The organism is Flavobacterium sp. PLA-1-15 (genome assembly GCF_049060005.1).
GTDB lineage: Bacteria > Bacteroidota > Bacteroidia > Flavobacteriales > Flavobacteriaceae > Flavobacterium.
Window position 1 is genome coordinate 57672 of record NZ_JBMGQS010000006.1, and the last position, 57671, is coordinate 115342.

At 37.7% G+C, this 57671-nt stretch carries 64 protein-coding genes (2 of these 64 cut by a window edge); 45 read left to right on the top strand and 19 right to left on the bottom strand.

Annotated elements, in window-relative coordinates:
* The 4 genes in view from ACI6PS_RS06135 to ACI6PS_RS06150 are tightly spaced (at most 58 nt apart) and all read left to right on the top strand, a layout consistent with a single transcriptional unit that may run on beyond the window.
* Positions 1 to 222, top strand: the 3' portion of a protein-coding gene (locus ACI6PS_RS06135; RefSeq protein ID WP_421011667.1) for a DUF4256 domain-containing protein. It extends 333 nt beyond the left edge of the window; only the last 222 of its 555 coding nucleotides appear in the window; its start codon lies beyond the left edge, outside the window; its stop codon occupies positions 220 to 222.
* Positions 223 to 234: 12 nt separating this feature from the next.
* Positions 235 to 744, top strand: coding sequence for a Crp/Fnr family transcriptional regulator (locus tag ACI6PS_RS06140; protein ID WP_421011668.1), 510 nt, complete (start codon positions 235 to 237; stop codon positions 742 to 744).
* 58 nt (positions 745 to 802) lie between these two features.
* Positions 803 to 1360, top strand: a complete 558-nt coding sequence (locus ACI6PS_RS06145) for a DinB family protein (protein ID WP_421011669.1) — start codon at positions 803 to 805, stop codon at positions 1358 to 1360.
* A 36-nt stretch (positions 1361 to 1396) separates the two neighbouring features.
* Positions 1397 to 1786, top strand: a complete 390-nt coding sequence (locus ACI6PS_RS06150; protein ID WP_421011670.1) for a DUF1801 domain-containing protein — start codon at positions 1397 to 1399, stop codon at positions 1784 to 1786.
* Positions 1787 to 1809: 23 nt separating this feature from the next.
* Here ACI6PS_RS06150 and ACI6PS_RS06155 read toward each other — a convergent pair whose 3' ends face one another.
* Positions 1810 to 3903: a tetratricopeptide repeat-containing sensor histidine kinase gene (locus ACI6PS_RS06155; protein ID WP_421011671.1), complete on the bottom strand. Its 2094-nt coding sequence runs from the start codon at positions 3901 to 3903 to the stop codon at positions 1810 to 1812.
* A 197-nt stretch (positions 3904 to 4100) separates the two neighbouring features.
* Between ACI6PS_RS06155 and ACI6PS_RS06160 the strand changes: the two genes are divergently transcribed.
* From ACI6PS_RS06160 to ACI6PS_RS06195, 8 genes are all read left to right on the top strand, one after another.
* Positions 4101 to 4982 carry an SDR family oxidoreductase gene (locus ACI6PS_RS06160; RefSeq protein WP_421011672.1) on the top strand — a complete coding sequence of 294 codons (882 nt, stop codon included), beginning with the start codon at positions 4101 to 4103 and terminating at the stop codon, positions 4980 to 4982.
* Positions 4983 to 5111: 129 nt separating this feature from the next.
* Positions 5112 to 5876 carry a ParA family protein gene (locus tag ACI6PS_RS06165; protein WP_421011673.1) on the top strand — a complete coding sequence of 255 codons (765 nt, stop codon included), beginning with the start codon at positions 5112 to 5114 and terminating at the stop codon, positions 5874 to 5876.
* Between the two features lie 6 nt (positions 5877 to 5882).
* Positions 5883 to 6782 carry a ParB/RepB/Spo0J family partition protein gene (locus ACI6PS_RS06170; RefSeq protein ID WP_421011674.1) on the top strand — a complete coding sequence of 300 codons (900 nt, stop codon included), beginning with the start codon at positions 5883 to 5885 and terminating at the stop codon, positions 6780 to 6782.
* On the top strand, positions 6782 to 7342 hold the full coding sequence (locus ACI6PS_RS06175) for a DUF5683 domain-containing protein (protein ID WP_421011675.1): 561 nt from the start codon (positions 6782 to 6784) through the stop codon (positions 7340 to 7342). The genes ACI6PS_RS06170 and ACI6PS_RS06175 overlap by 1 nt, the downstream gene beginning before the upstream one ends.
* Positions 7343 to 7353: 11 nt before the next feature.
* The gene (dapB, locus tag ACI6PS_RS06180; protein WP_421011676.1) at positions 7354 to 8055 is read left to right on the top strand and encodes a 4-hydroxy-tetrahydrodipicolinate reductase; all 702 of its coding nucleotides are present in this window, start codon (positions 7354 to 7356) and stop codon (positions 8053 to 8055) included.
* Positions 8056 to 8127: 72 nt separating this feature from the next.
* A complete protein-coding gene (lepB, locus tag ACI6PS_RS06185; protein ID WP_421011677.1) occupies positions 8128 to 9687 on the top strand; it encodes a signal peptidase I in 1560 nt (519 codons plus the stop codon).
* A gap of 37 nt (positions 9688 to 9724) precedes the next feature.
* Positions 9725 to 10108 carry a four helix bundle protein gene (locus ACI6PS_RS06190; RefSeq protein WP_421011678.1) on the top strand — a complete coding sequence of 128 codons (384 nt, stop codon included), beginning with the start codon at positions 9725 to 9727 and terminating at the stop codon, positions 10106 to 10108.
* Positions 10109 to 10120: 12 nt separating this feature from the next.
* Complete coding sequence (locus ACI6PS_RS06195; protein WP_421011679.1) at positions 10121 to 10729, top strand: WbqC family protein; 609 nt, start codon at positions 10121 to 10123, stop codon at positions 10727 to 10729.
* On the opposite strand, the gene ACI6PS_RS06200 is transcribed toward ACI6PS_RS06195, so the two are convergent.
* The 6 genes from ACI6PS_RS06200 to ACI6PS_RS06225 form a co-directional block, all read right to left on the bottom strand.
* A complete protein-coding gene (locus ACI6PS_RS06200; protein WP_421011680.1) occupies positions 10730 to 11782 on the bottom strand; it encodes an endonuclease/exonuclease/phosphatase family protein in 1053 nt (350 codons plus the stop codon).
* Positions 11783 to 11810: 28 nt separating this feature from the next.
* Complete coding sequence (locus ACI6PS_RS06205) at positions 11811 to 12698, bottom strand: rhomboid family intramembrane serine protease (protein ID WP_421011681.1); 888 nt, start codon at positions 12696 to 12698, stop codon at positions 11811 to 11813.
* 11 nt (positions 12699 to 12709) lie between these two features.
* The gene (locus ACI6PS_RS06210; RefSeq protein WP_421011682.1) at positions 12710 to 13468 is read right to left on the bottom strand and encodes a rhomboid family intramembrane serine protease; all 759 of its coding nucleotides are present in this window, start codon (positions 13466 to 13468) and stop codon (positions 12710 to 12712) included.
* Positions 13465 to 15351: a DNA mismatch repair endonuclease MutL gene (mutL, locus tag ACI6PS_RS06215; RefSeq protein ID WP_421011683.1), complete on the bottom strand. Its 1887-nt coding sequence runs from the start codon at positions 15349 to 15351 to the stop codon at positions 13465 to 13467. The genes ACI6PS_RS06210 and mutL overlap by 4 nt, the downstream gene beginning before the upstream one ends.
* Before the next feature lie 164 nt (positions 15352 to 15515).
* Positions 15516 to 16088, bottom strand: coding sequence for a 6,7-dimethyl-8-ribityllumazine synthase (gene ribH, locus ACI6PS_RS06220; protein ID WP_421011684.1), 573 nt, complete (start codon positions 16086 to 16088; stop codon positions 15516 to 15518).
* A 58-nt stretch (positions 16089 to 16146) separates the two neighbouring features.
* Entirely contained in the window at positions 16147 to 16932 is a 786-nt protein-coding gene (locus ACI6PS_RS06225; RefSeq protein ID WP_421011685.1) for a tetratricopeptide repeat protein, read from the bottom strand.
* Positions 16933 to 17087: 155 nt separating this feature from the next.
* Here ACI6PS_RS06225 and recF point away from each other — a divergent pair, with 155 nt between their 5' ends.
* The 8 genes from recF (at position 17088) to ACI6PS_RS06265 (ending at position 24338) form a co-directional block, all read left to right on the top strand.
* Positions 17088 to 18167 carry a DNA replication/repair protein RecF gene (recF, locus tag ACI6PS_RS06230; RefSeq protein ID WP_421011686.1) on the top strand — a complete coding sequence of 360 codons (1080 nt, stop codon included), beginning with the start codon at positions 17088 to 17090 and terminating at the stop codon, positions 18165 to 18167.
* 70 nt (positions 18168 to 18237) lie between these two features.
* On the top strand, positions 18238 to 18927 hold the full coding sequence (locus tag ACI6PS_RS06235) for a rhodanese-like domain-containing protein (protein WP_421011687.1): 690 nt from the start codon (positions 18238 to 18240) through the stop codon (positions 18925 to 18927).
* A gap of 2 nt (positions 18928 to 18929) precedes the next feature.
* Complete coding sequence (locus tag ACI6PS_RS06240; RefSeq protein WP_421011688.1) at positions 18930 to 19601, top strand: DUF2461 domain-containing protein; 672 nt, start codon at positions 18930 to 18932, stop codon at positions 19599 to 19601.
* Positions 19602 to 19750: 149 nt separating this feature from the next.
* Entirely contained in the window at positions 19751 to 20764 is a 1014-nt protein-coding gene (gene murB, locus ACI6PS_RS06245) for a UDP-N-acetylmuramate dehydrogenase (protein WP_421011747.1), read from the top strand.
* 72 nt (positions 20765 to 20836) lie between these two features.
* Positions 20837 to 21451, top strand: a complete 615-nt coding sequence (locus ACI6PS_RS06250; protein WP_421011689.1) for an FMN-binding negative transcriptional regulator — start codon at positions 20837 to 20839, stop codon at positions 21449 to 21451.
* Positions 21452 to 21538: 87 nt separating this feature from the next.
* Positions 21539 to 22648 (top strand): glycosyltransferase, encoded by a 1110-nt coding sequence (locus ACI6PS_RS06255; protein WP_421011690.1) that lies wholly within the window; start codon positions 21539 to 21541, stop codon positions 22646 to 22648.
* On the top strand, positions 22639 to 23190 hold the full coding sequence (locus ACI6PS_RS06260) for an RNA polymerase sigma factor (protein WP_421011691.1): 552 nt from the start codon (positions 22639 to 22641) through the stop codon (positions 23188 to 23190). The genes ACI6PS_RS06255 and ACI6PS_RS06260 overlap by 10 nt, the downstream gene beginning before the upstream one ends.
* Before the next feature lie 299 nt (positions 23191 to 23489).
* Positions 23490 to 24338 (top strand): energy transducer TonB, encoded by an 849-nt coding sequence (locus tag ACI6PS_RS06265; protein WP_421011692.1) that lies wholly within the window; start codon positions 23490 to 23492, stop codon positions 24336 to 24338.
* A gap of 74 nt (positions 24339 to 24412) precedes the next feature.
* On the opposite strand, the gene ACI6PS_RS06270 is transcribed toward ACI6PS_RS06265, so the two are convergent.
* Together ACI6PS_RS06270 and ACI6PS_RS06275 are read right to left on the bottom strand one after the other, a co-directional pair.
* Complete coding sequence (locus ACI6PS_RS06270) at positions 24413 to 25471, bottom strand: nucleoid-associated protein (protein WP_421011693.1); 1059 nt, start codon at positions 25469 to 25471, stop codon at positions 24413 to 24415.
* A 116-nt stretch (positions 25472 to 25587) separates the two neighbouring features.
* On the bottom strand, positions 25588 to 26127 hold the full coding sequence (locus ACI6PS_RS06275; RefSeq protein ID WP_421011694.1) for an IS1096 element passenger TnpR family protein: 540 nt from the start codon (positions 26125 to 26127) through the stop codon (positions 25588 to 25590).
* A 426-nt stretch (positions 26128 to 26553) separates the two neighbouring features.
* Between ACI6PS_RS06275 and prfA the strand changes: the two genes are divergently transcribed.
* Both prfA and pyrF read left to right on the top strand, forming a co-directional pair.
* On the top strand, positions 26554 to 27630 hold the full coding sequence (gene prfA, locus ACI6PS_RS06280; RefSeq protein ID WP_421011695.1) for a peptide chain release factor 1: 1077 nt from the start codon (positions 26554 to 26556) through the stop codon (positions 27628 to 27630).
* A 119-nt stretch (positions 27631 to 27749) separates the two neighbouring features.
* A complete protein-coding gene (pyrF, locus tag ACI6PS_RS06285) occupies positions 27750 to 28568 on the top strand; it encodes an orotidine-5'-phosphate decarboxylase (RefSeq protein ID WP_421011696.1) in 819 nt (272 codons plus the stop codon).
* 71 nt (positions 28569 to 28639) lie between these two features.
* Here pyrF and thrC read toward each other — a convergent pair whose 3' ends face one another.
* From thrC to thrA, 4 genes are all read right to left on the bottom strand, one after another.
* Complete coding sequence (thrC, locus tag ACI6PS_RS06290) at positions 28640 to 29929, bottom strand: threonine synthase (protein WP_421011697.1); 1290 nt, start codon at positions 29927 to 29929, stop codon at positions 28640 to 28642.
* A complete protein-coding gene (locus ACI6PS_RS06295) occupies positions 29930 to 30559 on the bottom strand; it encodes a class I SAM-dependent DNA methyltransferase (RefSeq protein WP_421011698.1) in 630 nt (209 codons plus the stop codon).
* 2 nt (positions 30560 to 30561) lie between these two features.
* Positions 30562 to 31482 carry a homoserine kinase gene (locus ACI6PS_RS06300; protein WP_421011699.1) on the bottom strand — a complete coding sequence of 307 codons (921 nt, stop codon included), beginning with the start codon at positions 31480 to 31482 and terminating at the stop codon, positions 30562 to 30564.
* An 84-nt stretch (positions 31483 to 31566) separates the two neighbouring features.
* Positions 31567 to 34014: a bifunctional aspartate kinase/homoserine dehydrogenase I gene (gene thrA, locus ACI6PS_RS06305; protein WP_421011700.1), complete on the bottom strand. Its 2448-nt coding sequence runs from the start codon at positions 34012 to 34014 to the stop codon at positions 31567 to 31569.
* Between the two features lie 563 nt (positions 34015 to 34577).
* Between thrA and hutH the strand changes: the two genes are divergently transcribed.
* On the top strand, positions 34578 to 36086 hold the full coding sequence (gene hutH, locus ACI6PS_RS06310; protein WP_421011701.1) for a histidine ammonia-lyase: 1509 nt from the start codon (positions 34578 to 34580) through the stop codon (positions 36084 to 36086).
* A gap of 85 nt (positions 36087 to 36171) precedes the next feature.
* Here the strand turns inward: hutH and ACI6PS_RS06315 are convergent, their stop codons facing one another.
* Entirely contained in the window at positions 36172 to 36639 is a 468-nt protein-coding gene (locus ACI6PS_RS06315) for a 2-dehydro-3-deoxyphosphooctonate aldolase (RefSeq protein WP_421011702.1), read from the bottom strand.
* 136 nt (positions 36640 to 36775) lie between these two features.
* On the opposite strand from ACI6PS_RS06315, the gene yaaA reads away from it, so the two are divergent.
* The 3 genes from yaaA to ACI6PS_RS06330 all read left to right on the top strand — a co-directional run bounded on the left by yaaA (position 36776) and on the right by ACI6PS_RS06330 (position 38549).
* A complete protein-coding gene (gene yaaA, locus ACI6PS_RS06320) occupies positions 36776 to 37534 on the top strand; it encodes a peroxide stress protein YaaA (protein WP_421011703.1) in 759 nt (252 codons plus the stop codon).
* 330 nt (positions 37535 to 37864) lie between these two features.
* Positions 37865 to 38239, top strand: coding sequence for a helix-turn-helix domain-containing protein (locus ACI6PS_RS06325; protein ID WP_421011704.1), 375 nt, complete (start codon positions 37865 to 37867; stop codon positions 38237 to 38239).
* Between the two features lie 64 nt (positions 38240 to 38303).
* Complete coding sequence (locus tag ACI6PS_RS06330; RefSeq protein WP_421011705.1) at positions 38304 to 38549, top strand: hypothetical protein; 246 nt, start codon at positions 38304 to 38306, stop codon at positions 38547 to 38549.
* A gap of 27 nt (positions 38550 to 38576) precedes the next feature.
* Here ACI6PS_RS06330 and ACI6PS_RS06335 read toward each other — a convergent pair whose 3' ends face one another.
* Positions 38577 to 38984, bottom strand: a complete 408-nt coding sequence (locus tag ACI6PS_RS06335) for an iron chaperone (protein ID WP_421011706.1) — start codon at positions 38982 to 38984, stop codon at positions 38577 to 38579.
* Between the two features lie 166 nt (positions 38985 to 39150).
* Between ACI6PS_RS06335 and ACI6PS_RS06340 the strand changes: the two genes are divergently transcribed.
* The 4 genes from ACI6PS_RS06340 to ACI6PS_RS06355 all read left to right on the top strand — a co-directional run bounded on the left by ACI6PS_RS06340 (position 39151) and on the right by ACI6PS_RS06355 (position 42810).
* A complete protein-coding gene (locus ACI6PS_RS06340) occupies positions 39151 to 39558 on the top strand; it encodes a response regulator (protein ID WP_421011707.1) in 408 nt (135 codons plus the stop codon).
* A gap of 36 nt (positions 39559 to 39594) precedes the next feature.
* A complete protein-coding gene (locus ACI6PS_RS06345) occupies positions 39595 to 40092 on the top strand; it encodes a pyridoxamine 5'-phosphate oxidase family protein (protein WP_421011708.1) in 498 nt (165 codons plus the stop codon).
* A gap of 30 nt (positions 40093 to 40122) precedes the next feature.
* The gene (locus tag ACI6PS_RS06350) at positions 40123 to 40545 is read left to right on the top strand and encodes a hypothetical protein (RefSeq protein ID WP_421011709.1); all 423 of its coding nucleotides are present in this window, start codon (positions 40123 to 40125) and stop codon (positions 40543 to 40545) included.
* Positions 40546 to 40710: 165 nt separating this feature from the next.
* Positions 40711 to 42810 (top strand): glycoside hydrolase family 97 protein, encoded by a 2100-nt coding sequence (locus tag ACI6PS_RS06355; RefSeq protein ID WP_421011710.1) that lies wholly within the window; start codon positions 40711 to 40713, stop codon positions 42808 to 42810.
* A 50-nt stretch (positions 42811 to 42860) separates the two neighbouring features.
* On the opposite strand, the gene ACI6PS_RS06360 is transcribed toward ACI6PS_RS06355, so the two are convergent.
* From ACI6PS_RS06360 to ACI6PS_RS06375, 4 genes are all read right to left on the bottom strand, one after another.
* Positions 42861 to 43082 carry a YgaP family membrane protein gene (locus ACI6PS_RS06360; protein WP_421011711.1) on the bottom strand — a complete coding sequence of 74 codons (222 nt, stop codon included), beginning with the start codon at positions 43080 to 43082 and terminating at the stop codon, positions 42861 to 42863.
* Positions 43083 to 43160: 78 nt separating this feature from the next.
* On the bottom strand, positions 43161 to 43472 hold the full coding sequence (locus ACI6PS_RS06365) for a rhodanese-like domain-containing protein (RefSeq protein WP_421011712.1): 312 nt from the start codon (positions 43470 to 43472) through the stop codon (positions 43161 to 43163).
* An 80-nt stretch (positions 43473 to 43552) separates the two neighbouring features.
* Positions 43553 to 44161, bottom strand: coding sequence for a thioredoxin family protein (locus ACI6PS_RS06370; RefSeq protein ID WP_421011713.1), 609 nt, complete (start codon positions 44159 to 44161; stop codon positions 43553 to 43555).
* A 9-nt stretch (positions 44162 to 44170) separates the two neighbouring features.
* Positions 44171 to 44701, bottom strand: a complete 531-nt coding sequence (locus ACI6PS_RS06375) for a redoxin domain-containing protein (protein ID WP_421011714.1) — start codon at positions 44699 to 44701, stop codon at positions 44171 to 44173.
* Positions 44702 to 44841: 140 nt separating this feature from the next.
* Here ACI6PS_RS06375 and ACI6PS_RS06380 point away from each other — a divergent pair, with 140 nt between their 5' ends.
* The 15 genes from ACI6PS_RS06380 to ACI6PS_RS06450 form a co-directional block, all read left to right on the top strand.
* A complete protein-coding gene (locus tag ACI6PS_RS06380) occupies positions 44842 to 45297 on the top strand; it encodes a MarR family winged helix-turn-helix transcriptional regulator (RefSeq protein ID WP_421011715.1) in 456 nt (151 codons plus the stop codon).
* 8 nt (positions 45298 to 45305) lie between these two features.
* Positions 45306 to 45941 carry an NAD(P)H-dependent oxidoreductase gene (locus ACI6PS_RS06385; RefSeq protein WP_421011716.1) on the top strand — a complete coding sequence of 212 codons (636 nt, stop codon included), beginning with the start codon at positions 45306 to 45308 and terminating at the stop codon, positions 45939 to 45941.
* Positions 45942 to 45966: 25 nt separating this feature from the next.
* Entirely contained in the window at positions 45967 to 46536 is a 570-nt protein-coding gene (locus ACI6PS_RS06390) for a YceI family protein (RefSeq protein ID WP_421011717.1), read from the top strand.
* A 246-nt stretch (positions 46537 to 46782) separates the two neighbouring features.
* A complete protein-coding gene (locus tag ACI6PS_RS06395; protein ID WP_421011718.1) occupies positions 46783 to 47346 on the top strand; it encodes an anthranilate synthase component II in 564 nt (187 codons plus the stop codon).
* A 196-nt stretch (positions 47347 to 47542) separates the two neighbouring features.
* Entirely contained in the window at positions 47543 to 48169 is a 627-nt protein-coding gene (locus ACI6PS_RS06400) for a TetR/AcrR family transcriptional regulator (protein WP_421011719.1), read from the top strand.
* Positions 48159 to 49508: a TolC family protein gene (locus tag ACI6PS_RS06405; protein ID WP_421011720.1), complete on the top strand. Its 1350-nt coding sequence runs from the start codon at positions 48159 to 48161 to the stop codon at positions 49506 to 49508. The genes ACI6PS_RS06400 and ACI6PS_RS06405 overlap by 11 nt, the downstream gene beginning before the upstream one ends.
* A 4-nt stretch (positions 49509 to 49512) precedes the next feature.
* Positions 49513 to 50592, top strand: a complete 1080-nt coding sequence (locus ACI6PS_RS06410; protein ID WP_421011721.1) for an HlyD family secretion protein — start codon at positions 49513 to 49515, stop codon at positions 50590 to 50592.
* Positions 50593 to 50679: 87 nt separating this feature from the next.
* Complete coding sequence (locus tag ACI6PS_RS06415) at positions 50680 to 52257, top strand: DHA2 family efflux MFS transporter permease subunit (protein WP_421011722.1); 1578 nt, start codon at positions 50680 to 50682, stop codon at positions 52255 to 52257.
* Positions 52258 to 53033: 776 nt separating this feature from the next.
* Positions 53034 to 53840 carry a hypothetical protein gene (locus ACI6PS_RS06420; RefSeq protein WP_421011723.1) on the top strand — a complete coding sequence of 269 codons (807 nt, stop codon included), beginning with the start codon at positions 53034 to 53036 and terminating at the stop codon, positions 53838 to 53840.
* 142 nt (positions 53841 to 53982) lie between these two features.
* Positions 53983 to 54594, top strand: a complete 612-nt coding sequence (locus ACI6PS_RS06425; protein WP_421011724.1) for a hypothetical protein — start codon at positions 53983 to 53985, stop codon at positions 54592 to 54594.
* Positions 54595 to 54680: 86 nt separating this feature from the next.
* Positions 54681 to 55196 (top strand): hypothetical protein, encoded by a 516-nt coding sequence (locus ACI6PS_RS06430; RefSeq protein WP_421011725.1) that lies wholly within the window; start codon positions 54681 to 54683, stop codon positions 55194 to 55196.
* A 63-nt stretch (positions 55197 to 55259) separates the two neighbouring features.
* Positions 55260 to 55793, top strand: coding sequence for a hypothetical protein (locus ACI6PS_RS06435; RefSeq protein WP_421011726.1), 534 nt, complete (start codon positions 55260 to 55262; stop codon positions 55791 to 55793).
* A gap of 45 nt (positions 55794 to 55838) precedes the next feature.
* The gene (locus ACI6PS_RS06440) at positions 55839 to 56459 is read left to right on the top strand and encodes an HD domain-containing protein (RefSeq protein WP_421011727.1); all 621 of its coding nucleotides are present in this window, start codon (positions 55839 to 55841) and stop codon (positions 56457 to 56459) included.
* Positions 56456 to 57049 carry a hypothetical protein gene (locus ACI6PS_RS06445; protein WP_421011728.1) on the top strand — a complete coding sequence of 198 codons (594 nt, stop codon included), beginning with the start codon at positions 56456 to 56458 and terminating at the stop codon, positions 57047 to 57049. The genes ACI6PS_RS06440 and ACI6PS_RS06445 overlap by 4 nt, the downstream gene beginning before the upstream one ends.
* 27 nt (positions 57050 to 57076) lie before the next feature.
* On the top strand, positions 57077 to 57671 hold the 5' portion of the coding sequence (locus ACI6PS_RS06450; protein ID WP_421011729.1) for an alpha/beta hydrolase. Its footprint extends 215 nt past the window's final position; only the first 595 of its 810 coding nucleotides appear in the window; its start codon is at positions 57077 to 57079; the stop codon falls past the right edge of the window.

Below are 57671 nucleotides of genomic sequence, written 5' to 3' on the forward strand. Positions count from 1 at the left end.
GAAATGGGCATCGAGCTTTTAACGGAAGATGAATATAGGGAATTGCAACTGCTCGGAAAGTTCGACTTGAAAACCTCCAGCTGGATCAAAACACCTGAAGCAGTTAGAAAATTAGGTGGCGCCCTTTTTTGTGACCGAAGATATGATCAAGTTTTTCTATACCACAATGGCGCCGATTCTTACTATGCCGCAAGGGGATTTAGAGGGGTTTTAAGGGTTTAATCAAGGGAAGCAATGAACATCTTCAAAGACCTATATACTGCTACCCTATCCCTAAAAAGAAATGACTATCTGAAAGTGGCCGGCAGCGTTGACACCAACATCTATTTTATAGAAAGCGGAAGCTTGAGAATTTATATTCTTGATGAAGACGAAGAGCAGATCATCAGGTTTGGCTATTCGGATAACATCATCGTGGCATTGGATTCCTTTTTTACCGAAAAGCCTTCTGACTTTTATATTCAGGCGATAAAAAAGACGGTTGTTAATGTGATTCCTAAAAATGTTTTTTATGGGTTTATCGAAAAATCAGCATCGCATAAAAGTTTACTTATTCCGTTGCTGGAAGATTTGATATTACAGCAGATGGAACGCGAAAAAGACATCTTAACGGCTTCACCCAAGGAACGTTTCAATCGGGTAATGAGGAGAAGTCCAAGATTGTTTCAAGAAATTCCAGACAAGTATATTGCCAATTACCTTCGGATGAGTCCGGAAACACTTTCCCGTTTAAAAAAATCTTGATTTCAATCAAGATTCATACCGTTCTAATGTTGGAACTTTGCTCCAAAATCAAAAAAATATGGAAGTACAATCAGCAACATTAATTTCGGAATTAATTGATATTACCAATCAGAATTTGGCTTTCGCCGAAATTTTAAAAGCAAAATCTGAGAAACAACTCAATTGGAGGGCGAGCGAAAAATCGTGGAGCATCCTGGAATGTCTGGAACATTTGAACTTGTACGGAGATTTTTATATTCCCGAAATCAACAACGTAATTTTCAAAGCAAGGAGCAAAAGTGATGTGGTTTTTAAAAGCGGCCTTCTAGGGAATTATTTTGCCGAAAGTATGCTGCCGAAAGAAAAGATGGCCAAGATGAATACTTTTAAGAGCAAAAACCCAATACATAGCCGTTTAGACCCAACTACTATTGACCGTTTTATCGACCAACAACATCAATTAATCGATTTATTGGAGCAATCCCGAAACATCAGCCTTAACAATGAGAAGACACAAATCAGCCTGACCAAGTGGATACGGCTAAAAATAGGTGATACTTTTAGATTTGTAATCAACCATAATATCAGGCATTTGAAACAAATTGAAAACGTGATGATGCTCGGGAAAATGGATTAATTTTAATAGATTTGTTTTTTCCTTATAAATTCAATCATGAACAAAGACATCCAAGCTTACAACAACAAACAGCTTCCTGAGGACACAGCGATTTGCAACAAACTCTATGACATTATTAATCAGAATTTACCCGATGCCGAAAATAAAATATGGCATGCACATCCGGTTTGGTTCTTAGACGGAAATCCAATTGTAGGCTACAGTAAACTGAAAGATGCTGTACGGTTATTATTTTGGAGCGGCGAATCATTTGAAGAAGAAGGGCTCCATAAAGTGGGCAATTTCAAATCTGCCGATGTACGTTATACAAGTGCTGCACAAATCAATGAAGAGGATTTGAAACGCTGGCTTCAAAAAGGCATTGACATTCAATGGGATTACAAGAATATTGTGAAACGGAAAGGTATCTTATTGCGTTTAAGATAATGCTTTTTTGTAACCCTAAATAATTACCCTTTCGGAAGGTAGATACAAAAAGTTGTTCCTTCTCCCAAAATGCTTTCCACGCTTATCTTTCCATCATTTTGCTCTACCATATCTTTACAGAGCACAAGCCCTATCTGATGACCTTTTTCTCCCGTAACACTTGTAGTTATAGTATGCTCCAAGCTAAAAAGTTTTTCAATATCTCTTGAGGCAATTCCAGGGCCTGAATCATTTATACAAATCTTCACCTTTTCTCCTTTCTCTGTTGCGCTTATTGTAATTGAATCTTCGGCATTACAAAACTTTACTGCATTAGAAATAAGATTACGCACCACTACATTGATCATGTTTGGATCGGCATATACCAAAACTGACTGATCAATATTCATATTTACTCTCAGTTCCTTTGCTTTAATAGCCGACTGATGAAGATGGATATTTGTTTTTACCACTTCCCTAACATCAAATGATAATGGCCTTACAGTCATTCCGTCTAATTGACTTTTCGACCATTCAAGCAGATTATCTAAAAAGACTGAAGTTGTATAGATCGTATCTTCTAGTCTTGCAAGCAAACTATTAAGCTCGCTTTCATTCAATTGTCCTTCCCTGTAAAGCCCGAAAAGCATTTTTAATGTTTGCAACGGGCTTCTAAGATCGTGGGAAACAATGGAGAAAAATTTATTCTTGACCTTATTCAATTGCTCCAATTCAGAATTTTGAACCGCCGTAATTTCCATTTGAGTTGTAAGCTCTTCATTCAACATTTCAAGTTCCTTGTTGATTTCCGAAATCTCATCCTTTTGTTTTTCCAATAAAAGATTTGTTGCCTTCTTTTCGAGATTTCTCTTATAATATAGGACCAGCAAAATCACAACAAAAAGTAAGATAACCGAAGTAATGAAAATCGTTTTGACGTAGCTCGTATTCTTGGTAGCAATTATTTTATTGTCTTTTACAAGTCCTTCGTTTTCAGAACTAACCCTGTTAAATTCTGTCAGCACCAGATGCTTGAGTTTTTCTTCGGATTTAATGCTGTCGGTCAGTTCAATAAAAGCGTTTTGATATTTATAAGCTCCTTCAAAGTTATTTTGTGCTTCTTCAATTTTCATATACATCCAAACAGCCTTTGATCGCATGGAGAGTGACTCCATTTTTTTGCTGTTTTCATAAGCTCTTTCCGCATATTCTCTCGCCTTTTTATATTGCTTCAATCCAACATAAGCTCTAGCGAAAGAAATTAAGACGGCACTTTCGTGAAATGTGTTTTTTAATTCGATATCGTGTTTCAAGGCAATTTCTAAATTAGGCAATGCTTTTGCAAACGCACCTTTTTTGATATCGACTCTGGCAAGTCCCCATCTCGCTAAGGCAATTCCGTTGATATCGCCAATTCTTTCCCTAATTTCAAGGCTTTCCTGAAAATAATTTATTGCCTTTTCATATTCTCCAAGCTCTAGGCATCCGCCTCCCAATGAAAATAATGCCGATGCAATTCCTGGCTCATGACCGATTTTCTTGTAGCTTTCGAGTGCCAAAAGATCATACGTCTGAGAAACCTTATATTCTCCTAAATCATGATAAATCCCACCAATGTTGATGTAGCATTGATTGATTCCTTTTGCATATTTAATTTTTTTGTACAATCGCAAAGCTTCTTTGTACTTGTCAATCGCCTCTCTATCGTTGTCAATTTTTTCGTAAACATATCCCATGCTTGCCAGTGCACGCGCCATTCCTCTTTCGTATTTTATTTTTTTTGCGGTTTCGTATCCTTTGGCAAAATAAAAAAGAGCACTGTCCATTTTCGTTTTTATGGCATGGGTACCGCCCATGTCAATATAGGCTTCCACCACAAGCGTGTCTACTTTCAACTTTTCGGCAATAGCCTTGTATCGAACGGCATAATAGTACTTTTTATCCTGATCTACAGATGCATAAGCAGTGGTAAGTTGTTGATAAATCCTCATGCGGGTTGTATCGGGAAGCTTCGGTTTAAGCTCCTTCAAGAGTTCTTCTACCTTTGTCGTTTGAGCAAAAGCAGGCAAAGTGAAAAGCAACAAAAAAACGAAACAAAACTTCCGCTTTAATTTTTTATACCAGATTCGTTTTGGCATTTGCTGATTTTATTTAAAATGAAATGAAGAATTGAGGTATTTTCTTCTGATGGTTAAAGATACTAAACTTTTGTAATCTTTTTTAATCCATCATAATAAGAAAACATTAACATGAATAAATACTGATTTATGCTTGAAAATTGAACCGAGCATCATCAAATTATTCAAATTCACTATCTTTATCAAAAACAAACAAAATGGATTTTACAAAAAAAATGCTGCGTGATGATGCCTTGGAGGGCAAAGTTATAGTTGTAACGGGTGGCGGAAGCGGACTTGGCAAGGCAATGACAAAATATTTCCTTGAATTGGGAGCCAAAGTGGCCATTACTTCCCGTGATTTGGACAAATTAAAAAATACCGCTTCTGCTCTTGAAAGCGAAACAGGCGGAGAATGTCTTCCCCTTCAATGCGATGTGCGTCATTACGATCAAGTCGAAAACATGCTTCAGGAAGTTTTGAAAGCTTTCGGAAAAGTGGATGTCCTTTTAAACAACGCTGCCGGAAACTTCATCTCTCCTACCGAAAGATTGTCTGCAAATGCTTTTGATACGATCATTGATATCGTTTTGAAAGGCTCAAAAAACTGCACCTTGGCTTTTGGAAAACATTGGATTGACACCAAACAAGAAAGTTCAACTATATTAAATATCGTAACCACTTATGCTTGGACAGGTTCGGCTTATGTAGTACCGAGTGCAACAGCAAAAGCGGGAGTTTTGGCCATGACCAGGAGCTTGGCCGTTGAATGGGCAAAATATGGAATCCGTTCCAATGCTATTGCTCCGGGTCCTTTCCCTACAAAAGGAGCTTGGGACAGATTGCTTCCTGGCGATTTGGCCGAGAAATTTGATATGGCAAAAAAAGTTCCCTTAAAAAGAGTCGGTGATCATCAGGAATTGGCAAATCTTGCCGCCTATTTGGTTTCTGATTTTTCTGCTTATGTAAACGGCGAAGTCATTACAATTGATGGTGGCGAATGGCTAAAAGGTGCAGGACAATTCAATTTATTGGAACAAATTCCTGAAGAAATGTGGGACATGCTCGAAGCGATGATCAAGGCAAAAAAACAATCCTAACCATCGTATATACTGAAACTTAACTTTTGGATAAATTAGGTTCTCAAACTTAAACAAACAGTTAACAAAATAGATTTTCAAAACCCGTAAATAATTGTATTTTTACGGTTCAAAATTTCAGAAATTATAATGGGCAAAATCATTGCTATTGCAAATCAAAAAGGCGGTGTCGGAAAGACTACAACTTCGGTAAATCTTGCGGCATCACTTGGTGTATTGGAAAAAAAAGTATTACTTATTGATGCTGATCCTCAGGCGAATGCAAGTTCAGGATTGGGTATCGACATCGAAGGCATAGAAATAGGAACCTATCAAATTGTAGAACACAGCCACACTCCCGAAGAAGCAATTATTACTTGTTCGGCTCCAAATGTGGATGTTATTCCTGCCCATATCGACCTTGTTGCCATCGAAATCGAATTGGTGGACAAGGAAAACAGGGAGTATATGCTGAAACAGGCATTGGAAAGTGTGAAAGAAAAATACGATTACATCATTATTGATTGTGCGCCATCTTTGGGTTTACTGACCTTGAATGCTTTAACTGCTGCTGACTCGGTGGTTATCCCTATCCAATGTGAATATTTTGCTTTGGAAGGTCTAGGAAAATTACTGAATACCATCAAAAGCGTTCAAAAAATCCATAATCCAGAATTGGACATTGAAGGTTTGTTGTTGACCATGTTTGATTCAAGGCTTCGTCTTTCTAACCAAGTGGTGGAAGAAGTACAAAAGCACTTCAACGATATGGTTTTCAAGACCATTATCCAACGAAATGTAAAATTGAGTGAAGCTCCAAGTTTTGGCGAAAGCATCATCAATTTTGACGCAACAAGCAAAGGAGCAACGAATTATTTGAGCCTTGCCCAAGAAATTATAAAGAAAAACAGCTAGCATAGAATGACAAAAGCGGTAAAAAAACAAGCATTAGGAAGAGGTTTATCGGCATTATTGAAAGATCCAGAAAACGACATCAAATCGGTTGAAGACAAAAATGCAGATAAAGTTGTAGGAAATATTATTGAGCTTGAGCTTGATGCTATCGAAATAAACCCATTTCAGCCAAGAAGCAATTTCAACGAAGAAGCACTTCAGGAATTGGCCACCTCTATTAAGGAATTAGGTGTTATACAGCCGATTACGGTTAGAAAAATGGAATTCAACAAATTCCAATTGATCTCTGGAGAAAGAAGACTTCGTGCTTCCAAACTTGCTGGTTTGGCTACAATTCCAGCTTACATCAGGATTGCAAACGACAACGAATCACTTGTTATGGCCTTGGTTGAAAACATCCAACGCCATGATTTAGATCCGATTGAGGTTGCATTGTCCTACCAAAGATTGATGGACGAAATTCAACTGACGCAGGAGCAAATGAGCGACCGTGTTGGAAAAAAACGTTCTACCATTGCCAATTATCTTCGCTTACTAAAACTTGATCCAATCATCCAAACCGGAATCCGTGACGGATTTATATCCATGGGACACGGTCGTGCGATCATCAATATCGAAGATCTGGATGCCCAGACAGATATCTACCAAAAAATTGTAAGCCAGAATTTATCGGTTAGAGAAACTGAAACCTTGGTAAAAAACTATCAAGAAAGTTTGAAACCAAAGCCTGCATCAAAAGCGAAAGCTACTTCATTTGACATCAATGAAGAGGAAAAGAAAGCGATTACAGGGTATTTTGGAGCAAAAGTGGATGTAAAAGTTGCCGGAAATGGTAAAGGAAAAATTACTATTCCATTCCACTCCGAGGAAGATTTCAAGAGAATTATCAAACTAATAAAAGGTTAGTGAATAAATATATTCCCATACTGTTCTTGCTTTTCATCACAGGAAACATTTCGGTTTTTGCGCAGGTAAAAAAAGAAGAGGCACTTGTTTTGGCAGATACTTTGATAGCCAAGCCAATCAATCCGCTGGCTCCTGCCAGGGCCGCGTTTTTGTCTGCCATTGTTCCTGGTCTGGGTCAAGCTTACAACAAGAAATACTGGAAAATACCTATTGTTTATGGAGCAATTGGTACCAGCGTTTATTTTTATGTGGATAACAATAAAAAATACCACCGTTATCGCGATGCCTACAAAATGAGACTCGCTGGAAAGGATGACGAATTCAAAGGACAATACAGCGATGCAACGTTGATAAATGCTCAACGAACATTTCAACGAAACAGAGATTTATCACTTCTAATAAGCTTTGGTCTTTATGCTTTGAACATTATTGATGCCAATGTCGATGCGCATTTGATGCAATTCAACGTCAATGATAATTTATCTTTTAGACCCGACGTTTACCCGAACGAAATCAACTACAAGCAAAATGTTGGGGTAACATTGAACTACAGTTTTTAAAATATTTTTGAATGAAGATTGCACTTTTAGGTTACGGAAAAATGGGCAAGGTTATCGAAAGGATCGCCTTGGAAAGAGGACACGAGATTGTTTTGCGCAAGACCAGCTCTGACACATTTGATGACCTTCACAAAGCGGATGTCGCTATCGATTTCAGTATTCCAGACGCTGCCATTACTAATATTTCTACTTGTCTGAATCAAGGAATTCCAGTTATTTCGGGAACTACCGGCTGGTTGGAAAACTACCACGAAATGGTGAAATTATGTGAAGAACAAAATGGCGCTTTCATTTATTGCTCCAACTTTAGCCTTGGCGTAAATATCTTTTTTGAATTGAACGATTATTTGGCCAAGATGATGTCGAAATTCGATCAATACAAAGTAGAAATGGAAGAAATCCATCATACACAGAAACTAGATGCTCCAAGCGGAACCGCCATTACTCTTGCAAACCGAATCATTGAAAACTCCGATTATTCAAGCTGGGCTTTGGAAAACGCAAAGAACGACGAACTTTTAATTAATGTAAAAAGAATAGAAAATGTTCCTGGAACGCATTCTGTTTTTTATAATTCTGATGTAGATACGATCGAAATAAAACATACCGCCCATAATCGTGACGGATTTGCATTAGGTTCCATAATTGCCGCCGAATGGATTATTGGCAAACAAGGCGTTTTTACAATGCGAGATGTTTTGCAATTGGGGTAATGTAACTTTTCTGCAATTTCTTATACTAATGACTTAGCTTGAGGCTAAATTTATCAAATAAAAACATACAATATGACACTTTATCAATGGTTTATATTTTTCCTTATCGTCCAAATCGTTCACTTTATTGGAACTTGGAAATTATATGAAAAAGCAGGAAGAAAATCATGGGAAGCAGCCATTCCGGTTTACAATGCCATCGTCTTGATGAAAATCATCAACCGGCCAACTTGGTGGACGATTTTGCTTTTTATCCCCATCATCAATCTGATCATGTTTCCTGTTGTTTGGGTTGAAACGATCAGAAGTTTTGGAAAAAAGACTACGCTTGATACGGTTTTGGTTTTGTTCACACTTGGACTTTACATTTATTACATTAACTATACTCAGGATGTAACGCATATCAAAGACCGAAGCTTGGTTTCGCCAACAAAAACAGGCGATACGGTAAGTTCACTATTATTTGCAATTGTTGTGGCAACTTTGGTACATACCTATGTCATGCAACCTTTTACGATTCCGACATCCTCTTTGGAAAAAACGCTTTTGGTGGGCGATTTCCTATTTGTGAGTAAATTTCATTACGGTGCGAGGACTCCGATGACCACTGTTGCCGCTCCGATGGTTCATGACACAATTCCTTTGATCAATGTAAAATCCTATTTGAACAAGCCTCAATTGCCTTATTTTAGATTTCCAGGCTTTGAAAAAATTGATAAGAATGACATCGTCGTGTTTAACTGGCCAGTTGATACGGTTTTTCACATGTATAAACTAAGCGACAAACATTACGAAAAGCCAATTGACAAGAAAACCAACTACGTAAAAAGATGCGTTGGAACACCGGGAGATAGCCTTTCTGTAAGAGATGGAATTGTTTTTATTGATGGAAAAGAATTAAAATTATCCGATAGGGCTAAACCTGAATATTCTTACTTAGCGGCTTTAGACGGACAAACTCCAATAAATTTTGAATTTGTTCTAAAAGATTTGGACATCACCGATGGCGCAGGATTTATGACGGAAGCCCGTGACACACTTTACATAAAAGCATTAACGCTTGAAGGAGCTGAGCGTTTGAAAAATATCCCCGGAATCAAATCTGTAACAAGAATAATTCAAAAACAAAGTGACCCAACTGTTTTTCCTTTCAACAAAGATTGGAATGGCGACAATCTTGGACCAATTTACATTCCAGAAGCTGGAAAAACCGTTGCTCTAAACAAAGAATCTCTTCCGTTTTACAAAAGAATCATATCCGAATATGAAGGCAACGATTTAAAAATAAATGGTGATGAAATCCGAATCAATGGGGAAATTTCTACTTCCTACACTTTCAAGCAAGATTACTATTATATGATGGGTGACAACCGTCATAACTCGTTGGATTCAAGATATTGGGGCTTTGTTCCTGCTGATCATATCGTAGGAAAGCCAGTCTTTATCTGGATGAGTTTGGACCAGAATATTGGTTGGAACAAAGCTATTGATAAAATCCGTTGGGAGAGAATGTTTACAACGGTTGGTGGCGATGGCGAGCCTTACTCCTACTTTAAATTTTTCCTAATTGCCTTAGCGGCTTATTTTGGAATCACTTATTTTATGAAGAAGAAAAAAGCAAAAAACAGTTAATTTGGTTTTTGTTAATTTGAATATCTGAATGGTATAGATGTACATATATTCTTTCGAAAAGCTTGAAGTTTGGAATGAAGCAAAAGAACTTGCTAAAAATATTTATTCCATTACTTTAAAATTTCCTGATGTAGAAAAATTTGGACTCATTTCGCAATTGAGAAGAGCTTCGGTTTCTATTTGCTCAAATATAGCTGAAGGTTCAGCCAGAAATTCGTTCAAAGACAAAGCCCATTTTACAACGATGGCATTTAGTTCTGCTGTCGAAACTTTAAATCAAGTTATACTTTCATTTGAATTAAATTTTATTACCGAAAAAGAGTATATAAAGCTTCGTTCTGATATTGAAAGTATTACTAATAAATTAAATGCTCTTCGGAATTTTCAAATCTCAAAAGCCAAAGAACAAATAACCAAATAGTCACATAATCGAATGAACGTCTTATTACATCCAACATATTTTCCATCAATTAGTCAATTTGCAGCGATTGCTCAGGCTGAAACCGTAACGTTTGAAATGGAAGACAATTTCCAGAAACAAACCAATAGAAACAGGATGTATATTTATAGTCCGAATGGTGTGCAAATGCTGAACATTCCAATAAAACATTCTAGCGAAAGCCATCAAAAAACCAAGGACATCAAACTTGAAACCGCTTTCGATTGGCAGAAGCAACATTTCAAATCATTGGAAGCGGGTTATAGAAGTTCGCCTTTCTTTGAATATTTTGAAGATGCTATCATGCCCATTTTTGAAAAGAAACATACATTCCTGATGGACTTGAATATGGAAACAATCGAAATTGTTTCTAAATGCCTAGGCTTGAAATTATCTTACAATAAAACAGAAGAATACTTCAGAGAAGTTGATTTTAGTGATTTCAGAAATCTTGCAAACGGAAAAAAAGACTCCTATCAATTTGAAGCGTACACACAAGTTTTTGAGGAAAAACACGGCTATATCAACAATTTAAGCATTCTGGATTTGTTGTTCAATGAAGGAAGATATGCTTTGGATTACTTGAAAAACCAGCAACTATAATTACTCTTTTTTCATTGAAAGTCGTGCCATGATTGGAAAATGGTCGGAATCGACAATTTCTACAAAATTCTTGAAATTCTTAACCTGCATCGTCTTGTCTGCAAAGATATAATCGATTCGGGCTGGATAGTATTTAAAATCATAGGTTTTTCCGAAGCCACTTCCCGCCTCTTCAAAACTGTCCTGCATATCGCCTCTGATGATCCTATAAACATAGGAAAATGCACTGTTGTTCATATCGCCACAGATAATTATCGGATATTTACATTCGCCTTTGTGGTTCATGATCATTTCTGCCTGAAGCTGTTGCTCCTTGAAGGCAGTACTCATCCTTCTTAGTATTCGTTGCGATTTCTTCTGATCCATATCATTGATATCGTCGTTGATTTCGTTTACGTCTGGCGTAATCTTGATGGACTGAAGGTGGATACTGTATACACGGATGGTATCTTTTCCCTTTTTGATATCCGCAAAAATGACATTGTTGTTGGAACCCGGAAGCAGAATTTCTCCCTCATCAATAATCTTAAACTTTGAAAGGATCGCCTGTCCGGTTTTGATTTTATCGCCTTTAGAAATGATATATTTATATTTATAACGCTCATAATCAAATTCTTTTGCGTTTGAAAATTCCTGAATACATAAGATATCAGGGTTGTTTTCCTTTACAAAATCGGAAATTTCAACAGGAACCGTTTCTTTTTCAGACCATTCAAATTTATTGAACAAACGCACGTTGTAGCTTAAAACCGTAAAATCCGAAACTTCTTCGGGTAGATTCTTCTCTGAAAATTTATAGAATTTATTGATGAACGTAATTCCCAAAAGCAGAACCAAAGCCGGAAGGAGAATCTGTCTTTTGAGTTGTATGCCCCAATAAATAAAATAGATAACATTGAGAATCAACATCATCGGCAAGAACAAAGTCAATACAGACAAGAAAGGGAAAAATTTTGGCGCCAGAAAAGGCAAGACATAAGCAACAAACGTCAATACAGCGAGCACTATATTGAAGAAGAACATTATCTTATTAAACCATGAAAGGTTTTTCATCTGCCGATTTGATTTGTTTCGAAATTACTTAATTTTTTCCAGCCTTAAACAAAAATTCTTTTTCTTCTTTCGTAAGACTATCATAACCTGACTGACTGATTTTGTCCAAGATTTCATCAATCTGTTGCTGTGTTTTGTCTTTTGTTACAATTCTTGAAGCTGTTTCTTTTTTAGGTTCTGGCTTGTAGTTCTTGTGTACTTTTTTGAAAGGCGTCGCTTTTTTTGGCTTAAACAAATTTGCAAAAAAATCTAAAACCACTGATATGATTTTGCTTAAATCTGTTCCGTTTTGCAATGCTTTTATAAATAGGAAACCGAAAAAAGCGCCACCTAAATGGGCAAGATGTCCACCGGTATTTTCTAATGGCAATTGGATTAAGTCGATGATCAGAATAAAGAGTGCAATGTGCCACAGTTTTACATTACCTATCAATAATAATCTCAATTCCATCAAAGGATTATACGTTACCGTTGCAAAGAGTATCGCCATCACAGCACCTGAAGCACCAACCAAAGTCGCATCTGAATTGGCTAAAGCCGGAAAAATAAAATAACTGATGATGTAAATCAAACCTGCGAAAACACTTCCTAAGATATACAATCCAAAGAGTTGCTTTTGGGTAAAATAGGTCGTGAACAATCTACTGGAAAAATTCAACATGATCATATTGAAAAGAATATGTAAGATTCCAGCATGAAAAAAAGCATAACTGATCAGCGACCAAGGTTTCCACAACAAGTCGGCTGGATTGGAGGAAAGGCTTACATACGACAGAAAATCAATCCGGATTTCAAATAAGGTCAACAGTCCAAAAACAATGTATGGTATGGCAAACAATCCTACATTCCAATAAATCAACCTATTGGCAACTCCTCCAATCCTATATTGCAGTTTTAAATCCTCTATTATGCTCATAAACTATTGAATTAATTCCAGCGGTTTCTGTTGAACTGATTTTTCTTCCAGTACCACATCATCAAAAATCCAGTCAAGGCACCTCCAATATGTGCAAAATGGGCTATTCCAGAAGTACTTCCAAAGATAGAACCTCCCTTTAAGCCTAAAAACAAATCGACAGCAAGAATACCTGGAACAAAATATTTGGCTTTTATAGGAATCGGAATAAACATCAACGCCAATTCAGCATTTGGAAACATAAACGCAAAGGCTACTAAAAGTCCATAAATAGCACCTGAAGCACCAACGGCAGGCGTAGCAAATCCACTAGCAAAAGAATCCAAGCCAGATTGACCTAAAACTTCAACCCATCTGGTATCAATTTTTCCATCGGTTAACAAACTGTAAATATCCGATTTCAAAAAACCCGCTTCGGTTAATGTTTGCAGACCAGAATTAAATTCATAATAATTAATACCAGTATGTAACAAGGCTGCACCCAATCCACATGAAATGTAAAAGAACAAGAATTTCTTGCCTCCCCAAAAATGTTCCAAAGCACTTCCAAAAGAATACAAGGCAAACATATTGAACAGGATGTGCATAAAATTTGGCAAAGCCGCATGCATAAACATGTGCGTCAAGGGTTGCCAAACTTGAAATTTATCATTTTCAAAAAAGTACAACGACAATAAATCGTATGCTGGTCTGCCCACGACTTGAGAGCCTATAAAAAAGATTATATTGATAATTAGTAACTGCTTTACAGTTGGTGTGATGTTCATCATATTGAGAATTTTTTATCTAGATCTTCCACACGCATCGTGATGAAAGTTGGTTTTTGAAAAGGCGAAACATTTGGATCCTTACACGCAAAGAGGCCGTTTACTAGGTTTTCCTGTTCTTTTTCGGTTAAATACGTTCCTGTTTTTACCGCCAAGCTCTTCGCCATCGACTTTGCAATACTGTCGTTCTGGCTAAAGCTGTTTTCTGGAATTCCATCCTGCAAATCGCCCAATAATTGTTCCAACACTATGGAAACTTCGCTTTCGGTAACATTGACAGGTATTCCCGAAATTACGATATGGTCCTCGGCTTCGGCTTCAAAAACAAATCCGGTATTCGCCAAGGCTACTTTTAATTCAGAAATCAATTCCAGTTCATTTTTGGAGAAAAATAAATTCAAAGGAAACAACAACTGCTGGCTTGCCGCCTGATGGATCGTCATATTGGTTAGGAATTGTTCGTACAGAACGCGTTGATGCGCTCTTTGCTGATCGACAATAACCATTCCCGATTTTATAGGATTTACGATGTATTTCTTATGAATCTGATACGTCTTATTGACTACTTTTTCCACTTCGCTATCATCAAACAAGGAAGCGGTAACCTCCTCGCTTTCAAAATGGATTTCAGTATTTTCAACTATTGCTTCTTCGGTATCCGTTTTCAAACCGACATACAAGCTTTCCCAACTCGCATTTTCTGTTCTTCTACTTCTAAAATTATCCGAAGAAGTTGAATAAGATGATGATGAAAAACTTGGTTTTGACGGCTTCTCCTCAGCAAAAGGATTGTAATTTCCATCGACTTGGATGGTTGGAAACGAAGCATCCTTGTTTTTATATTCGTAAGGCGTATCAAGGTTGGCATCACGATCAAAATCCAAAACCGGTGCCACATTGAATTGCCCCAGACTGTGCTTTATCGAAGATCTCAGAATTGCATACAAAGCATGCTCATCGTCAAACTTGATTTCAGTTTTTGTAGGATGGATATTGATATCGATCGTGTGCGGCGGAACATCCAAGTATAAAAAATAACTCGGCTGGCAACCGTCTTTCAGCAGACCTTCGTAGGCCGCCATGATTGCATGATGCAGATAGCCACTTTTTATATATCGATTATTGACAAAGAAAAACTGTTCTCCCCTGCTCTTTTTTGCAAATTCAGGCTTGGATACAAAACCTTGAATCGAAACAATCTCCGTTATTTCCTGGACAGGAACCAATTTTTCATTGGTTTTTCCCGAAAAAATATTGACAATCCTTTGTCTGGAATTTGAAGGCGGAAGATTAAACAATTCACTTCCGTTATGATAAAACGTAAAATAAATATTAGGATGCGCCAATGCAACACGTTGAAATTCATCTACGATATGACGATGCTCTACAACATCCGATTTCAAGAAATTTCGCCTTGCGGGAATATTAAAAAATAGATTCTTGATGGCAAACGAGGTTCCTTTTGGCAGAACAGCCAATTCCTGCGATACAAATTTACTTCCTTCAATCACAATATGGTGTCCCAATTCCTCCTGATCCTGTCTGGTTTTCATTTCCACATGTGCAATAGCCGCAATCGAAGCCAATGCTTCTCCGCGAAAACCTTTAGTGTGGAGGGAGAACAAATCTTCCGCCTGACGGATTTTGGAAGTTGCATGACGCTCAAAACACAAACGTGCATCGGTGACACTCATTCCCAAGCCATTATCTATGACTTGAACAAGCGATTTTCCAGCATCTTTTATAATTAATTTGATATCGGTGGCCTTTGCATCCACTGCATTTTCTAGGAGCTCCTTTACAACCGAAGCCGGACGCTGTACGACTTCTCCGGCTGCAATCTGGTTGGCTACGTGATCTGGAAGTAATTGAATTATACTTGACATCAAAAAAGTTTATTTCAGTTTTAAGGTGAATATTGTAAAAAATGTGGATTACAAATTTAACGAAATTATATTGGCTTTTTAGGCCTAAGCAATCATAATAAAAACAAAAAACCTGCAATTCTATAAGGATTACAGGTTTGATATAGGCTTTAATAAAAAGACCTCTATTCTTCTAAACGCTGACGTGTTTCATCAAGCAGAATCTGATGCTCGTTTATTAATTTCTGATTGTGAAATTGGTAATTCAAACTGGATTGCTGGCGTAAATAGGCCATTTTTATAGCTGCAATCGCCGCTTCAGTACCTTTATTTCCGTGAATACCGCCACTTCTGTCTATTGATTGCTGTTCGGTGTTATCGGTAAGCACACAAAAAATGACAGGAATATCCGATAGGACATTCAAATCCTTGATTCCCTGAGTTACGCCTTCACATACAAAATCAAAATGCTGTGTTTCGCCTTTGATGACGCTTCCAATCGTGATGACTACGTCTGGTTTTTGGGTTTCAATCATTTTTTTTGCTCCGTACACCAATTCGAAGCTTCCCGGAACATTCCATCGGATGATGTTTTCCTGTAACGTTCCGCAATCCAAAAGAGCGGTAATTGCTCCAGAAAAAAGTCCTTCCGTTATATGATCGTTCCATTCTGAAACAACAATCCCAAACCGAAAATCTTTCGCGTTTGGGATTGCGTTTTTATCGTAATTTGATAAATTCTTATTTGCAGTTGCCATTTTAATTTTAGATTTATGATTCTAAATTACAAATATAAATCTTAATATAAAACTAAAATTATTGGGCAAGTCCAATCAAGGCGTCAACTCCTTGAGCTTCTTGCGTATTTTCATAGTTGTCTTTAACATCTGTAAAGAACTTCAAAGCTTCTTCTTTATTTCCTAATGCCAATGAAGTTTTACCCGCTTTCAACAAGAAACGTGGTGTTGTAAATTCATTTTTATTAGATTCAGCCGCTTTCTTGTAGAAATCCAAAGCTTCTTTTTGTTGTCCTTTTTGAGAATGAGCATCACCGATTGCCCCGATAGCCAAAGCTTTCAAGATAGCATCATCAGAATTAAATTTTTCTAAATAAGTAATAGCGTTGTCATATTTACCAGTATTCAAATACGCCATACCAGCATAATAGTTTGCTAAATTTCCGGCATTAGTTCCAGAAAATTCATCAGCGATTTTCACAAATCCCCATTTTCCTTCAGAACCGTTTAGTGAAAGCGTATACAATGAATCACTTGAAGTTCCGTTTGCTGCCAAATCGAAATTCTTTTGCGCTACAAACATTTGTTGGGCGGCATCCGCTTCCTTAGGCTCAACAACAAATTTTGTATACAACAAATACCCGATAGCCGCTACAGCTACTGCTCCAACAACACCTAGAATAATTTTTTGGTTTCTAGCTACCCAGTCTTCCGTTCTGGAAGCAGTTTCGTCAAGTGAGTTAAATACTCCGGCAGTTGTACTGTCTTTTTCTTCAACCATTACATCATCCTCGATGTACTCGCCTTCCACTTTTTCTTCCTTTGGTTTAGGTGCTTTGTAACCTCTTTTATTGTAAGTTGCCATCAATTTTTAATTTAGTGAGGTGCAAAAATAAAATTTTTATTCATATTTAAAAGATGTTTTTGTGGTTATTTTTCAATAATTTGCACGCATCAAAAAAACCATTCCCGAACTGGACATTTTTGTATCGGAATTCTCAATAACAGCAGGCGCTTTCAATGTATTTAAAAAAAATATCCCTTTTCAATTATAAAAATTTTTCCGAAGCAAATTTCGATTTCGATGCAAAAATAAACTGCTTCGTTGGAAAAAATGGTGTTGGAAAAACCAATGTCCTGGATGCCATTTATCATTTGTCGTATGGAAAAAGTTACTTTAATCCGCTTGCCGTTCAAAACATCAAACACGGGGAAGAGTTTTTTGTAATTGATGCAGAATTCGAGAAAAATGAGCGTGTAGAACAGATTGTCTGCAGTTTGAAAAAAGGACAGAAAAAAATACTGAAACGCAACAGCAAGCAATATGAGAAATTCTCAGATCATATTGGCTTTATTCCATTGGTAATCATTTCTCCTGCAGATCGGGATTTGATTGTGGAAGGAAGCGAAACCAGAAGGAAGTTTATGGACAGCGTGATTTCGCAACTGGATGCCAATTACCTGCAACAGCTTATCCAATATCAAAAAATCATCAGCCAGCGAAATGCATTGTTGAAGTATTTTGCCCTGAATCATGTTTTTGAAACCGACACCTTAACTATATACAACGAACAGCTTGACGGCCTAGGGCAATCGATCTTTGAAAAAAGAAAAAGCTTTATTGCCGATTTTATTCCGATTTTCAACAAGCACCATCAAACCATTACGGATTCCATGGAAACCGTTCAACTGGTTTATGAAAGCAATTTGCACGAAAAAGATTTGCTTACACTTTTACAAGAAAGCATCAACAAGGACAGGATTTTACATTATACGAGTGTCGGAATTCATAAAGATGATTTGTCTTTTGAGATCGGGCATCATTCTATCAAAAAATTCGGCTCTCAAGGTCAGCAGAAGTCTTTTTTGATTGCCTTGAAATTGGCACAATTTGAATTTGTAAAGAAACAAAGCGGTGAGAATCCAATTCTTCTTTTTGATGATATTTTTGACAAATTGGACGAAAGTCGTGTTGAAAAAATTGTAGAAATGGTAAACAACGATACTTTCGGACAACTATTTATTTCGGATACGCATCCGGAAAGAACGGAAGCCATTATAAAATCGACACACCAGAGTTACAAAATGTTCAATTTGTAATTTTATTAAGACTTCAGAAACAGCAACCAAACTGAATATTACTTAATTTAGCTGTTCTAAAAAATTCAAAATGAAACTGCCCAGAATATTCCTTTCTTTTCTCTGCTTGCTCTTTATTTCCTGCAACGGCCAGCAAAAAGAAATCAAAAAGATTGAGCCGAAAGAGTTCTCCGAAAAGCTGCAATCCGAAAACCAGCCACAGCTTATTGATGTTAGAAGTCCGAAAGAATTCAGCGACCAACATCTTGACAATGCGATAAACATCAATTGGAATGGCGATGATTTCGATCAAAAAGTTTCTGAACTCGACAAGTCAAAACCTATTTATGTATATTGCCTCAGTGGTGGAAGAAGCAGCAGTGCTTCCAAAAAATTAGCAGAGATGGGCTTTAAGGACATTTACGAAATGAAAGGCGGCATTGTAAAATGGAATGCTTCCGGATTTGCCAAAAAAAGCAACGAAACCATCGGAATGAGTCTTGCCGATTATGAAAAATTATTGGTTTCCGATAAAAAAGTCTTGATTAATTTCTATGCCGACTGGTGTGCTCCCTGCGTAAGGATGAAACCTTTCATTACCAAGATGCAAAAGGACTTGAAAGATGTAACCATCATCCGTCTGGATGCCGATGCAAATAAAACACTTCTTACCGAATTAAAAATCGAAGAACTTCCAACCTTACTATTATATGAAAACAAGGAAGTAAAATGGAGGCATTCAGGTTTTCTAAGTGAGGAAGATTTAACTAAAAAATTATAACGATGCTGTCAAACGAATCCTTGCAATTTCTGGAAGATTTAAAAGCCAATAACAACCGTGACTGGTTTTTGGACAATAAAAAACGTTACGAACTTTTTAAGAAAGACTACCATCAATTGGTTTCTGATTTTTTGGATGCTATGAAACCGCTTGACCCTTCTTTGGAATTATTGGAGGTAAAAAATTGTACGTTCCGGATCAATCGTGATATTCGTTTCTCTAAAGACAAATCACCTTACAAAGCGCATCTTGGCATTTGGATGTCGGCTGGTGCAAAAGGCGCAAATCGTTCCGGCTATTACGTCCATATCGAAAAAGGCGGGAGTTTTATAGCAGGAGGATTTTATTCACCCGAAGCGGACGAACTGAAAAAAGTCCGCAAGGAAATTGCTTTTTTTTATGATGATTTGGAAGAAATTGTAAACGATAAAAACTTCAAAAAAGAATTTGGCAGTTTGGACCGAACCGAATCCAACAGCCTGAAGAATGCACCGAAAGATTATGAAAAAGACCATCCTGCAATTGAATTCTTAAAGTTGAAAAGCTATACAGCCTCGCAAAAATTCGACATCAAGGAAGTTACACAGAAAGACTTTGTAGCCAAAATGTCTAAAAAGCTGATTGCTTTAAAACCGCTGAACGATTTTATCAACCGAGCACTGACTTCTGAATAACATTGGCCACTGATGCACAGATTTTAAGCCTATCATTTATATAAATCTTCATAGAATTAAACTGCAAAATTTAAAATCAGTGCATCTGTGGCTGTACTTTTATTCAATTTCACTTACTTTTGAAGCGTTAATTATTGACCTTACAACTTATGGAAATCATCGAGAATTTCTCACTTAAAAAATACAATACTTTCGGAATTGAAGCCAAGGCAAAAGAGTTCACAGCCGTTCATTCGGTTGAGGAATTGAAAACTGTTTTAGCTGAAAATCCATCAAAAAAGAAATTCATTCTTGGAGGAGGAAGCAATATGCTGCTTACGCAAGACATTGATGCATTGGTAATCCATATCGATTTGAAAGGAAAGAAAATAATCCGTGAAGACGATGATTTTGTCTGGGTAGAAAGCCAGGCAGGTGAAAACTGGCACGAATTCGTACTTTGGACCATCAATCAAGATTTCGGCGGACTAGAAAACATGTCGCTTATTCCTGGGAATGTAGGTACAACGCCCGTGCAGAATATCGGTGCTTACGGAACTGAAATCAAGGACACTTTTGTTTCTTGTGATGCCGTCAGGATTGACAATCAAGAAACAAGAACTTTCTTGAAAAGCGAATGCCATTTCGGCTACCGTGAAAGTATTTTCAAAAATGAAGCAAAAGACCAATACATTATTACTTCTGTGGTTTTCAAGCTCACAAAACACAACCATAAGATCAACACTTCTTATGGAGATATTATGGCCGAATTGGCTAAACATAGCATTTCAGCACCAACTTTAAAGGACGTGAGCAACGCTGTAATTGCCATCCGCCAAAGCAAACTCCCGGACCCGAAGGAACTTGGAAACAGCGGAAGCTTCTTTAAAAACCCGATCATTTCTAGAACCGATTTCGAGAAAGTACAACAGAAATTTCCAGAAATCCGGTTTTTTGAAGTTTCCGATACCGAAGTAAAAGTTCCAGCGGGATGGCTTATCGAACAGGCCGGTTTCAAAGGAAAACGCTTTGGCGATGCTGGAATCCATAAAAACCAGGCTCTGGTTTTGGTAAATTATGGAAATGCGACCGGACAGGAAATTTTAAATGTTTCGAAAGATATCCAGGAAACAATTTTCAATACTTTCGGTATTCATATTGAAGCCGAAGTGAATGTGATATAGTTTTAGAGTTTAGAGTGCAGATTAAGAATACAATCTACACTCTAAAATCGTAAATCTAAATTCTAAAATCAAATGTATATCCCAGAAGAATACAAAAACAACAATCTCGAAGAAGTAAAAGCTTTTCTCCAGAAGAACAGTTTTGGAATCCTAATCAACCAGAGTGAAGGAAAACTTTGTGCGACGCATATTCCGCTTGAGCTTGAAAAAAGCGAAAATGGAAAAGACGTACTCTTCGGACATATTTCCATTGAAAATCCGCAATGGAAAGGTTTTGCATCTTCTGACAAGGTTTTGTGTGTGTTTTCCGGACCACACATTTACATCTCTTCCTCTTGGTATGATTTTGAGGGTGTTCCCACTTGGAATTACATTGCCGTCCACGTTTACGGAACAATAAAAATTATTGAAGGTGAAGCGCTTTTATCTTCTTTGAAAAAATTAGTCGACAAATACGAAGCCAATTCTGAAAATCCAGTAAAGGTTGAAAACCTTTCCAAGAAAACAATGATGATGGCAAGAGGCATTGTGGCTTTCGAAATTGAAATCGAAGAAATTCAAGCCCAGCATAAATTATCCCAAAACCGCGACCAGAAAAACTACGACAATGTCATTGCTGCACTCGAAAAAACAGGAAACAGCAGTGCCAAATCAATAGCAGAAGAAATGAAAAAATGTCCCCGATAAAGTTCTCAAATTTCTAATGCCAAATATTCGCCATTAAGAATTGATTTGCTTACTTTTGCACACATTTTTTAAAGACCATAAATTGCTATGCTTCTACCATTACTTTTTTATATTTTTATTGGTATTGTAATCCTTCAGTTTTGCTACTATGTACTTGTTTTTGGGAAATTTGCATTCGCAACACCTAAAAAGAACAATCCAAAACGCATTCCCGTTTCGGTAATCGTATGCGCAAAAAACGAAGCTGAAAACGTAGCAAAATTCATCCCCATTCTTGCCGCACAAAATTATCCTGATTTCGAAATCATCCTTATCGACGATGCTTCAAGCGATACCACACTCGATATTTTTGAAGAATTCGAAAAACAATATTCCAACATCCGATTGGTAAAAGTTGCCAATAATGAAGCTTTCTGGGGCAATAAGAAATTCGCCTTAACACTAGGAATAAAAGCTGCATCAAAGGAATATTTGCTCTTTACTGATGCCGATTGCTATCCAACTTCTGAAAATTGGATTGCAGAAATGAGCTCCAATTTCACCCTTCAAAAAACCATTATTCTAGGATATGGAGCCTATGAAAGAATTCCGAAATCATTCCTCAACAAAATCATCCGTTTCGAAACTTTGATGACTGCCGTTCAATATTTTTCTTGGGCAAAAATAGGCCAGCCCTACATGGGAGTTGGCCGAAATATGGCCTACAAAAAAGAGGAATTTTTTAACGTAAACGGTTTTATCGACCATATGAAGATTCGTTCCGGTGACGATGATTTGTTTATTAATCAAGCAGCCACAAGGAAAAACACAACCATCTGTTTCAATCCCGAAAGCTTCACCTATTCCAAACCAAAAACGTCGTTCAAGGATTGGTTTACACAAAAAAGAAGACACGTTTCTACTGCCGATTTTTACAAGCCTTTCGACAAGGTCCAGCTTGGCGTATTTTATGTATCGCAATTGCTATTTATCCTATTGCCAATAGTCCTTCTGGCTTTTCTCCACCAATGGATCATCGTGCTTTCCATCATCGGTTTCCGCTATCTTTTTGCTTGGATCGTGCTTGGTTTTTCAGCAGGAAAACTCAAGGAAAAAGATACCATCTATTGGTTCCCAGCTATCGAAATTATCCTTATATTCACACAGTTAAACGTCTTCATCACCAATATTTTTTCAAAACCAGTCCATTGGAAATAAAAAAGAAAATAGAAAAAGCGAAAAACGGCGACCAAGTTGCCTTCACTTCCCTATTGGATTTTTATTGGAATGAAGTCTATGGCTTCATGCTCAAACGTACCGAAAACGAAACCGATGCCGAAGACATCACCATCGAAACCTTTGCAAAGGCATTCGATAAGATTGCGACTTACAACCCCGATTTTCAATTCAACACCTGGCTGATTGCCATAGCCAAGAATGTCCATATCGACCTCTTGCGCAAGAAAAAATCATCACTTTTCATTGAGATTACCGACGAAGAAGACCATCAGGCCTACAATGTCGCCGACACTACCCCTTCCGCCGAAGATGAACTCATCACCGAGCAGAACCTTTCACAGCTCCTGCAATACATCAAGGAGCTGAAACCACATTATCAGGAAGTGATCCAGTTGCGTTATTTCCAAGAATTAAGCTATCAGGAAATCGCCGACAAGATTGAAGAACCATTGAATAATGTAAAAATCAAGATACTTCGTGCTAAAAAACTTCTGGCCGAAATCATCCAAAACAAACGCTGATTTTATTTAAGGAGCGAAACGCTCGGGCAAAGAATAAAACCATATTCCTGCTGCTGGAACTCGCTTTCGCAAGCGAAGAGCTCAAACAATTCCAGCATCAGGGCTAATTAGCCAATCATAACCCCTTCGATAGTCCCAAATTTATTCTATTGCTCCTTACTTCAACACCTTAATGTTATCTAAAAAACATTTCTAAAATTATCAACAATTTCATAATAATTTTCTTAATCCTTACGTTTAAGATAAAAAATACACTTCGCCTATGCATCATTAATACTTAACTTTAACAAATCATAACTATGTCTAATGTAAGTATTTTCGAAACCCGATGGATTGAACTTGTCTTTGAAGGCAAAAACAAAGAGTATGGCGCCTACCAACTGCGTCAGGAGAATCCAAGAACAACGGTAAAAGCATTGCTAATTGCAACAACATTGCTTGTTTTGCTCTTTGCAAGCATCAAGATCTCTAGCCTTTTTGCAAAGGAACAAATTACTGATAAAAACGGAATCTTGGCCACGCCATTAGAATTTACTGATATCGTAGTTGACCCTTTCAAAAAAGAACCTAAAAAAACAGATGCCTTGCCACCTGCCAAAAAAGAAGAACCTAAAAAAGAACTCAACAAAGAAAATCTTGTAGATCCAACAGTTGTTGAAAAAGACAAAGCCAAAACAGATATCGCTACCAACAAAGAAGCAGAAACCAATCCCACCCAAGGATCTCCTGAGGGAATTGCAACAGGGAATGAAGGAACAGGAACAGAAGGAGGTATTGAAGGTGGAAAAGGAAAAGAAAGTGGTGGTGGTGATGGAATTGAAGAACCAAAAGGCCCTTACATTGAAGCAACATTGGACGTAAAGCCTTCTTTTCCTGGTGGAATTGATAACTTCTATAAATATGTTGCAAAGAATTTCAAAACACCGGAAATGGATAATGAAAAGGCAATTAAAGTTTACGTTTCCTTCGTTATCGAAAAAGACGGAACCATGACCGACATTCGAGTTCCGAGAAACCCAGGATACGGATTGGACAAAGAAGCCATTAGAGTCTTGAAATCATTAAATATAAAATGGTCTCCGGGAATGATAAAAGGAAAACCTGTAAGAACTTCTTACAATCTGCCTATAAATGTCCAGGTTCGATAACCACAAAACACCTAAAGCAAAAAACCGCAAAAGAATTATCTTTTGCGGTTTTGTATTTTAAACACTAACATTTGTTATGACTTCTGTTCCTTATTAAAGTAAACCAGATAATAATACATCTGCTTCTCCTCGTCCCAACCTTTTTCTACAAATTTCTCAGCACTTTCAGGATTGATGAAATCAAGCTTTATTTGAATATTGGTATCCAGATTAATCACGTTTTTCATCTTTCTTCTCGCATCCGAAACTGCAGCATTGGCAATTGGGAAATTCGTAATATCTTCAATGCTGTATTTCTCTCCTTTATCTACCTTATAATTTTTGAATTCCGGAATCAAATCGGGATTGTCCAGAACTTCATTCAAGAAATTGGTTTCTTCAAACTCATCGTTCTTTGCAAAATAATTCACCGAACGGTTCATAAACATCACTTCTTCTTTCTTGTCTTCTGCAGGAAGCACCACATCTTTTGCAAAATCCTGAACAAACTTCAAGTATTTCTTGGTCATGAAGTTTTCGTCTTGGAAAGCATCAACCGAAAGGAAATGCTCCAACCAATATCTCGCATCATAACGGTTACTGTCCACCGTTAAGATCTTATAACCTTCCTCTTTCTTGTGATTGAAAATCAAGCAACCCTTATCCAACTTATTCAAGTTGATTCCTTGCTGCAGGATCATTTCCAAATGGGTATCTTTTTCTTCAAACTGCAAGAAATCGGCCTGCAATTCGCTTTTAAAGATTCCAATCGCATCCACAACATTGTTATCGATACTCACATTCGTCAAATAAGCCACATACACCTCACCATTCTTGATATGAGGATGATTGGATTGCTCAAACAAATGCTTCGTAATCTTCTTCGAAACCTCATGCACACTCGATGGATCCGTAAAAATATCCGAAGCCAATTTAAACATATCATTGTAATCCAAATCAACCTCATGGGCAAACTGGAAATAGTTTTCTTCTTTTTCCCTGAACGGCTTAAAAAAGTATTCCTTAATCAACGGCACAATCTCATCTCCCAAAGAAAACGGTTGTTCCGATAAAAAAATAGCCTCATTACGGCTCTTGTTTCCCACTCTGTGGATGGAAAGCGACTCAATATGAGTGTTGAATAAATTGATCATTTTTTTGGTTGTATTAGATAAAAGAACCAAGAAGAAAGATATGAAAACCTTAACCTCTTGGTCCTTTAGTATTATTTATGCAAGTCTTTTCTCTTGCTTCTTTTTTCTATTTCTGACTAATTCCAGTTTTCCTCGAAACCATAATCCTCGAAGTTATCGCCACCATCAAGATTATCCAGGTCATCCTCATCAAAATCATCTTCATAGTCGCCATAAATATCATCGTTCATGTCGGCTTCAAAGCTCTTTTCCATTGCTTCATCCGGCATTTCACCGTGCGAAAACAACAAGTTTGGATAAATCAGGCCAATTTCCTGATCCTCAATCGCCGCCAATTCTACCAAAAATGTCCACATATTGATAAAATCATACACATAAATAATCTTCGTATTCTCGGCATCCAAAATATCCGAAAGCGGATAATCGCTCATAATCCTTTGCTCGCCAGGAACATCTCCCGTGTCAAAAAGCGAAATCTCATCCTCCTGGTTCCACGTTTCATCACACGTATAAAACGATGCCACTTCCATCCCGTCAAACCCAAAAGCGTTAAAAATTGCATTGTGCAAATCCTCTAAAGTATCGTCTTCAAGTATTGCAATATCCCTAAAAACATCCTCCTCGGCATCAAGAATAACTCTGAATTTATAAACCATAATCTGTAAATAATATTGAGACGCCAAAGGTAAAATTTATATTCTGTTTTCCTCTAAAAAGTAATCAACAAAATTTGCGTATGGATTTTTTGGAGCACCACATTTGGCTTCTTTTTTATCCATGTTCCCGCTACTGGAACTCGCTTTAAACCTGTTGGTCACAGGTTTAAGAGCTCAGACAATTCCAGTATCGGGGCTAGATTAAAAACTTTAGGCATTCTTTAAACTTGTGGGACTCACTTTGCGTCAAACAAAGACCTAACAGTCCCGAAGCTTCGGGATGAAAACCTGTTAGGTCTCTAAAATCAAAAGCTAAAAACACAATCCACATCAACCTAAAACCCAGAACCTACAACCTTAAACACACCTCTTTCAACTTACAACTATTTTTCGTAAATTTGCACTCCAAATAAAGGAAAGAAAAAGATGTTAGATAGATTGCAAATAGTAAAACAGCGTTTCGACGAGATTTCAGACTTGATTATCCAGCCTGATGTAATCGCCGACCAAAAGCGTTATGTTCAGCTAAATAAGGAATATAAGGACTTGAAAGCATTGGCTGAAAAGCGCGATGAATACGTGACCATTATGGGAAATATCGACGAAGCAAACGAAATTATTGCCGACGGTAGCGACCCAGAAATGACCGAAATGGCCAAAATGCAATTGGAAGAAGCCAAAGAGCGTTTGCCAGAATTGGAAGAAGAAATCAAATTCATGCTGATTCCTAAAGATGCTGAAGACGCCAAGAACGTAATGGTCGAAGTACGTGCCGGAACCGGTGGCGACGAAGCCAGCATTTTTGCCGGCGATTTGTTCCGTATGTACACAAAATATTGCGAAAGCAAGGGTTGGAAAACTTCTGTTGTCGATATGAACGAAGGAACCTCAGGTGGTTTCAAGGAGATTATTTTTGAAGTTACAGGAGAGGACGTTTACGGAACTTTGAAATTTGAAGCGGGAGTTCACCGTGTGCAACGTGTGCCACAAACAGAAACACAAGGTCGTGTTCATACCTCAGCAGCAACCGTAATGGTTTTGCCAGAAGCGGAAGAATTTGATGTTCAGATTGACATGAACGATGTTCGTGTGGACTTTTTCTGTTCTTCAGGACCTGGAGGACAATCGGTAAATACTACGAAATCTGCTGTACGTTTGACACACATTCCTACAGGATTGGTGGCGCAATGTCAGGACCAGAAATCACAGCATAAAAATAAGGATAAGGCTTTGGGCGTTTTACGTTCCCGTTTGTACGAACAAGAATTGGCTAAGAAACAAGCCGAAGATGCTTCGAAACGTACTTCTCAGGTAAGTTCTGGAGACCGTTCTGCAAAAATCCGCACCTATAATTATTCTCAAGGCCGTGTAACCGACCACAGAATCGGAATGGATATTTTCGATATGGATGGCGTGATGAACGGTAAGATCCAAAAATTGATTGACGAGTTGCAACTCGTGAACAATATGGAAAAACTGAAAGAAGCCAGCGAAGTTTTCTAATTAGAAGATAGAGAAAAGAAGAAAGATACAAGATGCCAGACAAAATAGTTTGGCATTTTTTTTAACACCTTGCGAACTTTGCGAAAATCTTTGCGAACTTTGCGGTTAAACTAACTACAATGACTACACAACAACTAATACAACAAATCCAACTAAAAAAATCTTTTCTAAGCGTCGGTCTCGATGTTGATTTGACAAAGATTCCAAAACATCTTCTCGAAACTGAAGACCCAATTTTTGAATTCAACAAGGCCATCATTGATGCCACACATGATTTGTGTGTTTCCTACAAACCAAATACGGCTTTTTACGAAGCTTACGGTCTAAAAGGATGGCAGGCACTTCAAAAAACCGTCAATTACATCAACGAAAATTATCCGGAAATGTTTACGATTGCCGATGCAAAACGTGGTGATATAGGGAATACTTCTTCCATGTATGCCAAGGCTTTTTTTGAAGACATGCATTTTGATTCGGTTACTGTTGCTCCCTATATGGGAAAGGATTCTGTTGAACCTTTTCTAGCTTTCAAGAACAAGCACACGATTTTACTGGCTCTGACATCCAACGAAGGTGCATTTGATTTCCAGACACAAAAAATCGACGGAAAGGAAGTATACAAGCAAGTTTTGGAAACTTCTAAAATGTGGAAAAACAGCGAAAACCTGATGTATGTTGTGGGTGCCACCAAGGCAGAATACCTGACGGATATCCGAAAAATTGTTCCTGATAGTTTTCTCTTAATTCCAGGTGTTGGCGCTCAAGGCGGAAGTCTTTCAGATGTTTGCAAATATGGAATGAATAGCAATGTCGGTTTGCTTATTGCTTCTTCAAGATCTATTATTTATGCTTCAAATCAAAAGGATTTTGCTGAAAAAGCAAGAGAAGAAGCGTTGAAAATGCAACAGGAAATGGCTTCAATTTTAGCCAAACAATAACTATTTTTCGCCACGAATACACAAATTTTCACAAATCAATTCGTGGAAATTTGTGTATTCGTGGCGAATATTTATCTCAAAAAAGCTTTCAAATCTTCGTAGCTTTTGATTTTTATACTTTTCTTTTCTTTCCCCATCATACTTTCGATCTGCACTGGAATAGGAAGTTTGACATTTAGAGTTTCTTCTACAATTTCCAAAAACTTTACCGAATGTGCGGTTTCTAGAAAAACACCGATACTTTCCGTATTGTTTTGCAATTGTTTCTTTAATCCCAAATAACCAACAGCTCCGTGAGGTTCCGCTATATATCCGCTGATTTCATAAATATGTTTCAAGGCATCGGTTGTTTCTGCATCTGAAAAACTGAAAGACGAAAAATCCTTTTCAAAAGCTTTCAAATCGTTTCCATACATTTCCTGAATACGAACAAAATTACTAGGATTTCCAACATCCATAGCATTAGAAATTGTGGCTTTCGAAGGTTTTGGCTCATAAGTTCCATTCTCCAAAAACCTTGGAACCGTATCGTTTGCATTGGTTGAGGCAACAAAATGTTCAATGGGCAAGCCTAATTTTTTAGCCAAGATTCCAGCACATATATTCCCGAAATTCCCACTCGGACAAGAAACCACAAGCGATTTTCCAGATTTCTTCAGTTGTTTATAAGCAAAGAAAAAATAAAACATCTGTGGCAACCACCTTGCAATATTGATGGAATTGGCAGAAGTCAGATTCTTGTGATGTAGACTTTCATCCAGAAAAGCTTTCTTTACCATATCCTGGCAATCATCAAAAACACCATCCACTTCGAGTGCTGTAATATTCTGCCCCAAAGTCGTCAGTTGCTTTTCCTGAATGTCGCTCACTTTTCCTGATGGGAATAAAATAACCACCTCAACGCCTTGTACTCCCAAAAAACCACTTGCAACCGCTCCTCCAGTGTCCCCAGAAGTGGCCACTAGAACAGTATTCTTGCTATTACTTTTATCCTTATTAAAATAAGCCAGACATCGCGCCATAAATCGTGCTCCAACATCCTTGAAAGCCATCGTTGGTCCGTGAAAAAGCTCAAGTGAATAAACATCCTTCTCTACTTCTACCAAAGGAAAATAAAAACACAAGGTCTCCGCTATGATTTGTTTTAAAGTAGTTTCTGGAATTTCATCGCCAACAAATTGTCTGATGACTTCAAATGCAATTGTTTCGTTGGATAGATTTTCAATGGTATCATAAAAATCTCCTTCAATTGGCGTTATATTTTCTGGAAAGTACAATCCCTTATCCTGAGCCAATCCTTGAATGACAGCTTCTTGAAAAGATACTTTTATTGCTTTATTGTTTAAACCGTAATATTTCATCTATGTTCTTGCTATTAAAATGGTGTGTATTTCGTTTGTTCCGTCCTTTCTGGTGTAATCCTTATGACTGATATTCATGATTTCAAAACCGTTTTCCGACAGTTCCGTTTTTATATTTTCTAAATCATGGTAATAAAAATAAACCTTATCGCCACTACTCCCCGATTGATATCCTGATTGTTCATAATCACCTTCCATAAAACTTAAATACAGAATCCCCTTTTCCGAAAGCAGATTTTTGGTGTCCATTATCAATTTGGAACAATCTGATTTTGATAAATACGGAATACAAAACCCACAGATTATACCCTCGAATTCAGTTTTGAATTCCTCAATATTCCGACTGTCCATTACTCGAAAAATAGCTTTTGGATTGTTTTTCTTTGCCAATTCAACCATATTAGGAGCTATATCAATTCCTACCAAATCAAAATCGGGTCGCTTGGAAAGCATATATTTCGTGATATTTCCTGGTCCACAACCAATTTCTAAGATTTTAGGTTTGGCTTTTTCGATTGCTTCACAAAATACATCATAGGTATCGTTGTATAAATCCAAATCCATAAAATGCTCTTCATACAAGGAGGCAACTTTGTTCCAACTTTCAAATGTTGTTTTGTATTTATCCATAATTAAATGATTTTTATCCCTTCGTCATTAATTTTAGAAACGTGAATTTCATACGGCAAATTGATTCCGTCATACACTTCACTCATCACTTTGGCTACTTTTTCGGCGGTTGCCTTTCCTTTACTTAAAGCAAAAATGGATGGTCCCGAACCTGAAATACCAACTCCCAAAGCTCCATTTTCAAGGGCTGTCTTCTTTACCAAATCAAATGCAGGAATCAAGATACTTCGCAAAGGTTCTACAATTTCATCGTGTAATGAACGTCCAATCAATTCGTAATCGTTGGTGTATAAACCTGCAATCAGACCACCCACATTTCCCCATTGTACGATGGCACTTTTGAGTGAAATATTCTGTTTTAAAATCGAACGGGCATCAGAAGTCCTCAACTCAATCTGAGGATGGATTACCGTTGCAAACATCTCATCTGGACTCTTAATCTTGATGATGTCCAAAGGTTCATAACTCCTCACCAATGTAAATCCGCCCAATAAGGCTGGAGCGACATTATCGGCATGGGCACTTCCGCTTGCAAGTTTTTCGCCTTCCATTGCAAATTTCACCAATTCTTTACGTGTAAAAGGTCTTCCCAACAATTCATTGATTCCGAAAACAGCTCCTGCCGAACTTGCAGCACTGCTTCCAATACCGCTACCCGCTTTGATGTTTTTATAGATTTCAATCTCAAATCCAAACTCGGTTTCAATATTTTCAAGCATCGCCAAAGCAGCAACACCTGCCACATTTTTTTCAGTTTCCAATGGCAAATCGGCACCAAAAATTTTGGTAATTCGGATGCCTTTTTGATTGGTTTTTCGGATAATCATTTCATCGCCGACATTCTCCAAACACAATCCGAGGATGTCAAATCCACAAGATAGGTTGGCAATTGTTCCTGGAGCGAATAGTTTTATTTCGTTCATTTTTTTTAAGTTGCTAAGATTCTGAACAACTGAGTATCTGAGTTTTTCTTAGCAACTAAGAACCTCAGCAACTCAGCTACATTTCTAAACATTTCCAATCCTGATTACATCTGCAAAAATTCCAGAAGCCGTCACGGCCGCTCCCGCACCAGCACCTTTAATAATCAACGGCTGATCGACATATCGGTCGGTATAAAACTCCACGATGTTGTCTTTTCCTTCCAAATTATAAAACGGACTATCCTTCGGGATAAACTGCAAACCAACACTTGCTCTTCCATTATCGAAAGAAGCTACAAATTTTATGCGGCTATCTTTTGCTTTTGCTTCGGCTAAAATACCTTCAAAATGACTCGAATGTTTTTTCAGTGATGCGAAAAAATCTTCATTATTGGTGGTGTCCATACATTCCTTTGGCAGGAAACAATTGTTTTCAATTTCTTCAATATCCATCTCATAACCACTTTCCCTTATCAGAATTAAAATCTTTCGGGCCACATCAACGCCACTCAAATCGATTTTCGGGTCGGGTTCGGTAAAGCCTTGAACACCTGCTTCCTTTACAACCTCTTCAAAAGAGGTGTTTTCATTAAAGTTATTGAAGATAAAGTTAAGGCTTCCTGAGAGAACTGCATTGATTTTATTAATTTTATCACCCGAAGCAATCAGGTGTTTCAAAGTATCAATAATGGGCAAACCTGCACCAACATTCGTTTCAAATAAAAAGGGAGCATTGTATTTACGGGATAATTGCTTTAGATTTTGATAATTGGAATATACCGATGAACACGCAATTTTATTGCACGTCACAACCGCAATATTCTGCTCCAAATATTGGTCATACGTGTGCGCCACAACCTCATTTGCGGTAATATCCACAAAAATACTGTTGCGGTAATTCAGCTCTTTTACTTTTGAAATAAAGTTTTCTTTATTGGCCACTTCTCCATTATCCAAAGCAGATTGCCATTCTCTCAACGCAATGCCATCTTCATCAAAATGCATTTTTCTGGAGTTGGAAAGTGCAATCACACGGACATTGATCTTCAAATTATCCTTCAAGAATTTCTTTTGCTGATGGATTTGGTCGATGAACTTTTCACCCACGTTTCCAACACCCATTACAAACAGATTCAGCTGCTTCGTATTATCTTCAAAAAAACGTTCATGTAGTGTATTCAATGCTTTTTTTACATCGCGTTCGTTAACAACCACAGAAATATTTCGCTCGGAAGCTCCCTGTGCAATGGCTCTAATATTGACGTTGTTTTTTCCTAAAGTACTGAACATTTTCCCACTCAAGCCTTGATGGTTCTTCATATTTTCCCCTACCAAAGCCACAATGCAAAGGTTTTTCTCTGCCGTGCAAGGATCAATTTTATGCTGACTGATTTCTAATTCGAAAGCTTTATCAATCACCAATTGGGCATTTTCGGCATCATTATTTTGGATTCCGATGCAAATCGAATGTTCTGAAGAGGCCTGAGTAATAAAAATAACATTGATGCTTTCATTGGACAAAGCTTCGAACAATCGCTTAGAAAAACCAGCAACACCAATAATCCCTGAACCTTCAACAGTCAGCAAGGCAATTTTATCGATATGCGAAATTCCTTTTACAGGATTCGTTTGGTAGTTGATTTCGTTTGAAATGTAAGTTCCTTCTTCCTCTGGTTCAAACGTATTCTTAATCAGAATTGGAATATTCCTGTTCAAAACCGGCTGAATCGTCGGTGGATACAGTACTTTTGCCCCAAAATGCGACAGCTCCATCGCTTCCTGATAGGAAATCTTTTCAATTGGTTGCGCCTGCTTCACAATTTTCGGATTGGCAGTAAACATACCGTTTACATCCGTCCAAATTTCAAGATGTGAAGCGTTTAATCCAGCCGCAATAATCGCCGCCGTATAATCAGAACCTCCTCGGCCAAGTGTAGTGTTGTTTCCATCGGTTGTAGAAGCTATAAAGCCTGGCAGAATCGTTACTTGGGCAGGATTTGAATGGAAATAATCGGCAATCAATTGATTCGTTATTTCAAAATTAACAATGGCTTTCCCGAAATGATTGTTGGTTTTTATCAGTTCACGGCTGTCCTTGTAAACACTGTTTGGCAACTGTTGTTTCAAAGCTTCGGCAATGATGTAGGACGAACACAATTCTCCAAAACTTAAAATAGCATCCGAAGTCCTGCTTGATAATTCTCCCAACAGGAAACAACCGTCGAGCAAGGTTTCCAGATGATTGATGATCCTTTTTATATGGCTCAACAAAGCGCTTTGCTCACTAACGGGAATAAGTTCCTTGATGGCTTCCAGATGCTTCTTCTCAATTGTTGACACTATTAATTTGTAGTCGTTGTCTTTTGAAGCCGCCTTTGCCGAAGTTTCTAAAAGCAAATCGGTCACGCCGCTAAAGGCCGAAACCACCACGGACAGTTGCGAATCCTGCGACTTATTTTTTATGATGTCTACTACAAGCTTGATGTTCTGGGCATTCGCTACGGAAGTTCCTCCGAATTTTAATGTTCTCATTGTTTTTGTTTTTGGTATGAAAATCAAATGATTATAAAAAATTTGCTCTTCTTTCGAAAAAGAATACAGGCAATAGGATGATATGTGAAAAATATACCCCTAAGGGGTAGTTGTAGTAGAGGTAGTAGTGCCAACGGAAAGTACAACCGCAGTTTGGGTTGTGATCGAAGAGTGATATTTAACTTTATTGTTTGACATCTTGTTTTTCAAATGTACATTTTTAAAACAATAATAAAAGCTTACGTGAAATTATTATCAAAAATTCAAATACGCTTTCTATTTATATCAATATCAAAAATGTGCTGTCCCTTTTTTATTCAAAAAATAAAGAATCTATTGTAAAAGGAAGATTTCTTTTTATTCCGATTCACAGCAAAATGGACAATTATTCGCTACTAACAATGTGCTTTTTGTAAAATACAACCAAGATTGCTTAAACATAAGGAATCCATCGTGTTTCCGAAAACGTTATCGCATAGGTTAATATTATCGAAATATTATCAACAAATGTTGCTTTTTAAGTACGGTTTGCGGAATTTTGAAACCTCAATAAATACACCGAAATGGATACTACACATTATATCAGTTCAAACGTGCTTACGCTCGAAGAAATCCAGCAAATCATTTTTGAACAAAAAACACTTGAATTATCAGAAGAAGCCAAAGTCAACATACAAAAATGCCGTGATTATCTCGATAATAAAATGAAGCTTCACGGCGATCCCATCTACGGAATCAACACCGGTTTCGGTTCGTTATACAACATCAAAATTTCAAATGAAAACCTATCTCAACTGCAAGAAAACCTAGTGAAATCACACTCTTGCGGGACTGGCGATGAAGTGCCTCACGAGATTGTAAAACTGATGCTCTTGCTTAAAATCCAATCGTTGAGCTATGGAAATTCAGGGGTGCAACTGATTACCGTTGAGCGTTTGATTGATTTCTATAACAACGATATTCTTCCGGTTATTTATACCCAAGGTTCTCTTGGCGCTTCGGGCGATTTAGCGCCATTGGCACATCTTTCATTACCTCTTTTGGGCGAAGGCGAAGTCTATTTCAAAGGAAAAAAAGTACACTCAAAAGAGGTTTTGGATCATTTTGGATGGAAAGCAATTGTGTTGCAATCCAAAGAAGGTCTGGCTTTGCTGAATGGAACCCAATTTATGAGTGCCTATGGGGTATATGTTTTGATAAAAGCCGCCAAGTATTCGTATTTGGCCGATTTGATCGGAACGATTTCCTTGGAAGGTTTCGACGGAAGAAAAGAACCTTTCAACGAGCTGATTCATTTTATCCGACCGCATAAAGGACAGATTGTAACGGCAAATCGCGTGAATGAATTCCTCGAAGGAAGCCAGATTATTGCGCAAGCAAAACAACACGTTCAGGATCCATATTCTTTCAGATGTATTCCACAAGTACACGGTGCTTCGAAGGATGCGATTGATTATGTGAAGAAAGTTTTCAAGACCGAAGTAAACTCCGTTACCGATAATCCGAATGTGTTTATCGAAAGCGATCAGATTATTTCGGGTGGTAACTTCCACGGTCAGCCTTTGGCATTGGCCTTAGACTTTTTGGCGATTGCCTTGTCAGAATTGGGAAGCATTTCCGAAAGAAGAACCTATCAATTGATTTCTGGATTGAGAGGCCTGCCAGCCTTTTTAGTCGATAATCCGGGATTGAATTCTGGTTTTATGATTCCGCAATATACCGCCGCCAGTATCGCAAGCCAGAACAAACAGTTGTCAACCCCAGCAAGTGTTGACAGTATTGTATCGTCAAACGGACAGGAAGACCACGTGAGTATGGGGGCAAATGCCGCTACGAAAGCGTTGAAGGTTATGGAAAACTTGGAGCGCATCTTGGCAATAGAGTTGATGAATGCTTCTCAGGCAATAGAATTCAGACGTCCGTTGCAATCAAGCGAATTTATTGAGATGTTCCTAAAATCCTATAGAGAGGAAGTGCCGTTTGTATCCGAAGATAGAATTTTGCATTATGACATTCAGAAATCTGTTGCGTTCTTGAACAGCTTTCAAATAGAGGAAGATCTTTTTAATTAGACATTCTTGGACTACTTAGATTGTTAGACATATAGACTTATTAAATATAATCCCGAACTTGGTGTTCGGGATTATTTTTTGAATATTATTTCTCTTTCGCTTTTAATCCGAAAGGAATTTTCAAATCTCCTGTATCATACATATTTATATAGATATCCAAAGTGTCCTTACTTCCTATTTCAACAATTCTATAACGATCGAGCATACCTCCACCATTAACAAAACCATTAGGTGTCTTGAATGGACAACAACTTCCTACTCTGTGGTAGGTCATTTTTTTATCATTTGGTCCATATAATGCATTCAAGAACCTTCTTTCATTCAGTGGACCTTCTTTTTTATGAACCCCTCCTACTTTAATTGGATTTGATTGATCGAAACCATAAGTTTTATCGTCTGATTGTTCGGTCAGGAGATAGGTATTTTCATTAATAAGCTCCACCTCTTTGGTTCTTGTATCTCCAGCGCCTTTGTCATCACTATTGAAGTTTTTAGTGTTGGTAGATGAACAGCCTACTGCTATGGCTACTCCTAAGATTAATAATTTTTTCATGTTTTATTGTATTGGTTCTATCAAATATAACTAAAAAACAGTATCATTTTTTCTTATGCTAAAATCATAACATTCCATTTCACAGCGATTCGTTTTAGAATCATAATCCTTACTTTTGGATATTAATCTGTAAATAATGAAAATCATCATATCCCCTGCAAAATCGCTTGATTTTGAGACTGAAATGCCAACCGACCGCTTTACCAAAAGTGCTTTTATGAAGGAAAGCAAACTCGTAAACAGCATCATCAAGAAGAAATCGCCGAAGGAATTGTCTGAATTGATGGATATTTCGGATAACTTGGCGGAACTGAACTGGAAACGCAACAAACAATTCAAGACTCCTTTCACTACCACAAATGCACGGCCTGCAATCTATGCCTTCAATGGTGATGTGTATGTAGGTTTGGACGCTTATACCATTCCGACAGACAAAATTGATATGCTTCAGGAGCGTCTGCGGATCCTTTCGGGTCTATACGGTTTATTGAAACCGCTTGACTTGGTGCAACCCTACCGTTTGGAAATGGGGACACAACTGCCTATTGAAGACAGCAAAAATCTTTATGAATTTTGGAAGGAAAAACTAACGAAATCCTTGAACAAGGAGTTGAAGAAGGGCGAATTGTTCATCAACCTGGCGAGCAAGGAATATTCGGGTGCGATTGATTTTAAGGCTTTGAAAGTTCCTGTAATCACCCCAGAATTCAAAGATTATAAAGATGGAAAATTAAAAATCATCAGCTTTTTTGCAAAGAAGGCACGCGGGATGATGGTGCGCTACATCATTGATACGGATGCTCAAACAATCGATGACCTGAAGGGATTTGATTATGACGGTTATCGTTTTGATGAAAACCTTTCGAAAGGGAATGATTTGGTTTTTACGCGCTAATATTTTTTAAACTGTATATAAAAACACTGGTTTTGCCGGTGTTTTTTTTTGGCTATAAGGCTAATTTTTAAAGCCTGAGTAGTTATTTTAAAGTACAGAAGTATATTTTATACCTATAACGTATAAAATTATACTTTTAATAATTTAAAATATCTTTTTAACGTATAAAACAGTATTATTAAGATTTAAAAACATACTATTAAGGTATAAAATATCATTATTAAGGTTTAAAAGTTTATTATTAAAATATAAAATAGTATTATTAAGGTATAAAAGTATCTTATTAAGATATAAATTGTATATTTGATTGATTCATAAACCAAAAAAGTTATGCTAAGAAGAGGAAAAAGAGGCACCTTGAAGCCCAACAGCAGCAGCATCGTTCTGGATTTGAAAACCGTACTCACTACGCGGGGCATCACCCAGCCCTCGGCCTTCCTGCTCAAGATTGGTATCAATACCAATTCGGCCAACAAGATGCTCAAGGGCCAGTCCGTTCAGGTGAATATGAAACAACTCACGGCGCTTTGCCTGAACCTGAACTGCACCCCGAACGACCTGTTTGCTGTGCGCGACATCGAGCTTCCCGAACACCATGCCCTCAACGGCTTGGCGCTGTATAAGGCGAAAGCCGATGAACAGTCGGTTGCGGAATGGCTGGCGGGGAAAAGCGTAGAGGAAGTAAGGGAATTGATGAAGAAATAATTATTTTACAGCTGCACCAATAGAGCCGTGGCGAGCGCCATCGGTTTGAAATCTTGGTTTATCTTTGCAGAAAAATTACATTGCCATGAACAAGCGTTTGACTCTAAACCTCCTGCTTAAGGATGCCACCATCAATAAGGTTCAATTTGACAAGGAATGGTTTTTCCACCTGAAGGATATGGCGGATCATTTGGGGGAAGATTTATCGGAGGTTGAGGCCATCCACCTGCCTTTTACGATTGATGAGGAAGTGGTTGAAGCCAAATGTGCAACTTTGGAAGATATTGAGCGCGGACGAAAAGTGCTTTAGTTTTTTTAGGCCAAAGCATCTTCGACTTTATTGTTTATTCTTTTGATTTTCTGCCAGTTCCTGGATTCTGAATTTGACTACCCTTGTGATCAACTCTGCCGGAAGTTCCTTATCCAACGGAAATTGTACGGAGCCTTTTCCTGTTTTATACACTGAAAAATCTTTTTTAAAAGCCTCGTGACCTGTTGGCAAGGCATAGAACCCTATATGGTTTTTGAATCCGGCGAAATGAACCAATGCCTTGCCGTTAAGCTTGAAGGTTGGAATAGCGTAGCTGATGGTTTCTTCGGCTTCCGGGGCATTTTCTTTAATTATGGCCCTCATCTCTTGAAGCTTTTTTTGTATTTCTTCTGGAAAAGTTTTGATGTATTCTTCTATATTTTCTGGTTTTGCTCCCATATCGTTGAAATCATTTGTTGTTAATTGCCACTTCAAATATAACAATTTAATTTTCTGTGGATTATAGACTTATGCAGGTTTGATGTGAATTGTATAACCTATGGACTAAATCCTATAAAGACGCCTTTACTGTAAATAAATACTTTTGTGAATAGCCATTTTTACGCCTACTAGTGGTTATTAATTTTAGTAAAAGAATACAATGCAACAAAAAAACCCAATAGGCATCATTATAGCGGATGATGATTTTGACGAGATTGACTTGCTCAGAACATCGTTTGAAAAGCATCCTGACTTTGTTATCATAGATTGTGTGAACAACGGACAGGGAATTATTGATGCTGTAGCCAAGAGCAAAAGACGACCCGATATTATCCTTACCGATATGTATATGCCCATCATGAATGGCCTGGAGGCAACCGAGGCTTTGCGAGCAAATGATGAAAACAACTCAATTCCGGTAATTATATTTTCGACTACGATAAATTCATCCATTACTGAAAAGGCTTCACATCTTGGAATTATCGGTACGCTGCTGAAACCTTTTTCGATGGAAAATTATGACACGCTTCCAGCTCAAGTTACCAAAATGCTTGACGCTTCAAAATAAAAACCCCCTCAATCTACTGACTTAAAAACCTCTATCATGGGCGACAAAAAAAACCTCAACAACGACGAAGCCATCAATAAAATCAAGGACTTGGCTGATGAGATGAAAACCTGTATGTTCTGTACCTATAAGAATGGAAAAATACAATCAAGACCGATGTCGGCCTTGGATATTGACGAAGAAGGTAATCTATGGTTTATGACCGATAAAAAATCAAACAAAATTGAAGAGATTGAGGCCAATAATACTGTAGAATTGTTTTATACCAAGGGCTATGACATGTTCCTTTCGCTTCATGGAAAGGCTACTATTTCCTATGACAGGAAAAAAATTGAGGAGCTTTGGAACCCCATCATTAAAGTTTGGATGCCGGGTGGTGTAGATGATCCGGATTTGTCGGTTATTAAATTTACCTTTGATGACGGCTACTATTGGAACAACAAGCACAACAAAGTGGTTGTTGCAGCAAAGATGATTGCTTCGTTAGTAACAGGGATAACGATGGACGACGGTATTGAAGGAAAGCTGACCTAAATACTGTACTACAAAAGAGTAATATGATGTTTGACTTTTTGCTTGCAATTAAACATTACTGATGATATGGAAATCACGCTACAACTTCTCTGGTTATTCATCCTCGCCATTCCCATTGCGTGTGTGGCTTGGACCGTTACTCACGAGGAAGTGTTTCGCGAACCGAGGGAATACTGTGTGAAGCGTTCTAAAAAAGGGAAAATTTTGTTGGAACGGAAGTTTTTTTACCTTTTTACCTGCGAATACTGCTTTAGCCATTATGTGACCGTTTTCTTCATCATTTTTACTGATTTCCGTTTACTGCTGGACGATTGGCGCGGTTACGTAATTGCCGGCTTTGCATTGATATGGGTAGCGAATACCTATATGAGCCTGATGGCCTATCTGCGCCAAGGAATCAAAAAGGAGAAAACTGAAATATCCTTGATGGAAGAGAAGAAAGAGGAATTGTAGCAGGAAACTTTCAACAAAAGCCTCTACTACAACGTTGTAATGATGATTTTTTCTTGAGTGCTACTTCAATCATGGTTCTTTTTTGTTGTGTTTTTGTTATTTTTACGATAATTATATTGCCAATGATATAATTTTTATTCGTTTTAAAATCAACAAACATTACATATGAATAAATTTATCCCCGCATTGTTTCTTTTTGCTTTCGGATTGCTCGCACAAGCACAGGAAATAACTTCTCCTGACAAAAACCTAACCCTTAAGTTCAGCCTGATCGAGAATGGTGTTCCCTCTTATGCTTTAAACTATAAGAATAAAGCCGTAATGAAGACTAGTAAGCTAGGAATTGAGACCAAGGATGTTCCTTCTTTTCTAGACGGCTTTACAATTGTAAAAACAGAAAATGCCACTTTTGATGAATCTTGGAATCCAGTTTGGGGAGAACAAAAGACTATCCGAAACAACTATAACGAGCTCTTGGTTACCTTGGCTCAGAAATCAGTAAAAGACAGACAGCTTAAGATACGTTTCCGCCTTTTCAACGACGGACTAGGTTTCAGATATGAATTTCCAGAACAGGAAAACCTGACCTATTTCATCATCAAGGAAGAAAGAACGCAATTTGCGTTGGCAGGAGATCACAAGGCTTTCTGGCTTCCGGGGGACTATGACACTCAGGAATACAGCACGGTTACTTCCAACCTGTCTGAAATTAGAGGAAAGATGAAAGCGGCAACTACACCAAATGCTTCGCAGTTTCCTTTTTCTGCTACGGGTGTGCAAACTCCTTTGATGATGAAGAGCAAGGACGGATTGTACATCAACATCCACGAAGCGGCTTTGGTCGATTATTCTTGTCTTTCACTTGAATTGGATGATAAAAATCTTATACTGAATTCATTCTTAACTCCAGATGCTAAAGGAAACAAAGGATACCTTCAGGCTTCTACACAATCGCCTTGGAGAACGATTGTAGTAAGCGATAAGGCGGGCGACATTTTGGCTTCAAAATTAATCCTTAACCTAAACGAACCAACAAAATACGAAGATGTTTCATGGATCAAACCCGTAAAATATGTTGGAGTTTGGTGGGAAATGATTACAGGAAAAAGCTCTTGGGCTTATAACGACATGACCAGCGTGAAATTAGGAGAACTGGATTATTCTAAAACTAAGCCTAACGGAAAGCATGCCGCAAACACAGCACACGTAAAAGAATACATTGACTTTGCTTCAAAACACGGATTTGATGCCGTATTGGTTGAAGGATGGAACGAAGGATGGGAAGACTGGTTTGGCAAATCAAAGGATTATGTTTTTGATTTTGTAACACCTTATCCGGATTTTGATGTAAAGGAATTGCACCGTTATGCGTCTTCTAAAGGCGTGAAGATGATGATGCACCATGAAACTTCTGGTTCTATTAGAAATTATGAGCGTCACATGGACAAGGCCTATCAGTTTATGGTGGACAATGGTTATAACTCTGTAAAAAGTGGTTATGTAGGCGATATCATCCCGAGAGGAGAATACCATTACGGACAATGGGCAAACAACCATTACTTATATGCCATTACAAAAGCGGCAGAATATAAAATTATGGTAAATGCCCACGAGGCAGTTCGACCAACGGGATTGAGCAGAACGTATCCGAACCTTATTGGAAATGAAGCGGCTCGTGGAACCGAATATGAAGCTTTCGGAGGAAACAATGCCGATCATACTACGATTCTACCTTTTACAAGATTGATGGGCGGACCAATGGATTATACGCCTGGAATCTTCCAAACGAAAGTAAGTGCTTACAATCCTGACAACAATTCATTCATCCACACTACTTTGGTAAAGCAATTGGCCTTGTATGTAACGATGTATTCTCCGTTACAGATGGCGGCTGATTTGCCAGAAACCTATAACAAGCATTTGGATGCTTTTCAATTCATCAAAGATGTTGCAATTGATTGGGACGAAACCAACATCCTGGAAGCTGAGCCAGGAGATTACATTACGATTGCCAGAAAAGCAAAAGGTAAAAACGAATGGTTTGTGGGCGGTATTACCGATGAAAACGCAAGAGTTGGAAATGTGGATTTCAGTTTCCTTCCAAAAGGAAAAACATACGAAGCAACAGTTTATGCTGATGGAAAAGGCGCACACTACGAAACCAATCCGCAAGCTTATGAAATCAAAAAGATAAAGGTGACTTCTAAGACAAAATTGAAACAGCAGATGGCACCGGGTGGAGGATTTGCGATAAGCGTCAAGTAGATGTAGTTATTAAAAAAGAAAGCGGTGTCAAAATTGACACCGCTTTCTTTTTAATACATCTTCATTTTCTTTGTTTTATTATCATTCAATCCAAGAAAATAATAAAAAGGACAAATCTGAATTAACGCAGCAACAATTAAGACCGCACCAATAGCAAACAATCCGTAGTTTACTATCTCATCCTCAAAAAAAATGGTAAAAGACAAAGTAATTGAAACAATACCAATAATTGCCCGGAGTATACTTCCAGACCTATTAACATTTCTTCTCATACCTAAAAATAGTTTTTGTTAATCCAAACAAATCTAAACAAAAAAAGGCATGAATCGTTAACAAATACTTACTTTTTTCTACGGAAGTTCCACTTTACCAGACCATTGAGAGAAACCACCTACAAGATTATACGTATTCTCAAAACCTAATTCGTTCATAATATCACAGGCTTGCTGGCTTCTTCCACCCGCTTTGCAATACACATAATAGTTCTTGGATTTATCCAATTCTTCAATGGCATAAATGAAGCCCTGGCCTTTAAAAATATTGATATTGATGGCACTTGGAATAATTCCCTCACTGCACTCCTCTTCAGTTCTAACGTCTAAAATAACTGCATTTGTGTCGGCTTCCAATTGAGTAGCCCAGTCTTCTTGTCTTAAATTCATCTTTTAAATTTTAATTGATATTAAAAATTCCAAACCTGAAAAGAATCCAGATTTGGAATTTGCTGTTTTTGTTTTCTAATCTATGCTTTAATAGAACATCCAATCGCTTTTGTTTGCTTTACAGGTACTTCGTTTCCTTTTAACAACGCATCAACTGCATCTTCAACATAACGATGTTTCACCGCTTTTTCATCCTCATAATTATCATCAATAGCTCCAATGTATTGGATTACATTTGATTTATCCGTTTTTTGGATGACATAAACATGTGGCGTTTTTGTAGCTCCAAATTTCGGATAAATTTTCTGTCCTTCATCAAACAAATACGGAAAAGTAAATCCTTTTTCTTTTGATCTTACTTTCATCAGGTCAAAACTGTCTTCTTTTTGCTTTTCAGGATTGTTCGGATTGATTGCAATCACAGGATATCCCAATTGTTTGTATTTCTTATCCAAGGCAATAATCCTATCTTCATAGGCTACGGCATACGGACAATGGTTGCATGTGAAGATTACGATAAAACCTTTTGCCTTAGAATAGGATTTCATCGAAACCATTTTTCCGTTTACATTTTTTAAGCTAAAATCCTCAGCAGTATCCCCTACCTTGTAACCTCCAGAATCCTTTACCGTAAAAGCACTCATCACTCCCACCAAAAAAACAATTGCTAACGCTTTGATTGACTTCATAATTTTTATTTAATTAAATTGATTTACTTCTTTTTCTAATTCTTCGTAGGTAAAGCTCCTTTCAAAGAACTTTCGATTTTGCTTCTTGTAAATAATAGTAGCCGGAATTGCCCCTGACCAAGATTTATCTACTTTTTCAATCCAGGCATTTGCATCAGGATCGTTGAGCAAAACCACTTTTGATTGTAGATTTTTATTCTTAATAAAAGGCAACAAACGACTTTCAATTTGTTTAGACATATCCAAACTCACCAGAATCACTTTTACTTTCTTATCCTTATACTTGGCATTCAGTTTTTCAAACGAAGGCAATTCCTCCACACAAGGTACACACCAAGTTGCCCAAAAATTAATAACATAAGTTGTATCGTTGTCCTTTTTAAGAAAATACTCCAATGATTTATAATCGTATGAATTTACAACCACCCCATCTTTTTGATATACTTTCAATGGTTTCGGCTCATTATCATTGTAAGTTGATGCTCCAGTTATCAACACAAAAGCAAGCAAAAGCCCCAACATCATTAAAAACTTCTTCATCTGGATGTATTTTTTGATTGCCTAAAATTAACCATTAAATAAACCGTCTTTTCCATTTTAACAAAAAATTATAATGACATTTGTACATACAAACAAAAACAAATACTACATTTGTACATACAAATTTTGTAAACACAATTATGACAATTGAAGATATCATAAAATCAAGTTCGCCCCTCGCACTTCCGAAGAAAACGATTTTGAATATTTTATATACTCAAAATGTTATTGCAGAAAAATTCAGCGAAGTATTAAAACCATTTGACATTTCGAGTGAACAATTCAATGTATTGCGAATTTTACGCGGACAGAAAGGCGCTCCAGCCAATATGTTTCTAATCCAAGAACGTATGCTAGCCAAAACCAGTAATACCACTCGCCTTGTCGATAAATTACTCTTGAAAGAATTGGTCACAAGAAAAGTATGTCCTGGAAACCGTAGAAAGATTGAAGTACATATTACCGAAAAAGGTTTGAATCTGCTAACCGAATTAGACCCGAAAGTAGATGCTCACGAGGCCATCTTTGTACAAAACCTGAATACCGAAGAGCTCGAAACGCTCAACCATTTATTAGAAAAATTTAGAACCCTTTAATTACCCTTATGAATACACAAATAGTAGACAGCCTTAACTGGCGATACGCAACAAAGCAATACGACGCAAGTAAACAAATCAGCGCCGAAGATTTGGAAACCCTTAAAGAAGCTACAAAACTGAGCGTTTCTTCTTATGGTTTACAACCTTACAAGGTAATTCTTGTAGAAAATCCAGAATTGAGAGCCAAACTTAGAACAGTGGCTTGGAATCAAACAGCCGTTACTGATGCCTCTCATTTTTTTGTTTTTGCAGTTGAGAAAAACCTTGGCGCAAAACAAGTTCAAGCCTATATGGAAAACATCAGTAACACTAGAGGAATTCCGGTAGAAAACTTGGCAGGCTTCAGTGGCATGATTCATAGCGCTATTGACGGTTTGGATGAAAATGCCAAAGAAAATTGGGCAAAAAGACAAGCCTATATAGCATTAGGAACATTAATCAACACTGCTGCACTATTGAAAGTCGATGCTACCCCGATGGAAGGCTTTGATGCTCAAAAATTCAACGAGATCTTGGGTCTTGAAGAATTAGGATTAGCAACAGCAGTAGCCGCCGCAGTAGGCTATCGTCATGAAGAAGATGCAGCACAGCATTACAAAAAAGTGCGAAAATCAAACAAGGATTTATTCATCAATTTATAATCATAACTTTAATTAATTTATTACAATGAGAAATTTCAAAACTATCGCAATCGCTCTATTGGTAGCATTCGGAACAACAGTAGCTACGGCTCAAACAAAAAAAGTAGATGTTGCAAAAAGCAAAATCAGCTGGATTGGTAAAAAAGTAACAGGATCACACGAAGGAACTGTAAACTTGCAAGACGGAAGCTTGGTTTTTGAAGGAAAAAAACTAAAAGGCGGTGCTTTTACAGTTGACATGAACTCTATCATAGTTACCGACTTGAAAGCGGGTCAAGGTAAAGAAAACCTAGAAGGCCACTTGAAAGCAGATGATTTCTTTGGAACAGACAAATTCCCAACTGCGAAATTAAACTTTACAAAAATCGCTACTAAACAAAACGGACTTTACACTGTAACTGCCGATTTGACTTTGAAAGGAATCACAAAACCAATTACTTTTGACATCACTGTAAACGGAAACAAAGCAACTTCTGCCTTGAAAATCGACAGAACAAAATACGGAATTGAGTACAAATCAGGAAGTATTTTTGACAGCCTTGGCGACAAAGCAATCAACGATGAATTTGAATTGGCTGTAGAATTGGCTTTCTAATTCAAAACACAATATAATATCAGAATCAAAACTCCGGAGTTCGCTTCGGAGTTTTTTGTTTTACTCAACACAGATTTCACAGATTTACACAAATTCAATACTAATCTATAATGTTTTTTTTTAAGCAGATTCACACAAATCAGAACACACCAATTTGTGCAAATCTGTAAAATCTGTGTTCACTTTTTTAGATTCAGAATCAAATAAAATTAGCGTAATTTCGCAACTGAAATCAAACTACACCAAATGAAAAAAATTCTCGTTATTGACAATTACGACAGCTTCACTTTTAACTTGGTTCATTATCTTGAGGATTTGGATTGTGAAGTGACCGTTTTCCGAAACGACGAATTTGAACTTTCAGAAGTAGCTCCCTTTGATAAAATCCTCCTCTCTCCAGGACCTGGAATTCCAGATGAAGCTGGACTTCTAAAAGACGTAATCAAGACCTATGCTTCGACCAAAAGCATACTCGGAATCTGTCTCGGGCAACAGGCCATTGCCGAAGTTTTTGGAGGCACTTTAAACAACCTCAAAAATGTTTATCACGGCGTTTCCACCACCATCAAAATCCTTGCTGATGATGAAATTCTTTTTGCTACATTAGACAAAGAAATTGAAGTAGGCAGATACCATTCTTGGATTGTAAATTCAAATTTGCCCGAAGTTTTGGAAGCCACTTCCGTTGATGAAAACGGCGAAATCATGTCGCTCAGACATACCCAATTTGACGTAAAAGGAGTTCAATTTCATCCCGAAAGCATACTGACTCCAAACGGAAAAACCATTTTAAAGAATTGGCTCCAGTAAAACTTCATCTTAAATTACAACTTTACAAAAAGACACTTAAGATACTGGTTATTAATAAAAAATAAAATCAGAATAGATATTGTCTATTGAATAAAACAGCACTAATTAATGTTAACTTTACGTTAAAATAAAATTAAACAAACGTTTGAATTAAACAGTTGTTTAATTTTGTAATGTCTTATAACTATCCCTATAAATGACTTACGATTTTAACGACAAGCAGATTCGAATTCTTCAAGTGGCGGAAAAACTTTTTGCTGAAAAAGGTTTCGACGGTACTTCCATCCGAAACATTTCGAAGGAGGCAAAAATCAATATCGCGATGGTTTCCTACTACTTTGGTTCGAAAGAAAAGATGCTCGAATCGCTGATTATTTTTCGAACTTCTGACCTGAAAATGCAACTCGAAAACTTGCTAAAAGAAGCCCTTGCTCCTCTTGAAAAAATCAATAAATTGATTGAACTTTACGTGGCAAGAATTAATAAAAACAAAGGCATTTATCAGATTCTGCATTTTGAATTATCGTCTAAAAAAAGACAAATCAACATTAAATCGTTTACCGAAGTCAAGAAACGAAATCTCGAATCGTTGCAACAAATTATTCACGAAGGACAAGAAAATGGTGATTTTGCAAAAGACGTAAACGTCACTTTAATTCCTCCAACCATCCTCGGAACCTTCTTTCATTTTCAAATGAATCGTCCCTATTATGAAGAAGTGCTCGGACTCAAAACCGATGAACATTTCGATAATTACGTGTACAACGACCTCACAAAACATATTCAAAAAACCATAAAAGCACTTCTCATCTATGAAAAGTAACCCCATCTTGCTTTCGGCGGTTTTCCTCTTCGGAATTTCGGCTGTCAAAGCACAAGAAAAGACAACTTTATCTTTGAACGAAGCCGTTAACATTGCGCTTTCTAAAAGTGATGAAGTGAATTTGGCCAACTCCAAAGTCAACACGAAAAGCTACGAAGTGCAGTCGATGAAGATGAATCAGTATCCTGATTTTAAAGTTTCGGGACAGTACCTGCGTTTGACCAATGCCGACATCAGACTGAAATCATCCCAAGAATCTGCTGAACCTGCCGATCCAGATGCTGAAACGACCGCTTCACCAAAAGTAAACCAGTTAATTTTGGCGCAAGCCAATGTAACAATGCCTATTTTCTCTGGTTTTAAGTTGAAGAACAGCATCAAGGCTTCGGAGAATTTATACAATTCTGAACTGGCCAATGCAAGTTTTTCAAAAGAACAAACCGCCATGCGAGTGGTTCAATTCTATGCCGATTTATACAAGGCCCAGAAATCGGTAGAACTTTTTAAAGAAAGTTTGAAAAGCAGTCAGCAACGTGTTATCGATTTTACAGCGATGGAACAAAATGGTATCATTGCTCGAAACGATTTGTTGAAGGCACAACTTCAGGTTTCTAACGTGCAACTTTCTTTGGCGGAAGCCGAAAAGAATGTCCGTTTGGTCAATTATTATTTGGTTACGCTTTTGAAACTTTCGCCTGAAACTCAAATCGTAGTAAGTCCCGATAACGTAGATGCGAATCTTTTCAATACCACTATTAAATCCGAAAACGAAGCTTTGGATAGCAGAAAAGACCTTGAAGCGTTACGATTTGCCGAAAAGGCAACCGAAGCGAATATCAAAGTCGCACAGAGCAACTACTACCCTTCTGTTTCACTGATTGCGGGTTATACGATGTTAGATTTGCAAAATGTGGTTCGTGTAGAAAATGCGATGAACATTGGTCTCGGACTTTCATACAACCTAAGTTCCATCTTCAAAAACGGAAAAGAGGTGAAAGTGGCCAAAAGCAGATTCGAAGAAATCCATCATCAGCAAGCCATCCTGACCGACCATATCAAAGCCGAAATGGTGATGGCTCGCGAAAACTATGAGCTTTCCGTTAAGCAAGACAAGGTTTATACCGAAGCAGTTGACCAAGCTTCTGAAAATTACAGAATCGTAAAAGACAAGTACGACAACGGCCTTTCGGACACCAACGATTTGCTCGAAGCAGATGTCGATGCCCTGAGCACAAAAATAAACCAAGCCTACGCCAAAGCCAATGTAGTGTTGAAATACTACGAATTGCTCGAAGCGGCCGGACAACTCACTCAATCTTTTAATAGCACTAACAACTAACATAATGGAAAATAAAAAAACCAACAAGAAATTCATACTCATCTTTGCAGTATTGATTATAGTAGGAACCACTTACGGTGTTTACAAATACGTGCATTCGCTTTCGCACGAAGGGACAGACGATGCCCAGATTGAGAAAAATATGAACCCAATTATTCCAAGGGTGACCGGTTATGTTACGAAAGTATATGTAAAAGACAACCAGTTTGTAAAGAAAGGCGATACTTTGTTTACGATTGACAACAAGGATTATTTGGTAAAAGTTGCCGATGCCGAAGCAGCCATCATTGCGGCAGAAGGAAGTTATGCGGCAGCAAAAGCTGATATCGGTAGTGCATTGGCCAACATCTCTGTTTCTGAATCCAATATAAAATCTGCAGGTGGAAATATTGAAAGTGCCAAAATCAGATTGACGCGTGCCACAAACGACTTTGAGCGTTATAACAACCTTTACAAGAATCGTTCGATTACCAAACAGCAATTTGAACAAGCCGAAGCGGCAAAACTGGAAGCTGAAAGCCAACTGAGGATCTTACAACAACAGGAAAAAGCAAGTGCCTACCAGAAATCAGTAGTCATTGCAAAATCAAATGTTTCGAGCAAGCAGACTGAAATCGCTGCGGCGAATATCAACCGTGCGAAAGCGGCGCTCGATGCGGCAAAATTAAACCTCAACTACACCGTAGTTACCGCTTCCATCGACGGGCAGGTCTCTAAAATCAACATACAACCGGGGCAACTGGTACAGCCGGGACAATCGTTGTTCTACATCATCAACAACGAAGAAGTTTGGGTAATCGCCAACTTCAAGGAAACCCAATTGAACAAGATGGTCATCGGACAAAAAGTAACTTTAAAAGTCGATGCTTTCCCTGATACAGATTTTGAAGGAACCGTAACGTCATTCTCACCTGCAACAGGTTCCCGTTTCTCACTATTGCCACCAGACAACGCAACAGGTAACTTCGTAAAAACCATCCAACGTCTGCCAGTGAAAATCAGCTTGGACAAGAACAACGATGCTAAAAAAGTAAGCCTTCTTCGTCCAGGAATGAATGTGGATGTGGATGTGCATTTGAAATAGTTTCTCTAGTTGTCAGTTGTCTGTTATCGGTTATTTGACAACTGACAACCTACAACTGACAACCTACAACTTATAACAAATAAAACCATGGTCCAAGAAGACGACTTAGTAGAATACGGCTTCAGACGCGTCATTATTACGATCACGGCAGTAATGTGTGCATTGCTCGAAATCGTAGATACCACCATCGTAAACGTGGCTTTAACCGATATGCGAGGTAGCCTTGGTGCTACACTTACCGACGTGGCTTGGGTAATCACCGCTTATGCCATTGCCAACGTAATTGTAATCCCGATGACGAGTTGGCTTTCACAGCAATTCGGAAGAAAGAATTATTTTGCCGCCTCCATCATCATCTTTACCGTTTCGTCATTTCTGTGTGGAAATGCTTCCAACATCTGGGAACTTGTAGCCTTCCGATTCATCCAAGGTCTGGGTGGTGGTGCCTTGTTGGTAACCGCCCAAACAATCATCACCGAGAGTTATCCCGTTGCAAAACGCGGAATGGCACAGGCGATTTACGGAATGGGTGTCATCGTGGGGCCAACCCTTGGTCCGCCATTGGGAGGTTATCTGGTGGAGAATTATTCCTGGCCGTATATCTTTTACATCAACATACCATTAGGAATTATTGCTACATTTTTGACCATCACTTACGTGAAAAGTCCTAAATATGGCGAGAAGCTCAAGGCCAATCAGGTCGATTGGTGGGGCATCATTTTCCTGATGGCATTTATCGGTTCCTTGCAATTTGTTTTGGAGCACGGCCAACAGGACGACTGGTTCGACGATAACCTTATCGTATTCCTATCCGTTTTAAGTATCGTAGGATTGCTTGCCTTCATTTGGAGGGAACTCACCTACAAGCACCCTATCGTAAACCTTACCGTTTTGAAAGATGGAAACCTTAGAATCGGAACCATCATGTGCTTTATCCTCGGTTTTGGATTATACGGTTCAACTTTGATATTACCTATTTATACCCAATCCATTCTCGGATGGACAGCTCTTGATGCAGGATTGCTCCTGATTCCGGGTTCCATCACCACCGCCTTTATGATGCCGATTATCGGAAAACTAATACAGAGAGGCGTGCCTCAAGGTTATATGGTGGCGCTTGGCTTCCTCGTGTTCTTTATCTTCACGTTCTGGATGCACAACATCATTACACCCGATACTGGCGAAGAGCACATGTTTTGGCCGTTGATCCTTAGAGGAATCGGACTCGGATTATTGTTTGTTCCCATCACCACTCTATCGCTTTCTACCCTAAAGGGGAAACAGATTGGCGAGGGAGCGGCCTTTACGGGAATGATGCGTCAGCTGGGCGGTTCGTTCGGTATTGCCATCATCACGACCTTTATCACCCGCTTTACGCAGGAACACCGCGTGAACCTCAACTCCCACCTCAACGTGACGAGCTTGGAAGTACAACAACGCATCCAGCAACTCCAGCAAGGCTTTATGTCGAAGGGATTCACCTCCAACGAAGCATTGGGAAAAGCCTATCAGGTGATGGATTTGACCATTCTGCAGCAAAGCACCGTGATGTCCTATATGGATATCTTCATGTACCTCGGGGTGATGTTCCTGTTTTGTATTCCAATTATTTTCTTTATCAAAAGAGGAAAGAACAAGATTAATCCGGCCGATGCGATGCATTAAACTATTGTCTTTTAAATGACAAATCCCTACGAAAGTGGGGATTTTTTTATTACCAACTATCCGAAAACATCATTTAAATTACGGATAACCCTGATTTACTTGTGGTGAAGCATGTAGCACTTGAGATGAGTACTGATTTAGTTGCAATGAACTTTGAAGCACTTGCGGTGACTGTTGAAGCACTTGCGGTGAGCTTTGAAGCACTTTTTGTTAGTAAATTCAATGAATTTACTCAACCGGAGTGCTTCAAAGGTCGCCCGGAGTGCTTCAACAGTCACACGGAGTGGTTCAAAGGTCATTCGGAGTGCTTCAAAGATCACTCGGAGTGCTTCAATGATTACTGGAATTGATACGAAGCTTACATGGAGTGCTTCAAAGATTGCTCTGACTGAATCAATGCTTGTACGGAGTGAATCACAGCTCGTAGGGAGTTAAAAATGGGATTATTTCAGGGCGTTTCTGGAAGTCGTAATTTTAATTGGGCTTTACGACTTTAATTTGCGGAGGATATTTCGTGTTCGGGGATTATTGTTTGGGAATGGCCTACCGCTCGGATAGACACAATCAGCAAGTTCTTACTATTATGACGAGGGATAATGATTGCTGATTGATAAAAATATTATTGTAGTTGAGTGTTTTAGGGGTGGTTTTGTAGTATTATTTGTTATTTTTGGGAGATGATTTGGCTTATGATACTTATACGTCAGCTTTTGGGTATAATATGTATGATAGAGTCAGATATATACATAAGTTGGTGGTAATTATAAAAATCTGCAATGACAAGAAACATTATTTTAATAATTCTATTCTTCAATTTTATTTCGTGTAGAAATATTGAAGAAAATAATTTACTGAAATATTCTGAAGAAAACAAATCTTACGAAATAACTAAAACTGAAAAATACTTAAACGAAAAAGATTCATTAATCCGAAAAGAACGCAAATTAGTTAGTGTATATGACTCAAAAGACAGATTAATAAGTACTAATAATAACAGTTTTAATTTCTATAATTCAAAAAACAAATTATCTGAAACAAAATCAGTTTATAGAAGAAAGGGAAATGGCATTATTGTAAATATTACAGAGAATAAATATTTGTATAATGAAAAAGGAAACTTAATAAAAATTGTTAATCCTGCTGAGAAAGAAAGCATTATTAAAACCTTTGGATATGATGAATTTGGAAATCTTATTTCTGAAGTTGGTTTACGTGAAATTATAAATTATGAATATTCAAATGGAAAAATTGGAAAAAAAACAATACTTGAAAACAACAAAATTTCAGAAATCTCAAAGTATAAATATGACAAATTGAATAGAATAATAACCGAAGATTGGGTTTTTAGTGAAACAAACCAAATGAAAACTTATTATAAATACTATCCTAACAATAAACTTTTTAGTAAAAGAGATAGTAGTTATTCAAAAGTTACAAATCCAAATCAATATGTAGAGTTTCTAAAGGAATATTATTACAACAAAGAAGATTCAATTATCGAAATTAGGGATTTAGGAAGAGTAGCCAGCGAAAAAGATTTTAAGTTACGTGCAAAAACAAAATTTGAATATCTAAAAAAATAACTACCACCAACACACGCTACAAGCAATTTGGGGATTTGGCTTAATGGAAAAATTGGTTTGTATTTGGAAGATTTGGCAAATACGAAAGATAGTGCTGATTTAATCCCAAACTGCTTGTATTGCGAGAACATTATACGAGATTATGAGAAACTATTTGCTAATAATATTATTTTTTCTGTCAATCAGAGCTAATGCTCAAGAAATTTTTCTTGTTCAAGAAATCAAAAGAGATTTGGTACAATCTATGCCGAATCCTTTTTCCATAATTGGAAAAAATTGTCAAAACTATATTGTCAGTTGTGATAACGGAGAAATCAGACGAAGTTCAGATTGTAAATTTATTGTTTATCCTAAAAATATTGGCGCGGCTAAAATTACAATTCATACTAAATCTGGAAAACTTGTTAGCGAAGAAAAATATCACGTAAAGAGCGTAGAATTTATTTTGAACATCAATGGTTCTGATAAAAAGATTTTTGCAGTAGATCACTTTATAAAATCAGCGCGATTCCAATTGTATTCAAATGATCTGATGTGTTCAAGTTTTTCTTGGAATGCAAACTTTGAAACTGTAATCGTTGAGGATAATAAAAAGACAATTATTAATGCTCATTCAAAGGATGGAAATCTAGATGAACTAAAAGAAAAAATGAAATCTTTGAAACCGGGTAACATTATTATTTTTCACAAAATCAAAGTTTTGATTGAAAACAATGAGTATAATGTTTCTGATATCGTATTAGAAATCATATAACCTACCCTGTCTTGTCCTGAAATAGGTTTACACTTTTTGTGTAAACCTATTTCAGGATAAGACAGAAAATTACAAAAAAACAGAAAATGAAATTTGATGATGACTTTTGGAAAAAACCCGATAGCTGGCTTTCTGCTATTATATTGGATGCACAAAAAAATCAGGTTTATGGGCGTGTCAGGAATGACTTGGCTTTGCTTCGAAGCTTTCATCCCGAAACGCAATTCAACTATTTGGATGTGGTAGAAGTTATCGGGCCAATTGGCACTCAAAGTTATCGAGACGACGAGGTAACGGTTTACAAGGCTATTAAGCTCAGCCAGAGTTCGGGTAATAAAACATTTCAGTATGAAGCCACAATTTCAGACCACAGCACCTATTTTGATTTATTGAACTGGTTTGATTCAAAACAACAAAAAACCGAAATTACTTTCAGAGAAAAATTTGGTAGAACCGAATGGTTGCAGGGATTTTGCTCGGCAAAAAACATTGAGGAAGCACAACAGATCTTGCACGGCTACTCTACTTCAAAAAATAAAATGTTTGATGCGCTTTTTGGAATTGAGAAACCTTTTAAGTACCGGAACATAAAAGCTGTATGATAAAACTAGGTCACGCGGATATTCACAACAATTAGCATGGATTTCAATTAAAAGTTATCAAAAATGACCCCAGAAGAAAGGAAAGATAGGATCAAATATTTGGCACGCAAAGAAGACCGAAAAAAGCGTCTACCTGGATTGCTTAAAGACTTAATGGAAATTACTCAAGAAGTATTTACAGAGAATGACGTGTTAACACTTGAGCAAATTGATGCTTTGAAAACCAATATAAACGCTTCAGGTTTTAACTTCACACACTTGAATTTAAGTTTTCCAAAAAATCAAAGCGAAGATTTGAAGAAATTGCTATCTGAAATGGTTAATGAACTTTCCCAAACAAACTATTTCAGATTATATAGCTTTTCAGACATTGCAGTGCTGACAACTAATACAAACTTCATAATTCATAATTTTGAAGAGATCATAAATTTGGATCAAGATCTTTTTACTGTTTATGATTCTCATCTTGAGAATGGCTTATGGATAGATTTAAATGAAGAGTTTAGGTATGAAATAAATAACTCCGAAAGGATATGGATTTATGAAGTCCGAATCTTCGGAAAGGATTGGATTAAAAAAGTTTCAGCAAAACTATAGCATTAAGTCTCCCGAGTTCACACTAAATAATTACAAAATAAAAAAATGCAAACCACCCTCCAACAACAAATAGCCTTTATCAAAGAAATCGATAAGCTCAAATACATACAGCGCAAGACCAAGCTCTTTAACAGCGACCGCAATGAAAACGATGCGGAACACAGCTGGCACCTGGCAATGATGACGATTGTTTTGGCACAACATTCAGACAAACCCGTTGATGTCTTGAAAGTGCTAAAAATGGTCCTGATCCACGACATTGTAGAGATTGATGCCGGCGATGTCTTTATCTACGACACCCTAAAGAAACACACCAATACCGATGAGGAATTGGTTGCCGCACAGCGTATTTTTGGCCTTTTGCCAAAGGAACAAGCCGAGGAATTCATCGCCATCTGGCAGGAATTTGAAGACGGCGTTACCAACGAAGCTAAATTCGCCAAGGCAATGGACCGCTTTGAACCGCTCTTGCAAAATACGTCCAACAACGGCGGTACTTGGAGGGAATTTGATGTGCCATACCAAAAGGTATACGACAAGAAAAAAGCCATCAAGCAGGGTTCGGGCGTGATTTGGGAATATGCAGAAAACCTCATCAACGAAAGTGTGGAGAAAGGGATTCTAAAAATAAAAACAAACCAATATAAACTAACAAAACCTTTATGAAAAAACAGATTTTAATTCTTACAGTACTGCTTTCAACATTCTTATTCACTTCTTGCACAGATAACGACGATACCCTGCAATTGGGCGGAAAAATAGTCGTGAACGGCGTGGAGCAACCTCTCAGCAAAGCTTTCCTAGTCCCGAATTATACAGGAGACAATCCTGATTTTGACAAGAGAAGGTTCTATTTGGTTTTAACCAATGGCGATATCGTGATGCAAAACAATACCTATGCGTTTTCCGACAACATCACCCAGTTGATAGATTTTAACATGTATACTTCTGCCGATAACCCCGGAAGTGTTGAATATACTACCTATAACCTCTTCAATTCACATACCGATACTGGTTTTAATGATGCGCTTATCGACCACAGCAGTATCAATACGAATGTAGTGTTGCAAAATGGGGAATATGTTTCGGGAAATTCCCTAAGCTCGGATGATATGACAAGCGGTCAGGCCACCATTTCATTTTCAAACGGAATCTATACAATCAACTTCTCCTTTTCGAATGCAGACAATACGGTTACGGGAACCTACAAAGGTCATGTGACGGAATTGAACTACCAATACGAAACCGAAGAGTAGTTTATACCGAACTTAAAACCAAAAACCATGAAAAAGATTGCACTATTATTATCACTGTTCTTCTCGCTATCTAGCTGTCAAAATGCTCCAGAAAACCAAGACCCAATCCCGAAGCACGACAGCTTCAAGATTACTTCAAAAGCTGTAAACGAAACCCGGACCATCAACATTTGGACACCTGAAGAATATACAAAAAGTACCGACTCGCTTCCTGTTTTGTACATGCTCGACGGTGGCACGAAGGAAGATTTCCCGCATGTAGCCAACACGCTTGCCGAACTTATAAAAGCGAAAAAGATACAGCCAATAATCCTAGTTGGCATTGAAAACACCGAACGAAGAAGAGATCTTACAGGACCAACACAAGTAGCAAAAGACAAAGAGATAGCTCCGGTTGTAGGCGGTTCGGAAAAATTTAGAGCGTTTGTAAAGGACGAACTCTTTGCAGCAATCAACAAACGCTACAGAACCACTGCTGAAAAAGGAATTATCGGAGAATCCGTTGCGGGTCTATTCGTAGTGGAAACGTTTTTACAGCATCCAGAAATGTTCGATTTCTACATTGCCTTCGATCCTTCTCTATGGTGGAACAACCAGCATTTGGTGATAACCGCTAAAGAGC

Coding starts and splice junctions, on each gene's coding strand:
- ACI6PS_RS06240 (WP_421011688.1), top strand. CDS start 18,930: ATGCTGTCAAACGAATCCTTGCAATTTCTGGAAGATTTAAAAGCCAAT.
- ACI6PS_RS06255 (WP_421011690.1), top strand. CDS start 21,539: ATGCTTCTACCATTACTTTTTTATATTTTTATTGGTATTGTAATCCTT.
- thrA (WP_421011700.1), bottom strand. CDS start 34,014: ATGAGAACATTAAAATTCGGAGGAACTTCCGTAGCGAATGCCCAGAAC.
- ACI6PS_RS06160 (WP_421011672.1), top strand. CDS start 4,101: ATGGATTTTACAAAAAAAATGCTGCGTGATGATGCCTTGGAGGGCAAA.
- ACI6PS_RS06445 (WP_421011728.1), top strand. CDS start 56,456: ATGAAAAAACAGATTTTAATTCTTACAGTACTGCTTTCAACATTCTTA.
- yaaA (WP_421011703.1), top strand. CDS start 36,776: ATGAAAATCATCATATCCCCTGCAAAATCGCTTGATTTTGAGACTGAA.
- ACI6PS_RS06195 (WP_421011679.1), top strand. CDS start 10,121: ATGAACGTCTTATTACATCCAACATATTTTCCATCAATTAGTCAATTT.
- ACI6PS_RS06410 (WP_421011721.1), top strand. CDS start 49,513: ATGGAAAATAAAAAAACCAACAAGAAATTCATACTCATCTTTGCAGTA.
- ACI6PS_RS06340 (WP_421011707.1), top strand. CDS start 39,151: ATGCAACAAAAAAACCCAATAGGCATCATTATAGCGGATGATGATTTT.
- ACI6PS_RS06440 (WP_421011727.1), top strand. CDS start 55,839: ATGCAAACCACCCTCCAACAACAAATAGCCTTTATCAAAGAAATCGAT.
- ACI6PS_RS06145 (WP_421011669.1), top strand. CDS start 803: ATGGAAGTACAATCAGCAACATTAATTTCGGAATTAATTGATATTACC.
- ACI6PS_RS06210 (WP_421011682.1), bottom strand. CDS start 13,468: ATGATGAACATCACACCAACTGTAAAGCAGTTACTAATTATCAATATA.
- ACI6PS_RS06360 (WP_421011711.1), bottom strand. CDS start 43,082: ATGAGAAGAAATGTTAATAGGTCTGGAAGTATACTCCGGGCAATTATT.
- ACI6PS_RS06270 (WP_421011693.1), bottom strand. CDS start 25,471: ATGATCAATTTATTCAACACTCATATTGAGTCGCTTTCCATCCACAGA.
- ACI6PS_RS06155 (WP_421011671.1), bottom strand. CDS start 3,903: ATGCCAAAACGAATCTGGTATAAAAAATTAAAGCGGAAGTTTTGTTTC.
- ACI6PS_RS06370 (WP_421011713.1), bottom strand. CDS start 44,161: ATGAAGTCAATCAAAGCGTTAGCAATTGTTTTTTTGGTGGGAGTGATG.
- ACI6PS_RS06295 (WP_421011698.1), bottom strand. CDS start 30,559: ATGGATAAATACAAAACAACATTTGAAAGTTGGAACAAAGTTGCCTCC.
- ACI6PS_RS06345 (WP_421011708.1), top strand. CDS start 39,595: ATGGGCGACAAAAAAAACCTCAACAACGACGAAGCCATCAATAAAATC.
- ACI6PS_RS06205 (WP_421011681.1), bottom strand. CDS start 12,698: ATGAGCATAATAGAGGATTTAAAACTGCAATATAGGATTGGAGGAGTT.
- ACI6PS_RS06325 (WP_421011704.1), top strand. CDS start 37,865: ATGCTAAGAAGAGGAAAAAGAGGCACCTTGAAGCCCAACAGCAGCAGC.
- recF (WP_421011686.1), top strand. CDS start 17,088: ATGTATTTAAAAAAAATATCCCTTTTCAATTATAAAAATTTTTCCGAA.
- ACI6PS_RS06140 (WP_421011668.1), top strand. CDS start 235: ATGAACATCTTCAAAGACCTATATACTGCTACCCTATCCCTAAAAAGA.
- ACI6PS_RS06390 (WP_421011717.1), top strand. CDS start 45,967: ATGAGAAATTTCAAAACTATCGCAATCGCTCTATTGGTAGCATTCGGA.
- ACI6PS_RS06395 (WP_421011718.1), top strand. CDS start 46,783: ATGAAAAAAATTCTCGTTATTGACAATTACGACAGCTTCACTTTTAAC.
- hutH (WP_421011701.1), top strand. CDS start 34,578: ATGGATACTACACATTATATCAGTTCAAACGTGCTTACGCTCGAAGAA.
- ACI6PS_RS06150 (WP_421011670.1), top strand. CDS start 1,397: ATGAACAAAGACATCCAAGCTTACAACAACAAACAGCTTCCTGAGGAC.
- ACI6PS_RS06170 (WP_421011674.1), top strand. CDS start 5,883: ATGACAAAAGCGGTAAAAAAACAAGCATTAGGAAGAGGTTTATCGGCA.
- prfA (WP_421011695.1), top strand. CDS start 26,554: ATGTTAGATAGATTGCAAATAGTAAAACAGCGTTTCGACGAGATTTCA.
- ACI6PS_RS06385 (WP_421011716.1), top strand. CDS start 45,306: ATGAATACACAAATAGTAGACAGCCTTAACTGGCGATACGCAACAAAG.
- thrC (WP_421011697.1), bottom strand. CDS start 29,929: ATGAAATATTACGGTTTAAACAATAAAGCAATAAAAGTATCTTTTCAA.
- ACI6PS_RS06190 (WP_421011678.1), top strand. CDS start 9,725: ATGTACATATATTCTTTCGAAAAGCTTGAAGTTTGGAATGAAGCAAAA.
- ribH (WP_421011684.1), bottom strand. CDS start 16,088: ATGGCAACTGCAAATAAGAATTTATCAAATTACGATAAAAACGCAATC.
- ACI6PS_RS06405 (WP_421011720.1), top strand. CDS start 48,159: ATGAAAAGTAACCCCATCTTGCTTTCGGCGGTTTTCCTCTTCGGAATT.
- ACI6PS_RS06415 (WP_421011722.1), top strand. CDS start 50,680: ATGGTCCAAGAAGACGACTTAGTAGAATACGGCTTCAGACGCGTCATT.
- ACI6PS_RS06225 (WP_421011685.1), bottom strand. CDS start 16,932: ATGGCAACTTACAATAAAAGAGGTTACAAAGCACCTAAACCAAAGGAA.
- ACI6PS_RS06430 (WP_421011725.1), top strand. CDS start 54,681: ATGAAATTTGATGATGACTTTTGGAAAAAACCCGATAGCTGGCTTTCT.
- ACI6PS_RS06235 (WP_421011687.1), top strand. CDS start 18,238: ATGAAACTGCCCAGAATATTCCTTTCTTTTCTCTGCTTGCTCTTTATT.
- ACI6PS_RS06250 (WP_421011689.1), top strand. CDS start 20,837: ATGTATATCCCAGAAGAATACAAAAACAACAATCTCGAAGAAGTAAAA.
- ACI6PS_RS06300 (WP_421011699.1), bottom strand. CDS start 31,482: ATGAACGAAATAAAACTATTCGCTCCAGGAACAATTGCCAACCTATCT.
- ACI6PS_RS06315 (WP_421011702.1), bottom strand. CDS start 36,639: ATGAAAAAATTATTAATCTTAGGAGTAGCCATAGCAGTAGGCTGTTCA.
- mutL (WP_421011683.1), bottom strand. CDS start 15,351: ATGTCAAGTATAATTCAATTACTTCCAGATCACGTAGCCAACCAGATT.
- ACI6PS_RS06380 (WP_421011715.1), top strand. CDS start 44,842: ATGACAATTGAAGATATCATAAAATCAAGTTCGCCCCTCGCACTTCCG.
- ACI6PS_RS06265 (WP_421011692.1), top strand. CDS start 23,490: ATGTCTAATGTAAGTATTTTCGAAACCCGATGGATTGAACTTGTCTTT.
- ACI6PS_RS06375 (WP_421011714.1), bottom strand. CDS start 44,701: ATGAAGAAGTTTTTAATGATGTTGGGGCTTTTGCTTGCTTTTGTGTTG.
- pyrF (WP_421011696.1), top strand. CDS start 27,750: ATGACTACACAACAACTAATACAACAAATCCAACTAAAAAAATCTTTT.
- ACI6PS_RS06275 (WP_421011694.1), bottom strand. CDS start 26,127: ATGGTTTATAAATTCAGAGTTATTCTTGATGCCGAGGAGGATGTTTTT.
- dapB (WP_421011676.1), top strand. CDS start 7,354: ATGAAGATTGCACTTTTAGGTTACGGAAAAATGGGCAAGGTTATCGAA.
- lepB (WP_421011677.1), top strand. CDS start 8,128: ATGACACTTTATCAATGGTTTATATTTTTCCTTATCGTCCAAATCGTT.
- ACI6PS_RS06420 (WP_421011723.1), top strand. CDS start 53,034: ATGACAAGAAACATTATTTTAATAATTCTATTCTTCAATTTTATTTCG.
- ACI6PS_RS06400 (WP_421011719.1), top strand. CDS start 47,543: ATGACTTACGATTTTAACGACAAGCAGATTCGAATTCTTCAAGTGGCG.
- murB (WP_421011747.1), top strand. CDS start 19,751: ATGGAAATCATCGAGAATTTCTCACTTAAAAAATACAATACTTTCGGA.
- ACI6PS_RS06165 (WP_421011673.1), top strand. CDS start 5,112: ATGGGCAAAATCATTGCTATTGCAAATCAAAAAGGCGGTGTCGGAAAG.
- ACI6PS_RS06365 (WP_421011712.1), bottom strand. CDS start 43,472: ATGAATTTAAGACAAGAAGACTGGGCTACTCAATTGGAAGCCGACACA.
- ACI6PS_RS06355 (WP_421011710.1), top strand. CDS start 40,711: ATGAATAAATTTATCCCCGCATTGTTTCTTTTTGCTTTCGGATTGCTC.
- ACI6PS_RS06425 (WP_421011724.1), top strand. CDS start 53,983: ATGAGAAACTATTTGCTAATAATATTATTTTTTCTGTCAATCAGAGCT.
- ACI6PS_RS06200 (WP_421011680.1), bottom strand. CDS start 11,782: ATGAAAAACCTTTCATGGTTTAATAAGATAATGTTCTTCTTCAATATA.
- ACI6PS_RS06435 (WP_421011726.1), top strand. CDS start 55,260: ATGACCCCAGAAGAAAGGAAAGATAGGATCAAATATTTGGCACGCAAA.